At 52.9% G+C, this 56,381-nt stretch carries 57 protein-coding genes and 2 tRNA genes (1 of these 59 running past the window's edge); 22 read left to right on the plus strand and 37 right to left on the minus strand.

Features of this window, described 5'->3' with window-relative positions; all coding sequences use genetic code 11:
• The coding region (locus tag AC128V_RS00005; protein WP_482762629.1) for a sensor histidine kinase at window positions 1-738 on the plus strand (738 nt) is incomplete at its 5' end.
• A 63-nt stretch (window positions 739-801) separates the two neighbouring features.
• Here AC128V_RS00005 and groL read toward each other — a convergent pair.
• Together groL and AC128V_RS00015 are read right to left on the minus strand one after the other, a co-directional pair.
• On the minus strand, window positions 802-2,421 hold the full coding sequence (groL, locus tag AC128V_RS00010; protein ID WP_482762630.1) for a chaperonin GroEL: 1,620 nt from the start codon (window positions 2,419-2,421) through the stop codon (window positions 802-804).
• Window positions 2,422-2,569: 148 nt separating this feature from the next.
• Window positions 2,570-2,770 (minus strand): cold-shock protein, encoded by a 201-nt coding sequence (locus tag AC128V_RS00015; RefSeq protein ID WP_482762631.1) that lies wholly within the window; start codon window positions 2,768-2,770, stop codon window positions 2,570-2,572.
• A gap of 175 nt (window positions 2,771-2,945) precedes the next feature.
• On the opposite strand from AC128V_RS00015, the gene msrB reads away from it, so the two are divergent.
• The 3 genes from msrB to AC128V_RS00030 are packed head-to-tail and all read left to right on the plus strand — an operon-like array spanning window position 2,946 to window position 4,266.
• Window positions 2,946-3,347 (plus strand): peptide-methionine (R)-S-oxide reductase MsrB, encoded by a 402-nt coding sequence (gene msrB / locus AC128V_RS00020; RefSeq protein WP_482762632.1) that lies wholly within the window; start codon window positions 2,946-2,948, stop codon window positions 3,345-3,347.
• A 9-nt stretch (window positions 3,348-3,356) separates the two neighbouring features.
• Complete coding sequence (locus AC128V_RS00025; RefSeq protein ID WP_482762633.1) at window positions 3,357-3,530, plus strand: hypothetical protein; 174 nt, start codon at window positions 3,357-3,359, stop codon at window positions 3,528-3,530.
• 4 nt (window positions 3,531-3,534) lie between these two features.
• Entirely contained in the window at window positions 3,535-4,266 is a 732-nt protein-coding gene (locus tag AC128V_RS00030) for a DUF554 domain-containing protein (protein WP_482762634.1), read from the plus strand.
• On the opposite strand, the gene AC128V_RS00035 is transcribed toward AC128V_RS00030, so the two are convergent.
• Complete coding sequence (locus tag AC128V_RS00035) at window positions 4,250-5,644, minus strand: aspartate ammonia-lyase (RefSeq protein ID WP_482762635.1); 1,395 nt, start codon at window positions 5,642-5,644, stop codon at window positions 4,250-4,252. The two genes, AC128V_RS00030 and AC128V_RS00035, sit on opposite strands and share 17 nt — an antisense overlap.
• A gap of 146 nt (window positions 5,645-5,790) precedes the next feature.
• A tRNA-Thr gene (locus AC128V_RS00040) sits at window positions 5,791-5,863 on the minus strand.
• Window positions 5,864-6,068: 205 nt separating this feature from the next.
• Between AC128V_RS00040 and AC128V_RS00045 the strand changes: the two genes are divergently transcribed.
• On the plus strand, window positions 6,069-6,488 hold the full coding sequence (locus tag AC128V_RS00045; RefSeq protein WP_482762636.1) for a hypothetical protein: 420 nt from the start codon (window positions 6,069-6,071) through the stop codon (window positions 6,486-6,488).
• Between the two features lie 47 nt (window positions 6,489-6,535).
• Here AC128V_RS00045 and AC128V_RS00050 read toward each other — a convergent pair whose 3' ends face one another.
• Entirely contained in the window at window positions 6,536-7,387 is an 852-nt protein-coding gene (locus tag AC128V_RS00050) for a DsbA family protein (protein WP_482762637.1), read from the minus strand.
• Window positions 7,388-7,533: 146 nt separating this feature from the next.
• On the opposite strand from AC128V_RS00050, the gene AC128V_RS00055 reads away from it, so the two are divergent.
• A complete protein-coding gene (locus AC128V_RS00055) occupies window positions 7,534-8,607 on the plus strand; it encodes an ABC transporter ATP-binding protein (protein WP_482762638.1) in 1,074 nt (357 codons plus the stop codon).
• A 6-nt stretch (window positions 8,608-8,613) separates the two neighbouring features.
• The gene (locus tag AC128V_RS00060) at window positions 8,614-9,927 is read left to right on the plus strand and encodes a DUF4032 domain-containing protein (protein ID WP_482762639.1); all 1,314 of its coding nucleotides are present in this window, start codon (window positions 8,614-8,616) and stop codon (window positions 9,925-9,927) included.
• Here the strand turns inward: AC128V_RS00060 and rlmB are convergent.
• Genes rlmB through AC128V_RS00080 form a run of 4 tightly spaced genes read right to left on the minus strand, consistent with a single transcriptional unit; the run spans window position 9,924 to window position 13,975 of the window.
• Window positions 9,924-10,910: a 23S rRNA (guanosine(2251)-2'-O)-methyltransferase RlmB gene (gene rlmB, locus AC128V_RS00065; protein ID WP_482762640.1), complete on the minus strand. Its 987-nt coding sequence runs from the start codon at window positions 10,908-10,910 to the stop codon at window positions 9,924-9,926. The genes AC128V_RS00060 and rlmB overlap by 4 nt on opposite strands.
• Window positions 10,910-12,313 carry a cysteine--tRNA ligase gene (gene cysS, locus AC128V_RS00070; protein WP_482762641.1) on the minus strand — a complete coding sequence of 468 codons (1,404 nt, stop codon included), beginning with the start codon at window positions 12,311-12,313 and terminating at the stop codon, window positions 10,910-10,912. Before cysS ends, rlmB begins: the two co-directional genes overlap by 1 nt.
• Window positions 12,314-12,316: 3 nt before the next feature.
• On the minus strand, window positions 12,317-13,438 hold the full coding sequence (gene ispD / locus AC128V_RS00075; RefSeq protein ID WP_482762642.1) for a 2-C-methyl-D-erythritol 4-phosphate cytidylyltransferase: 1,122 nt from the start codon (window positions 13,436-13,438) through the stop codon (window positions 12,317-12,319).
• A gap of 3 nt (window positions 13,439-13,441) precedes the next feature.
• A complete protein-coding gene (locus tag AC128V_RS00080; RefSeq protein WP_482762643.1) occupies window positions 13,442-13,975 on the minus strand; it encodes a CarD family transcriptional regulator in 534 nt (177 codons plus the stop codon).
• Window positions 13,976-14,046: 71 nt separating this feature from the next.
• Here AC128V_RS00080 and AC128V_RS00085 point away from each other — a divergent pair, with 71 nt between their 5' ends.
• Window positions 14,047-14,541 carry a hypothetical protein gene (locus tag AC128V_RS00085; protein ID WP_482762644.1) on the plus strand — a complete coding sequence of 165 codons (495 nt, stop codon included), beginning with the start codon at window positions 14,047-14,049 and terminating at the stop codon, window positions 14,539-14,541.
• Here AC128V_RS00085 and AC128V_RS00090 read toward each other — a convergent pair.
• Both AC128V_RS00090 and AC128V_RS00095 read right to left on the minus strand, forming a co-directional pair.
• Entirely contained in the window at window positions 14,538-15,218 is a 681-nt protein-coding gene (locus tag AC128V_RS00090) for a response regulator (protein ID WP_482762645.1), read from the minus strand. The genes AC128V_RS00085 and AC128V_RS00090 overlap by 4 nt on opposite strands.
• Complete coding sequence (locus tag AC128V_RS00095) at window positions 15,215-16,279, minus strand: sensor histidine kinase (protein WP_482762646.1); 1,065 nt, start codon at window positions 16,277-16,279, stop codon at window positions 15,215-15,217. Before AC128V_RS00095 ends, AC128V_RS00090 begins: the two co-directional genes overlap by 4 nt.
• Window positions 16,280-16,457: 178 nt before the next feature.
• Here AC128V_RS00095 and phoU point away from each other — a divergent pair, with 178 nt between their 5' ends.
• Window positions 16,458-17,102: a phosphate signaling complex protein PhoU gene (gene phoU, locus AC128V_RS00100; RefSeq protein WP_482762647.1), complete on the plus strand. Its 645-nt coding sequence runs from the start codon at window positions 16,458-16,460 to the stop codon at window positions 17,100-17,102.
• 7 nt (window positions 17,103-17,109) lie between these two features.
• Here phoU and AC128V_RS00105 read toward each other — a convergent pair whose 3' ends face one another.
• The 5 genes from AC128V_RS00105 to AC128V_RS00125 form a co-directional block, all read right to left on the minus strand.
• Entirely contained in the window at window positions 17,110-17,856 is a 747-nt protein-coding gene (locus AC128V_RS00105) for a phosphoglyceromutase (RefSeq protein ID WP_482762648.1), read from the minus strand.
• Window positions 17,857-17,866: 10 nt separating this feature from the next.
• On the minus strand, window positions 17,867-18,928 hold the full coding sequence (locus tag AC128V_RS00110) for an FUSC family protein (protein ID WP_482762649.1): 1,062 nt from the start codon (window positions 18,926-18,928) through the stop codon (window positions 17,867-17,869).
• Window positions 18,925-19,887, minus strand: a complete 963-nt coding sequence (gene ygfZ / locus AC128V_RS00115) for a CAF17-like 4Fe-4S cluster assembly/insertion protein YgfZ (protein WP_482762650.1) — start codon at window positions 19,885-19,887, stop codon at window positions 18,925-18,927. The genes AC128V_RS00110 and ygfZ overlap by 4 nt, the downstream gene beginning before the upstream one ends.
• Window positions 19,880-20,470 (minus strand): heme-binding beta-barrel domain-containing protein, encoded by a 591-nt coding sequence (locus AC128V_RS00120; protein ID WP_482762651.1) that lies wholly within the window; start codon window positions 20,468-20,470, stop codon window positions 19,880-19,882. Before AC128V_RS00120 ends, ygfZ begins: the two co-directional genes overlap by 8 nt.
• Window positions 20,471-20,591: 121 nt before the next feature.
• The gene (locus AC128V_RS00125; RefSeq protein ID WP_482762652.1) at window positions 20,592-20,846 is read right to left on the minus strand and encodes a hypothetical protein; all 255 of its coding nucleotides are present in this window, start codon (window positions 20,844-20,846) and stop codon (window positions 20,592-20,594) included.
• A 65-nt stretch (window positions 20,847-20,911) separates the two neighbouring features.
• Here AC128V_RS00125 and AC128V_RS00130 point away from each other — a divergent pair, with 65 nt between their 5' ends.
• From AC128V_RS00130 to AC128V_RS00165, 8 genes are all read left to right on the plus strand, one after another.
• Window positions 20,912-21,574, plus strand: coding sequence for a winged helix-turn-helix transcriptional regulator (locus AC128V_RS00130; protein ID WP_482762653.1), 663 nt, complete (start codon window positions 20,912-20,914; stop codon window positions 21,572-21,574).
• Window positions 21,575-21,613: 39 nt separating this feature from the next.
• Window positions 21,614-23,725, plus strand: coding sequence for an RNA degradosome polyphosphate kinase (locus tag AC128V_RS00135; protein WP_482762654.1), 2,112 nt, complete (start codon window positions 21,614-21,616; stop codon window positions 23,723-23,725).
• Window positions 23,725-24,660, plus strand: a complete 936-nt coding sequence (locus AC128V_RS00140) for an NUDIX hydrolase (protein ID WP_482762655.1) — start codon at window positions 23,725-23,727, stop codon at window positions 24,658-24,660. Before AC128V_RS00135 ends, AC128V_RS00140 begins: the two co-directional genes overlap by 1 nt.
• 23 nt (window positions 24,661-24,683) lie before the next feature.
• Window positions 24,684-25,568 (plus strand): DMT family transporter, encoded by an 885-nt coding sequence (locus AC128V_RS00145; RefSeq protein ID WP_482762656.1) that lies wholly within the window; start codon window positions 24,684-24,686, stop codon window positions 25,566-25,568.
• A 45-nt stretch (window positions 25,569-25,613) separates the two neighbouring features.
• Complete coding sequence (locus AC128V_RS00150; RefSeq protein WP_482762657.1) at window positions 25,614-26,408, plus strand: ABC transporter ATP-binding protein; 795 nt, start codon at window positions 25,614-25,616, stop codon at window positions 26,406-26,408.
• Window positions 26,409-26,562: 154 nt separating this feature from the next.
• Window positions 26,563-27,840, plus strand: a complete 1,278-nt coding sequence (locus tag AC128V_RS00155; protein ID WP_482762658.1) for a saccharopine dehydrogenase family protein — start codon at window positions 26,563-26,565, stop codon at window positions 27,838-27,840.
• 63 nt (window positions 27,841-27,903) lie between these two features.
• A tRNA-Lys gene (locus tag AC128V_RS00160) sits at window positions 27,904-27,976 on the plus strand.
• A 266-nt stretch (window positions 27,977-28,242) separates the two neighbouring features.
• The gene (locus AC128V_RS00165; RefSeq protein WP_482762659.1) at window positions 28,243-29,346 is read left to right on the plus strand and encodes a glycerate kinase; all 1,104 of its coding nucleotides are present in this window, start codon (window positions 28,243-28,245) and stop codon (window positions 29,344-29,346) included.
• 76 nt (window positions 29,347-29,422) lie between these two features.
• On the opposite strand, the gene AC128V_RS00170 is transcribed toward AC128V_RS00165, so the two are convergent.
• The gene (locus tag AC128V_RS00170) at window positions 29,423-30,478 is read right to left on the minus strand and encodes a Gfo/Idh/MocA family protein (RefSeq protein WP_482762660.1); all 1,056 of its coding nucleotides are present in this window, start codon (window positions 30,476-30,478) and stop codon (window positions 29,423-29,425) included.
• A gap of 41 nt (window positions 30,479-30,519) precedes the next feature.
• Window positions 30,520-30,888, minus strand: a complete 369-nt coding sequence (locus AC128V_RS00175; RefSeq protein ID WP_482762661.1) for an FKBP-type peptidyl-prolyl cis-trans isomerase — start codon at window positions 30,886-30,888, stop codon at window positions 30,520-30,522.
• 80 nt (window positions 30,889-30,968) lie between these two features.
• Here AC128V_RS00175 and AC128V_RS00180 point away from each other — a divergent pair, with 80 nt between their 5' ends.
• On the plus strand, window positions 30,969-31,358 hold the full coding sequence (locus AC128V_RS00180) for a hypothetical protein (protein WP_482762662.1): 390 nt from the start codon (window positions 30,969-30,971) through the stop codon (window positions 31,356-31,358).
• Here the strand turns inward: AC128V_RS00180 and AC128V_RS00185 are convergent.
• Window positions 31,327-31,947, minus strand: coding sequence for a DUF998 domain-containing protein (locus AC128V_RS00185; RefSeq protein WP_482762663.1), 621 nt, complete (start codon window positions 31,945-31,947; stop codon window positions 31,327-31,329). The two genes, AC128V_RS00180 and AC128V_RS00185, sit on opposite strands and share 32 nt — an antisense overlap.
• 91 nt (window positions 31,948-32,038) lie before the next feature.
• Here AC128V_RS00185 and AC128V_RS00190 point away from each other — a divergent pair, with 91 nt between their 5' ends.
• Window positions 32,039-32,686, plus strand: coding sequence for an SDR family NAD(P)-dependent oxidoreductase (locus AC128V_RS00190; protein ID WP_482762664.1), 648 nt, complete (start codon window positions 32,039-32,041; stop codon window positions 32,684-32,686).
• Here AC128V_RS00190 and AC128V_RS00195 read toward each other — a convergent pair.
• The 3 genes from AC128V_RS00195 to AC128V_RS00205 are packed head-to-tail and all read right to left on the minus strand — an operon-like array spanning window position 32,683 to window position 35,553.
• Window positions 32,683-34,110, minus strand: coding sequence for a histidine kinase N-terminal domain-containing protein (locus AC128V_RS00195; protein WP_482762665.1), 1,428 nt, complete (start codon window positions 34,108-34,110; stop codon window positions 32,683-32,685). The two genes, AC128V_RS00190 and AC128V_RS00195, sit on opposite strands and share 4 nt — an antisense overlap.
• The gene (locus AC128V_RS00200; protein WP_482762666.1) at window positions 34,097-34,972 is read right to left on the minus strand and encodes a CpaE/TadZ family protein; all 876 of its coding nucleotides are present in this window, start codon (window positions 34,970-34,972) and stop codon (window positions 34,097-34,099) included. The genes AC128V_RS00195 and AC128V_RS00200 overlap by 14 nt, the downstream gene beginning before the upstream one ends.
• Entirely contained in the window at window positions 34,969-35,553 is a 585-nt protein-coding gene (locus AC128V_RS00205; protein WP_482762667.1) for an SAF domain-containing protein, read from the minus strand. The genes AC128V_RS00200 and AC128V_RS00205 overlap by 4 nt, the downstream gene beginning before the upstream one ends.
• 312 nt (window positions 35,554-35,865) lie before the next feature.
• Between AC128V_RS00205 and AC128V_RS00210 the strand changes: the two genes are divergently transcribed.
• A complete protein-coding gene (locus AC128V_RS00210) occupies window positions 35,866-36,225 on the plus strand; it encodes an Rv3235 family protein (RefSeq protein ID WP_482762668.1) in 360 nt (119 codons plus the stop codon).
• On the opposite strand, the gene secA is transcribed toward AC128V_RS00210, so the two are convergent.
• The 8 genes from secA to AC128V_RS00250 form a co-directional block, all read right to left on the minus strand.
• Window positions 36,222-38,876, minus strand: a complete 2,655-nt coding sequence (gene secA / locus AC128V_RS00215; RefSeq protein WP_482762669.1) for a preprotein translocase subunit SecA — start codon at window positions 38,874-38,876, stop codon at window positions 36,222-36,224. The genes AC128V_RS00210 and secA overlap by 4 nt on opposite strands.
• A gap of 49 nt (window positions 38,877-38,925) precedes the next feature.
• Window positions 38,926-39,546 carry a ribosome hibernation-promoting factor, HPF/YfiA family gene (gene hpf, locus AC128V_RS00220; protein ID WP_482762670.1) on the minus strand — a complete coding sequence of 207 codons (621 nt, stop codon included), beginning with the start codon at window positions 39,544-39,546 and terminating at the stop codon, window positions 38,926-38,928.
• Window positions 39,547-39,611: 65 nt separating this feature from the next.
• Entirely contained in the window at window positions 39,612-40,229 is a 618-nt protein-coding gene (locus AC128V_RS00225) for a ComF family protein (RefSeq protein WP_482762671.1), read from the minus strand.
• Between the two features lie 78 nt (window positions 40,230-40,307).
• Window positions 40,308-41,966, minus strand: coding sequence for an LpqB family beta-propeller domain-containing protein (locus AC128V_RS00230; protein WP_482762672.1), 1,659 nt, complete (start codon window positions 41,964-41,966; stop codon window positions 40,308-40,310).
• Window positions 41,966-43,507, minus strand: a complete 1,542-nt coding sequence (mtrB, locus tag AC128V_RS00235; protein WP_482762673.1) for an MtrAB system histidine kinase MtrB — start codon at window positions 43,505-43,507, stop codon at window positions 41,966-41,968. The genes AC128V_RS00230 and mtrB overlap by 1 nt, the downstream gene beginning before the upstream one ends.
• A complete protein-coding gene (gene mtrA / locus AC128V_RS00240) occupies window positions 43,504-44,184 on the minus strand; it encodes an MtrAB system response regulator MtrA (RefSeq protein ID WP_482762674.1) in 681 nt (226 codons plus the stop codon). The genes mtrB and mtrA overlap by 4 nt, the downstream gene beginning before the upstream one ends.
• 14 nt (window positions 44,185-44,198) lie before the next feature.
• A complete protein-coding gene (locus AC128V_RS00245; RefSeq protein ID WP_482762687.1) occupies window positions 44,199-44,345 on the minus strand; it encodes an adenosylhomocysteinase in 147 nt (48 codons plus the stop codon).
• An 18-nt stretch (window positions 44,346-44,363) separates the two neighbouring features.
• Window positions 44,364-45,764, minus strand: coding sequence for a phosphomannomutase/phosphoglucomutase (locus tag AC128V_RS00250; protein ID WP_482762675.1), 1,401 nt, complete (start codon window positions 45,762-45,764; stop codon window positions 44,364-44,366).
• Window positions 45,765-45,811: 47 nt separating this feature from the next.
• On the opposite strand from AC128V_RS00250, the gene AC128V_RS00255 reads away from it, so the two are divergent.
• On the plus strand, window positions 45,812-46,204 hold the full coding sequence (locus AC128V_RS00255) for a hypothetical protein (RefSeq protein WP_482762676.1): 393 nt from the start codon (window positions 45,812-45,814) through the stop codon (window positions 46,202-46,204).
• Here the strand turns inward: AC128V_RS00255 and AC128V_RS00260 are convergent.
• The 3 genes from AC128V_RS00260 to AC128V_RS00270 are packed head-to-tail and all read right to left on the minus strand — an operon-like array spanning window position 46,201 to window position 50,432.
• Window positions 46,201-47,520 carry a DUF5719 family protein gene (locus tag AC128V_RS00260; protein ID WP_482762677.1) on the minus strand — a complete coding sequence of 440 codons (1,320 nt, stop codon included), beginning with the start codon at window positions 47,518-47,520 and terminating at the stop codon, window positions 46,201-46,203. The genes AC128V_RS00255 and AC128V_RS00260 overlap by 4 nt on opposite strands.
• Window positions 47,517-50,120, minus strand: a complete 2,604-nt coding sequence (locus AC128V_RS00265) for a glycosyltransferase family 2 protein (RefSeq protein WP_482762678.1) — start codon at window positions 50,118-50,120, stop codon at window positions 47,517-47,519. The genes AC128V_RS00260 and AC128V_RS00265 overlap by 4 nt, the downstream gene beginning before the upstream one ends.
• A 6-nt stretch (window positions 50,121-50,126) precedes the next feature.
• Window positions 50,127-50,432, minus strand: a complete 306-nt coding sequence (locus AC128V_RS00270; protein ID WP_482762679.1) for a WhiB family transcriptional regulator — start codon at window positions 50,430-50,432, stop codon at window positions 50,127-50,129.
• Window positions 50,433-50,556: 124 nt separating this feature from the next.
• On the opposite strand from AC128V_RS00270, the gene galE reads away from it, so the two are divergent.
• Window positions 50,557-51,507 (plus strand): UDP-glucose 4-epimerase GalE, encoded by a 951-nt coding sequence (gene galE, locus AC128V_RS00275; protein WP_482762680.1) that lies wholly within the window; start codon window positions 50,557-50,559, stop codon window positions 51,505-51,507.
• Here galE and AC128V_RS00280 read toward each other — a convergent pair.
• From AC128V_RS00280 to AC128V_RS00295, 4 genes are all read right to left on the minus strand, one after another.
• Window positions 51,500-54,448 (minus strand): LysM peptidoglycan-binding domain-containing protein, encoded by a 2,949-nt coding sequence (locus AC128V_RS00280; protein WP_482762681.1) that lies wholly within the window; start codon window positions 54,446-54,448, stop codon window positions 51,500-51,502. The genes galE and AC128V_RS00280 overlap by 8 nt on opposite strands.
• On the minus strand, window positions 54,448-54,960 hold the full coding sequence (locus AC128V_RS00285; RefSeq protein ID WP_482762682.1) for a hypothetical protein: 513 nt from the start codon (window positions 54,958-54,960) through the stop codon (window positions 54,448-54,450). The genes AC128V_RS00280 and AC128V_RS00285 overlap by 1 nt, the downstream gene beginning before the upstream one ends.
• Before the next feature lie 84 nt (window positions 54,961-55,044).
• Window positions 55,045-55,533, minus strand: coding sequence for a 5-(carboxyamino)imidazole ribonucleotide mutase (gene purE, locus AC128V_RS00290; protein WP_482762683.1), 489 nt, complete (start codon window positions 55,531-55,533; stop codon window positions 55,045-55,047).
• 20 nt (window positions 55,534-55,553) lie between these two features.
• Window positions 55,554-56,381, minus strand: partial view of a 5-(carboxyamino)imidazole ribonucleotide synthase gene (locus AC128V_RS00295; protein ID WP_482762688.1) — the 3' portion only. It continues 372 nt past the right edge of the window; 828 of the gene's 1,200 nt are visible here — the last part of the coding sequence; its start codon lies off the right edge, out of view — the gene reads right to left on this strand; the stop codon is at window positions 55,554-55,556.

Here is a 56,381-nt window from a genome sequence, read left to right on the forward strand (position 1 = left end):
AACAACGCCCTAAACAGCATGTTGGATTCGATCGAGTCTGCAGTGAAAGGCAAAGACAAGACCCTGGAGCAGATGAGGCGCTTTGTTTCAGATGCCAGTCATGAGCTAAGAACCCCGCTTGTGACAGTCCGAGGCTATGCCGAGCTTTATCGCATGGGAGCCATCAAGAAACCGAAGGACGTCGCTGAGGCGATGGAACGAATCGAGTCAGAAGCGATCCGGATGTCCGGTTTGGTGGAGTCGCTGCTGACCTTGACCCGCATGGACGAACTAGGGCAGCTCACCAAACAAAAGGTGGCTCTGGAATCCATAGCAACGCCGGTGATCAAAGATGCCTCGGTTGCCAATCCAGATGTGAAGTTTGAACTCGAAGATCAGACCAAAAACCTGGAGGTCGAACTCGATGCCGACCGCATCAAACAGGTTTTGACCAACCTGGTTGCAAATGCCTCTCGCTTTGCCCCTACGGGATCCACCGTCGCAGTATTGGTAGCCAGGGTTGATAAGAACATCAAAGTTTCGGTTATTGACAGCGGTGATGGCATACCTGAGCCGCTTCAGGAAAAGGTGTTTGATCGCTTCTATCGAGCTGACAATTCAAGAAACCGAGAGACCGGTGGCTCAGGCCTGGGACTCGCGATTGCAAGGTCAATAATCAATGCTCACGGCGGAACAATCTGGACAGAAGCTACCCCGGGCGGTGGAGCCACCTTTAGCTTCGAGATTCCAATCTCCTAAAGCGAAAAACTTAAAGAAAAAAGCCGGGGTGATTACCACCCCGGCTTTTTTGTACTTACTTCTTTAGAAGTCCATTCCCGCACCAGCGTCGCCAGCAGGAGCCGAAGCAGGCTCTGGGCGCTCGGCCACAACGGCCTCGGTGGTTAGGAATAGACCTGCGATGGAAGCTGCATTCTGCAGTGCAGAGCGAGTTACCTTCACTGGGTCGTTGATACCGGCCTTGAGCATGTCTACATACTCACCGGTAGCGGCGTTTAGACCGTGACCGTCTGGCAGGTTGGAAACCTTCTCAGCAACTACACCAGGCTCAAGACCTGCGTTTAGCGCAATCTGCTTTAGTGGCGCAGAGATTGCAACCGCCACGATGCGAGCACCGGTAGCTTCGTCACCAGTTAGGTTTAGGTCCTTGAACGCAACCTTGCCAGCCTGAAGCAGTGCAACACCACCACCGGCGACGATGCCTTCTTCAACCGCTGCCTTTGCGTTACGAACTGCGTCCTCAATGCGGTGCTTGCGCTCCTTAAGTTCAACCTCAGTTGCAGCACCCGCCTTGATCACAGCTACACCACCGGCTAGCTTGGCTAGACGCTCCTGTAGCTTCTCGCGGTCGTAGTCAGAGTCAGTGTTGGTGATCTCGCGACGAATCTGCTCAACGCGACCCTTGATCTGGTCAGAGTCACCAGCACCCTCAACGATGGTGGTCTCGTCCTTGGTGATTACCACCTTGCGAGCGCGTCCCAGCATTGCAAGCTCGGTGTTCTCAAGCTTCAGGCCAACCTCTTCGGCGATAACCTGTCCACCGGTCAAGATTGCGATGTCCTGCAACATAGCCTTACGACGGTCACCAAAGCCTGGAGCCTTTACAGCAACAGACTTGAAGATGCCACGGATCTTGTTTACAACCAAGGTTGCAAGGGCTTCGCCCTCGATGTCCTCAGCAATGATTAGCAGTGGCTTTCCGGCCTGCATAACCTTGTCAACAATTGGAAGCAGGTCCTTCATGTTGGAGATCTTGTTGTTGGCGATCAGGATGTAAGCATCCTCCAGGATTGCCTCCTGGCGCTCTGGGTCGCTCACCATGTAGGCAGAAACGTAACCCTTGTCAAAGCGCATACCCTCGGTTAGCTCAAGCTGGATACCGAAAGTGTTTGACTCCTCAACGGTTACAACACCTTCCTTACCAACCTTGTCGATTGCCTCGGCGATGATCTCACCGATGACTGAGTCACCAGCAGAGATCGAAGCGGTAGCAGCAATCTGCTCCTTGGTCTCAACTGGAACTGCCATCTTTAGCAGAGCTTCGGTGACAGCGGCAGAAGCCTTGTCGATACCGCGCTTTAGCGAGATTGGGTCTGCACCAGCAGCCACGTTGCGAAGGCCCTCTTTTACTAGCGCCTGGGCTAGCACGGTTGCGGTGGTGGTTCCATCACCGGCAACGTCGTCGGTCTTCTTAGCAACTTCCTTTACTAGCTCCGCGCCAATTCGCTCTAGCGGGTCGCTTAGCTCAATCTCCTTGGCGATCGAAACACCATCGTTGGTGATGGTTGGGGCGCCCCACTTCTTCTCTAGAACGACGTTGCGTCCACGAGGTCCAAGGGTCACCTTTACGGTGTCAGCCAGAATGTTTAGTCCGCGCTCTAGTCCGCGACGAGCGTCTTCGTTGAAGTGAATGATTTTTGCCATTTGGGTTTCTCCCGATTGCAGTTAAAAGTTTTGGTTTAGCACTCGGCATAGTTGAGTGCTAATACATTTTTAGCACTCTCAGGACCAGAGTGCAAGTGAAAGGCCGATGTGCTTTCGCACATCGGCCTGACTTGAGATCTTTGTTCTATTAGAGGACGTTGACGTTCTCGGCCTGAGGGCCTTTGTCACCGGTCTTTACGTCGAACTCGACTCGCTGGTTTTCCTTCAATTCGCGGTAACCATCGGTCTGAATAGCGGAGAAGTGTACGAATACGTCTGGACCGCCGTCCTGAGTGATGAAACCAAAACCCTTTTCAGAGTTGAACCACTTTACGGTTCCTTGTGCCATGTTGATGCTCCTGATGCAATTCCGGCATTCGAGTACTTCACGAATGCATCGGGCTTCAACCTAGGTCCCACTCCGACATCCCAACTTTACGCACTTAAGGGTGAAAAGCAAAGGAATTGAATAACCTATTTTTTGTGTTACTAAAGGGTTATAAAGCTAATTAGCGAAAGTTGAATTGATGTACGAGGTCTATAAAACTGACGAGCAGTGGAAATCTGAGCTCAATGAGTTCGAATATCACGTGCTGCGCATGGCCGGTACCGAGCGTGCTTACACCGGTGAACTACTAGATGAGAAGCGTGCTGGTAGCTACCACTGCCGCGGTTGCGATGCGTTTTTGTTTGAGGCTGACACCAAGTTTGACTCGCACTGCGGTTGGCCAAGCTTCTATAAGCCACAGGACAACGACGCCATTGAATACATCGAAGATCGTGCCCACGGAATGGTTAGAACCGAAGTTCGCTGTAAGAAGTGTGGCGGTCACCTAGGTCACGTCTTCGAAGATGCCCCACAAACTCCAACCGGAGATCGCTACTGCATCAACTCTGTGAGCATCACCTTCAAGCCTGCTCAGTAGAGTTGAGGCATGGCTAAAGTTTCTGCAGGAACCGGTTCAATTTACGCTTTTGGTTTTATTGGAGCGGTTATCTACTACATCTCCACGGCAACTGACTTCTGGATGGGTTTGCTTGGATTTCTGAAGGCCCTGGTCTGGCCAGCCTTCCTGGTCTACGAACTACTTAGCTCACTAGGCGCATAGTCCTTTGGGCACGCTCATCAATGTTCTTGCCATAGTCGTTGGCTCGGCAATCGGCGTGCTTTTGGGAAATCGACTTCCCGAGAAGATGAGCCGCACCCTCACCGACGCAATGGGACTCATCGTTCTAGTTATTGGTGCACTCAACCTTGCAGATCTAGGTGATGAGGCCTTTGCAAAAGCAACCGGCGTCTTCCCGACCATCCTGGTGGTGCTCGCAGCATTGCTGCTTGGAGGCGTAACCGGGTCGCTTCTCAAGATTGAAGAGCGGCTCGAGCAGTTTGGAGTTTGGCTTCAAGCCAAGACCAAAGGCAAGGGTGACAAAGACCAATTTATTCAGGGCTTTGTCAATGCAGCGCTGCTTTTCACCATTGGCCCAATGGCAGTGCTTGGTGCATTGCAAGATGGGCTGGGTCAAGGTTTTGAAATTCTGGCGCTCAAGTCAACCCTCGACGGTTTTACCTCAGTAGCCTTCTCGGCAACCATGGGCTGGGGAGTTGCATTTTCTGCAATTCCGGTTGGACTCTGGCAAGGGTTGCTGACGATTCTCTCTGCAAGCGTTGGAGATGTGCTCTCTCAGGCGGCCGTCGCGTCTATCACTGCAACCGGAGGCATTTTGCTTTTAGGAACAGGATTGCGAGTGCTCAAGATTCGAATGGTGTCGGTAGCGGATCTACTACCGGCTCTAATCTTTGCTCCGCTAATTACTTTGGTTTTGGCAACTAGCCTCGGCCAGTAATTCGATCAACATCTCCCAAGATGGCATCAAACTCTTCCTCAGTCATCAACCCCAATTGACTGGCTGATTGCTTCACCGAGAGCCTGTGTTCTTGGGCGTGCTTGGCAATTAGCGAAGCTGCTTCGTAGCCAAGAGTTGGAGCCAGGGCAGTAACTAAGCCAATTGAGTTCTCGACTGTGAATTTGAGGAACTCGACATTTGCGGTAATGCCATCGATGCAAAAGTCAGCCAGGATCTGGCAGGCCTTGCGCAGGTAAACCAGATTCATCATCAAAGACCTGGCAATAATCGGTTCGAAAGCATTTAGCTGCAGCTGTCCAGCCTCAGAAGCCATTGTGACTGTTATGTCATTACCAATTACCTGGAAAGCAATCTGGTTCACCGCCTCAGGGATAACCGGATTTACCTTGCCTGGCATGATCGAAGAACCGGCCTGCCTGGCAGGCAGGTTGATCTCACCAAAGCCAGCCCTTGGGCCAGAAGAGAGCAGCCTTAGGTCATTTGAGATCTTTGACAACTTGGTGGCAAGACGCTTGAGGACGCTGGAGGTAGAGACAAAGACACCGGTGTCGCTGGTTGCCTCAATTAGGTTCTCGGCCAACCTAAATGGGTGCTCACAGAGCTCGCTCAAGATATCCACCACCAACTCGGCATAGCCGTCCGGGGTATTGAGGCGAGTTCCAATAGCGGTGCCACCGAGGTTTAGTTCACTCAGTAGCGGAATGACCTCCCTGAGGCGACTTTGATCTTCGCCGAGTGTCAAAGACCATGCGGTGAATTCCTGACCCAAAGTCATTGGCACGGCATCCTGCAGCTGAGTGCGACCCATCTTGAGGATGTCCTTGAACTCCAAGGCTTTTCTGTCAATTGCCTTGCGCAAGTGCTCAACCTGCTTGATAAGTGCCAAGCTCTCAATGATTAGCGAAACCTTGATAGCGGTTGGGTAAACGTCATTGGTGGACTGAGATGCATTCACGTGATTCAGTGGGTGAATCTCGTCGTATTCACCCTTTTGAAAACCGGCAATTTCAAGAGCACGGTTTGCAATCACTTCATTGGCATTCATATTCGTTGAGGTTCCAGCACCACCTTGAATGGCGTCTACCGCAAACTCGGCATCCCAGAGCCCATCGCGCACCTCAATTGATGCCTTAATGATCGGATCGGCCAGCTCTTGGGTAATAACACCAAGCTTTAGGTTGGCTTTAGCGGAGGCTTCCTTGATAAAGCCGAGTCCGCGCACCAAAGAACGGTAGTGCCCAATCGGGACTCCGGTAATTGGAAAGTTTTCAATAGCTCTAAGGGTATGAATACCCCAGTAAGCGTTGGCGGGGATTTCGCGCTCCCCTAAAAGATCGTGCTCTAACCTCGTTGTCATCACGGTGTCTAGTATCTCGCATAACGCGAGCAATCCCTCGGTGCCGAGCTGTTAGGCGATTAGTACTAAATGAAGTTCGCGATGATTGCACCCATCGCAGCTAGAGAAACGATGTCCTGACCAACCTCAAGGATCTGGGCCTCTAGAGCCGACCACGGGACTCGAACCCGTAACCCCCGCATTACAAGTACGGTGCGCTACCAATTGCGCCAGGTCGGCAACCGCCTAAATACTAATGGACTCAAGGGTTCATCGGGGAGCGCTGCTTACGGTATCTCACGTTGTTGTTGGAATGGCCAGCAAAATTAGTGACTGATGCTTCGAACTTATTGAATTTAAGCCTTTGTGGAATTTACCGATTACTGGAGAGGGAGCAATGGTGTCGCCGCTGCTCTCTACTAACCTCTGTGAGTAGGAGGGAACCATGAAGAGAATCTCATTAGTTGCAGTGATCTTGCTTTTGGCTGGGTGCTCTGCGAGCGAAACCACAATCACAACACTAAGTCAGGCAAGCAAAGCATTAGAAACAGCAGGTTTTGATTGCCCAAACCCCTCGCAGGGAACGGTGGATAACATCGCCTGGATAGAGTGCGAGACGGAAGGAATTGACGGGGCAATTAGCCTTGGCTTTTCGCCAACCAAGGAGCTTTTCCAAAGTTCCATGGCAGAGCCATGTGCTAGCTCCGGTGAAGACCCTTCGGTAGTCGAGAAGCTTCTGGTAGGAGAGACCTGGATTTTGGTTCTTTCTGGCGAACAGGCTGTATTCCAGAATCTAGACGAGGCAAAGAGTGCCCTCGGAGGACAAGTCTTCACGCTTTCTGAGTACTGCGCCACAATCAGCTAGTGATTAACGGCACCCACCCGAACCGAGTGGTTGCCGGCCAGAATCCTTTACTCGGCGCTCGCAGTCTGCACGAACTGAGCAAAGAACTCAGGGGAAACTAGCTCGTCTCCGGTCGCCCAGGTGAACTTGGCGCCGTTGACCAACACGGTTGGGGTGCCAGTTACCGTAACGCCCTGCTGAGGGGTGTTTAGCACCTTCTGGGTGCGCTGTTCTATGTAATCGGCGAAGCTCTTGTTTTGGATGCAGCCCTTGACCTCGTCAGTGCCGGCACCTGACTGCTGCGCGACTTTGTAAAGCTCGTTGTCATCAAGACCTTCCTGGCCTTCGGCAGGCTGGTTGATCATGAGGTTTGAGTGCATGTCGAAGTAGCTGTCTGGCTCAAAGTTTGCAACGCAGAAGGCTGCGTTTGCTGCTCTCGAGGAGTACTCGTTTAGCGATGCACGGTCTAGGAAGGATATTGGACGAATCTCAACCGTTGCTGCACCGGTGTCAACCCAGGAGCGAATTTGTGCGGAGTTTGGCAGATCAAACGCCTGGCAGATTGGACACTGGTAGTCAACATAAACAACGATTTCCGGGGCCTTGGTCTCTGAGGCCTCTGGGGTAGGGGTCTTGTCTGCGGTGAAAGCCTGCAGACCAACGCCGATCTTTAGGCCACCAAGCTCAGTTAGGTTTTTTGGGACATCGTCAACAACTGGCGCAGCCACCCGGTTAGCGGCTTCAATGGCGATAACTGCCGCCACACCACCAACGATTCCCAAGGCGACAAGAACAACTGAAAGCTGAATTACTAGCTTTGAGCGCTTGGCCTTTTTCTGGTTCTGCTCGCGAAGTGCCTTTGCCTTCTGGCGGGCTGCGTCACGCTGCTCTGAGCGAGTTTGCTTGTGGTTCGAAGTCATTGGTTCCTACCTTGGTTCGGTATCAGCTTGGTTACGAAGTCGTATAAGTGTATCCGAGGTGCGATACTTAACCAGTTGCCTCAATTGGGGGCAGCATCCATTCACGAAGGATCGTCCGGCACGTACCGCCGGTGGAGGAGAAAATCATGGCATCAGTGTCATTTCGCAATGCAACCCGCACTTACCCAGGTGGGACCAAGCCAGCAGTAGACAATTTGAACCTAGAGGTTAGAGACGGCGAGTTTCTAGTTCTAGTAGGTCCTTCTGGCTGTGGAAAATCAACTTCGCTGCGCATGCTTGCCGGCCTAGAAGAAGTAAACGAAGGTGGCATCTACATTGGTGACCGCGAGGTTACCGACGTACCACCTAAAGACCGCGACATCGCAATGGTTTTCCAGAACTACGCTCTGTACCCACACATGACCGTGGCGGAGAACATGGGATTCGCCCTAAAGATTGCTGGCGTTAACAAAGAAGAGCGCGCAGCGCGCGTTCTAGAGGCAGCCAAGCTACTAGACCTAGAGCCATACCTAAACCGCAAGCCAAAGGCACTTTCTGGTGGTCAGCGTCAGCGTGTGGCCATGGGCCGCGCGATCGTTCGCCAGCCACAGGTATTCCTAATGGATGAGCCACTATCTAACTTGGACGCAAAGCTTCGTGTTCAGACCCGCACCCAGATTGCATCGCTTCAGCGTCGCTTGGGTGTAACCACTGTTTACGTTACCCACGACCAGGTTGAGGCCATGACCATGGGTGACCGCGTAGCTGTTCTAAAGGACGGACTACTGCAGCAGGTCGACACTCCTCGTAACCTTTACGACCGCCCATCCAACGTGTTCGTAGCAGGATTCATCGGCTCCCCAGCCATGAACCTAATCCAGCTACCAATCATCGACGGTGGAGTTCAGTTTGGTGACTCGGTGCTTCCAATTGACCGCGACATCCTCTCCAAGGCATCTGGTAACCGCGTAACCGTTGGTATCCGCCCAGAGAAGCTATCGCCTTCAGCTCACGGACTAGAGGTAGATGTCGACGTAGTTGAAGAGCTAGGTTCGGACGGCTACCTATACGGTCGCGTTCACCTAGATGGCCAAGAGCACAACGTGGTTGTTCGCGTTGACCCAATTGACCACCCACGCGCTGGAGACAAGATTCACCTGCACGCAGACGCTTCAGCTGTTCACGTCTTTGACGCAGAGAGCGGCGAGCGCCTTAACTAAGGCCCAATGCCAAATCAACTAAACATTACGGCTGCCACGGCAGAACCAGCACTGCTGGATCTGCCGTGGCATTTGCCGTTGGAGGATTGGCCCAAAGAGAACATCGTGGCTTTGCCGAAGGGGTTGTCGCGTCACACCGTTCGATTTGCCCACCTTGGCGAGCATGTAATCGCCATTAAAGAGACACTGTTCGAACTTGCAAAGCGTGAATATGACATGCTCCGCAAATTGGAAAAGCTAGACATTCCATGCGTTGAGCCATTTGCCATCATCAATAACCGAACCGATGAAAACGGCGAAGAGCTGCCTGCGGTGTTGATCACCCGTCACTTAAAATTCTCACTCCCCTACCGTGCAATGTGGTCGCAGGGACTCAGGGAGCAAACCGCTAAGCGCCTCGTCGATGCACTCGCACTGCTATTGGTTCGATTACACCTGGTTGGATTTTTCTGGGGAGACGTTTCGCTTTCCAACACTTTGTTTAGAAGAGATGCGGGAAAATTCGCTGCCTACCTGGTGGACGCCGAAACCGGCCAGCTCTATGACTCAAGGCTCTCCAATGGCCAGCGTGAGAATGATCTAGAGATCGCACGCGTAAACATCGCCGGTGAACTAATGGACCTGATTGCCTCCGGCAAAGCAGCCTCCGAGATCGATGCCAACCAAATCAGCCAGCGCATCGTGGATATGTATCACGAACTCTGGAAAGAGCTAACGGCCACCGAAGTTTTCGACGCCACCGAACGCTGGAGAATCTCTCGTCGCGTTCAGCGCTTGAATGAGCTTGGTTTTGACATCGAAGAGCTAGGCATGAGCCAAGAGCAAGGTGGCACCGCGGTGCGGATTCAGCCAAAGGTGGTTGATGCCGGCCACCACGCCAGAAGACTTTTGTTGCTCACTGGTTTGGATGTTGAAGAGAACCAAGCCCGAAGGCTGCTAAATGATATCGATGAGTATCGGCTTGCTCATAAGCGCCCTGGAGCAGATGAGGAAGTGCTTGCTCACGAGTGGCTCAGCGAAGTTTATGAACCGGTAATTGCAGCGATCCCAAGCGAATACACCGGCAAGTTAGAACCGGCCGAGGTCTTCCACGAGGTGCTGGAGCACCGCTGGTATATGTCCGAAAATGCTGGAGGTGACGTATCGCTTTTGGAATCGGTGCGCAGCTACGTTTCCGAGGTGCTCTCGAAGCGTCGCGATGAAGAATCCCTAATTGGTTCCCCTACCACCGAGAACATTACGCTGGCCGAAGCTGTCCCCTCTGGACTCATCGTCGTCGAAGACGATAATGAAGAAGGCGACTGGAGAGATCGAGTCTAAGAGCGCATACTCGAGATCTGATAGAGCGCAACAGATGCCGCAATACCTGCGTTTAGTGACTCTGTTGCCGCGGTAATAGGAATCGAAACCACCTGATCGCAGTTCTCCTGAACCAGGCGAGATAGTCCCTTACCCTCCGAGCCAACCACTACCAAAAGTGGCTTGTCCGCCAAGGTGAATTCCGGAAGCATCACATCGCCATCGCCATCAAGACCAATCACGAATACACCACGCGCCTTGTATTCCTTGATGGTCTGATTCAAATTCGAAGCAAGTGCAACCGGCATACGGGCGGCAGCACCGGCGCTGGTCTTCCAAGCCGCCGCAGTCACTCCAACGCTTCGACGCTGCGGCAGGACAACACCGTGACCGCCAAAGGCGGCGATCGAGCGAATAATCGCACCTAGGTTTCTAGGGTCGGTAACACCATCAAGAGCCACCAGGAGTGGCAGGTGACCGGTTGATAGTGCTCTATCCAGAAGTTCCATTGGGTGTTTGTAGTCATAAGGCGGAACCTGCAGAGCAATTCCCTGGTGGACGCTGTCACCACCGGTCATGCGGTCTATCTCTGCGCGAGTAACTTCAGAAAATGGAATACCGCGACCAGTGGCGATTGCGATTGATTCCTTAACGCGGTCATCCATCTCAATGCGCTGAGCAATAAACAATGCAGTGGCTGGGATCTTGGCCTTTAGCGCCTCAACCACCGAGTTACGGCCAGAGAGCACCTCGCCGGAGATGGCGCGAGCGCCCATTCCAGAGCGACCAGCAACGAACTCACCCTTGCGGCTAGTTCTTGCCTCGGTCTTTGGCTTGACTCCTGCAGCTGCTGCCTTCTTGGCCTTGTATGCCTTGTGGTAGGGACGATCTTCCGCCTTTGGGGTTGGGCCGCGACCCTCAAGTGCCTGACGGCCGTGACCGCCGGTGCCCTTGACGGCACCCTTTTTACCCTTGGCCGCTCCGGGCCTTCCAATTTTTGCCATTAGCTCAGACTCCAGTGTGTTTGGTTTTGTGAATCCGATAGCTCAATGGAACTTGCGGAAAGTTGTTCTCTAATTCGATCTGCGGTTGCGTAGTCTTTGGCATCGCGAGCTCGATCACGCTCGGCAATTAGTGCCTGGACCAGAGAATCAAGAGCTTGGTGCTCGCGAGAAACCTGAGACTGCCACTGGGTTGGTGCCAACCCTAAAATCTCAAGCATCAAATTGACCTGGTCGCGCTTTTCGGCAGCCTCACGAAGTCTTTGCTCATCCAGATCAGAGTTACCGGAGCGAACCAGTTCGTGAACCACCGCAAGGGCAGCCGGCACGTTAAAGTCATCGTTCATCTCGGTGGCAAACTCAGCAGGGATAGCCACATCAGCACCCTGCTCGCTAAAACGAGTTGGTGCTAGCTCACGCGCTGCGCGCTCTAAGAAGCCCAAGATTCTGCCAAGGGCAGCATCTGCTTCTTCCAAGACCGATGGCTGGTAATCCAAAACCGAGCGGTAGTGGGCGGAACTTAGGTAGTAGCGAACCGTTTGCGCGCTAGCAAGGGCGAATAGATCGCTTGAGTAAACCGAGTTACCAAGTGACTTACTCATCTTCTGACCGGCTACCGTGACCAGTCCGTTGTGCACCCAGTAGTTGGCAAAGCCTTGACCGGCAGCCGATGACTGAGCTAATTCGTTTTCATGGTGTGGAAACCGTAGATCCAATCCGCCGCCGTGGATATCAAAGTTTTCACCAAGGTAGTGACTTGCCATCGCTGAGCACTCGATGTGCCACCCAGGGCGTCCAGGGCCAAAAGCGGAATCCCAGGAGGCAGTATCCGGCTCAGCTGACTTTGCGGCTTTCCAAAGTGCGAAGTCCTGAGCGCGCTTTTTGTCCGAGGTGGCTTCTTGAGACTCCATGTCTTCTGGCGACTGATTGGTTAGCTCGCCGTACCCAGGCCAGCTGGCAGTGTCGAAGTAAACATTGCTTGAGCCATCAAGGGCTCGATAGGCGTGACCGCGTTCGATCAAAGTTTCAATTAGCTTCAGCATCTGAGGAATGTGCCCAGTGGCACGCGGCTCATAAGAAGGTGCGCCGATGCCCAATCTTCTAAAATCAGATGCGAATAGAAGTTCATTGGCGTAGGCCAACGACCACCAGTTTTGGTTTTGCTCAACTGCTTTTTCAAGCACCTTGTCATCGATGTCGGTGACATTTCGAACCAGCGTGACCTCTAGTCCAAGGTGGGTGAGCCACCTTGTCATCACGTCATAGGCAAGCGCTGATCGCAGGTGTCCGATGTGTGCTGAAGACTGCACGGTTGGTCCGCAAACGTAGATTCCAACCCGACCGGCAGTTATGGGAGTAAAGTCCCGCAACGCCTGCGTTCTGGTGTCAAAAATCTTCATGTCCAAAGCCTAACCAAGCACCTTCAACAACGCCGTTGCAACCGCTGCAACTCCCCTAGAATCCGACAGGAACCCAAGCCCATCAGTGGTGGTTGCACCAACCGAAACTTTGGCTCCGACAACCTCACTCAAGCGCGCTTCTAGTTCGCTTCGCTTAGGTCCAATCTTTGGCTTATCTGCAATCACCTGGACCGCAACGTTCTCAACCGAGAACCCCCTGGCCGCAATTAGCTTGAGAGTTTCGGAGATAAAAACTTCCCCGCTGGCACCTGCAAACTCCGGGCGGTCGACACCAAAGTTAGATCCGATATCCCCAAGACCGGCAGCAGACAGCATGGCATCCACAATTGCGTGAGCAATCGAGTCGCCATCGGAGTGACCTTCGAGTTTTGGAAGCTGGGGCCAAACTAGGCAGCCAAGGACCAGCTCACCGGCGTCTGAGAACTTGTGCGCATCGGTGCCAATGCCGGTGGCACGTTGAGCAAAGTCTTGTCTTGCGCGATCCAGATCAGAATTGGTAGTGAGCTTGAAAGCATTTACCTCACCCGGGACCGATCTAACTGAAAACCCCATGGCTTGCATCAAAGCGGCATCGTCGGTGAACTCGGAAGAGGCTTCGGCTAGTGCGCTTTTCAGAGCAGCAGTCTTGAAGCCCTGCGGCGTTTGAGAAAGTCGCAAGGTGCTGCGGTCCTCGGTTCCAACTACATCACTACCCGACACCCGCTTCACAGTGTCGGAGACCGGAACCACCGGAACCACTACGTCGGAATTTGAAAGTTCTGCGGCAACCGCTTCAAATAGTGCTGGAGATGCGAAGCAGCGTGCGGCATCGTGAATCAAAACCAATTCCGTTTTAACTAGCGCAAGCCCATTTGCAACCGAGCCCTGCCTAGATGTTCCGCCCTTGGCAATAGAAAATTCGCCCTGGTAAACAGTCTGAATCTGCGATTGAAACTCATCGACGTGGTCTTCGTGAGCAACCACGACCAACTGGCTGGGGTTAAATTTTTGGATTGCTTCCAGTGCGTGGGAAAGTAGTGACTTACCGCCAACTGCAACCAGGGCCTTTGGAATACCAGCACCGAGTCGCTCGCCGTTGCCGGCGGCAACTAGAACCACCGCAACGTTCATGATTTAGCTAGCCAATACCTTGTCTAGCTCAGCCGAAGCCTTGACCTCGTCAACCTTGCGAGCAAGTGCCAGTTCAGAAATCAAAATCTGTCGTGCTTTAGCCAACATGCGCTTTTCACCGGCTGAAAGACCGCGATCCTGGTCGCGACGCCATAGGTCTCGAACCACCTCGGAAACCTTTACAACATCGCCCGAGGCTAGCTTCTCGAGGTTTGCCTTGTAACGACGAGACCAGTTGGTTGGCTCCTCCACGAACTCTGCGCGCAGCACGTCAAATACCTGCTGAACACCCTTTTTATCGATGACATCGCGAACGCCGACTTCGGTGACGCTGTCCTCTGGAACTTGAATGATTAGTTCTTGGCTTGGGCGATCAGGAGACGCCTCGGAACCAGACTCGAGCTTTGAACCCTGAACGACAACGCGAAGGGTTAGATACTTCTTGGTTATTCCGCGAATGTTCTTTTCGGAAACTTCGATAATTTCAGCAGCTCCGTGGTGAGGGTAGACAACGGTTTCGCCAACTTCAAACTTCATTCGCTTCTTTCGGCTCCAAAACCCAGAGTTTACCACAGATGGGCACTAATTCCTAGGCTAGACTTGGCCCAATGCGTCCTTTGGAGAGCTTCGTGAACGTAAAGAAAATTACTTCTTTGACCCTTGTGGCCCTGGCCAGCCTGTCGTTGGCAGGCTGCTCTCTATCGGGCAATGTGGAATCGCTTAAGCCTTACGCTCCAAGCGACGGTGTTCAGGTTGACGCACAGTCTCTAAAGGCCCGCAATGTTTTGCTTATTCAGGGCGAAAGCGGCAGAGCAGTTTTGATTGGTTCCTTCGTGAACTCATCTCAAGAAGACCTAGTGGGCTCTGTCCAGACCAAGGACTCTGCCGGCCAGGACATCCGAGTTGAGTTTGCGGTAAAGGCTGGAACCAAGTTTGACATTGGTTACAACGGCACCGAGCCAATCACTTTCCAGCTAGATGGCAACCCAGGGCAAGTTCACGACGTTGCAGTATCCGGTGGTGGAGACCCGTTTGTACTGAATGTTCCAGTGATGGATGGATCACTTTTGGAATACCGCGAATACGCGGAATCCCTGAACTAAATCTCGAACTTGTAACCCAAGCCACGAACCGTCATTAGGTGACGTGGTCGAGCAGGATCTTCTTCAATCTTTGAACGAATTCGCTTTACGTGGACATCCAAGGTCTTGGTGTCACCAAAGTAGTTTGAACCCCACACCCGGTCGATGATTTGACCACGGGTTAGCACGCGGTTGACGTTCTCCATCAAAAGCTCTAGAAGTTCAAATTCCTTCAGCGGCATTTGAATCTTTTCGCCATTTACGGTGACCACGTGGCGTTCGATGTCCATAACCACCGGCCCTGCCTTCAAAAGACCATGCTCGGCAGCCTGAGGTTCTGCTCCGCGGCGCAATACCGCCTTCATGCGAGCAAGTAGCTCTCTGGTGGAGTAAGGCTTGGTGACATAGTCGTCGGCACCGATTTCTAGGCCAACAACCTTGTCGATCTCAGTGTCTTTTGCAGTCACCATGATCACTGGCACTCTGCTCTCGGCCCTAATTGCTCGGCAAACCTCGTTGCCCGAAAGACCGGGAAGCATTAGGTCCAAAAGCACAATATCGGCACCGTGAGTGCGGAAGCTGTCCAAAGCGGCAAGACCATCTTCGGCTTCGATGACGTCGTATCCCTCGCGTTGCAAAAGGAACACCAGTGGCTCTCTTAGGTTTATTTCATCTTCAACTACAAGTACGCGGGTCATGGCATCTCCTGGGTGTCAATTGGCAGTCGAAGGGTGAAAGTTGATCCAACGCCGGGTTGGGAAAATAGTCTTACCTCGCCACCGTGGTTAGCGGCGACGTGCTTGACGATCGAGAGTCCCAGACCGGTGCCACCGGTCTCGCGAGAACGGGATGGGTCTACGCGATAGAAGCGCTCAAAGATTCGCTTCTGGTCACTCTCGGAAATTCCTAAGCCCGAATCTGTAACTGCGATTTCTGCAACCCCGTCAACGACCTTGAGTCCGATACCCACCTGGCTTGCTGGATTTGAGTAAACAATCGCGTTCTCAATCAGGTTTCTAACCGCTGTGACAAGCATTTCGTAGTCACCCATGACAACCGTGCCTGCCTCGGCAGACGAGACAACTCGAATATTGCGCTGTTCTGCGATCAAGAGGTTTCTGTCCACGGCATCTGTAATGACAGCAGCTAGGTCAACCTCGGTTGAATTTTCGCCAACTCTGGCACCTTGAACCTTGGAGAGCTGAATCAACTCCTGAACCAAATTCGCCAGTCGCTGGCTTTCTTTTTGCATCGATTCGGCAAACTTCTTGACCATCTCGGAGTCGTCAGTGGCACCCTGAATTGCCTCGGCCAATAACCCAATAGCTCCAATTGGAGTCTTGAGCTCATGAGAAACATTTGCCACGAAGTCTCGTCTGGTGTCCTCTAACTGCTTGGACTCGGTGCGGTCATCGACCAGCAGCATTACGTATTCGCCACCGAATTGGGCTGCTCTTGCCTCAACCCATACCTTCTCTCGACGAAGGCCGGTTTCCAATAGCAATTCCTGTTGGACAGCGCCCGAGGTCTTCTTAGCCTGCTCAACCAGTTTGACCAAGTTGGAGTGAATGAGTCGGCGGTTTTGAACCAGACCTAATTGGATCGCACCTGGAGATGCTCGAAGAACTGAGTTGTTTAGATCCAGCACCACCCCAGCGGTTGCCATAACATCCACTACCTGAGCGGCGATACTTTGGAAAGCATCAAAGTCTCTGGTGTCTTCTTCTTTTTGAGCGCGACGAGATGCTAGGAACCCCATGGGCCACCCGCTTTCTCCATCGCCAGATGTTTACTAGGTTAACAGTTTCTTCCAACAGTAAGAGTATGGGAACTTTAAGCTCTGGCTCGGCAAGTTTGCTTTTGATTGGTTAGGAATTAACCTTGAGTTAGCTCGGAGTTGAAAAACTCTGACCCTACACAGATTTCGAGGTATCAAGATGCACGGTATTTTTCAAAATGAATTGGCAGATGTCCAGTCTCGACTAATCGGTCTTGCGGAAAACGCGCAGTCGATCATGGATAAAGCATCGCGAGCGTTCCTAAACTCTGATGTCACTTTGGCAGATGAGGCTCTCGCCCTAGCCGGAACCAATGAGACCAAGGCTCTTGACCTTGATGAGCTAGTAATCAAGGTTTTGTCGACCCAGAGCCCAGTTGCTCGCGACTTGAGAATTCTGGTTTCAGCACTTCGCATGTCTGCATCGCTTGAGCGAATGGGATCGCTTTCCTCTCACGTCGCAGCGATTGCCCGCTACCGCTATCCAGGTAGCGCAATTCCAACCTCACTGAGACAGACCTTCGAGGATATGGCTCGCATTGACCTAGAACTTATAGGCAAAGCAATCAAGCTTTTGCAGAACACCGATTTGGATTTGGTTCGCGAGATTCAGGCTCGTGACGAGGCCGTTGACCGCCTACACCGCAAGGTGTTCGATGTTGTTCTAAGCCCAGAGTGGAAAGAGAATGCCATGTACACCGTTGACGTGACATTGGCTTCTCGCTACTTCGAGCGATTCGCAGACCACGTCGTAGACATTTCCTCAAAGGTCAGCTTCTTGCAGACCGGCGAGTGGCAAGACTAAGTAGTTTTTACTTCTTACCCTGGTTAGCTACCGCTGCAGCACCTGCGGCAGCTGCCTCAGGGTCAAGGTATTCCCCACCACGAGTAAGCGGCTTGAGGTTCTGATCCAACTTGTAAAGAAGTGGTATGCCGGTTGGGATATTGAGCTCTGCAATTTCCTCGTCGCTAACGCCATCAAGGTGCTTCACCAGTGCGCGCAAAGAGTTACCGTGTGCGGTCACCAAAACGGTCTTGCCGGCCTTCAGGGAACCAGAAATGTCTGACTCCCAGTAAGGCATCATTCGAACTAGAACATCCTTTAGGCACTCGGTGCGAGGCACGTTGTCACCTAGGTCTGCATATCTTGCATCCCCAACCTGAGAGTATTTATTGTCATCCTCAATTGCTGGAGGAGGAACATCGAAGCTTCTGCGCCAAGTCTGGAACAGGTCAGCGCCATACTTTTCTAGAGTCTCTGCCTTGTCCAAGCCTTGAAGTGAACCGTAGTGACGCTCGTTTAGCCGCCAGTTGCGCAAGGTTGGAATCCAATTGCGGTCAATTTGGTCCAATGCGATGTGTGCGGTATTTATGGCACGCTTTAGCATCGAGGTGTAAAGCACATCTGGAGTTAGTCCCGACTCACCCAATAGCTCTCCTGCGCGCTTAGCCTCTTCGCGACCTTGGTCGCTTAGGTCAACATCCACCCATCCGGTGAATAGGTTTTTCTGGTTCCAAACGCTGTTGCCGTGGCGAAGCAAAATTAGGTTGTAAGTCATGACCCCAAGTTTAGTCAACTTGGGGAAGCAGCCTTCGAGCCTGGTCGGCCTCGACCCCTGCGGCAATTGCCAAATCCACAACCATTGGCCTGATTTGCATAAACACCACCTGGTCGCTCAAACCTGCATCGCCAATGGTCTTTGGATCTAGCTGTCGAATCAGCTTCGACAAATACTTCTGCGCCTTAGCGCGCAGCGAGAAGTCGTCAAGACTCTGCTCCAAAAGGTCAACCGCAATCAAAGTTTTTGCAATTACGGCCGCAAGTTCCGGTCTTGGTTTTTGATCCTCAAGTAAAAAGTCAATTCGCCTGGTTATCACTCGAAGGTTTCTGGTTGCAAGATCAAGCCCTAGGAAAAGAACTCTCTGGTCGGCAATCTCTTTTTGAGCCCAGCGGTAAAAAGGTGAGACCTTTGCAATTGCAGCTGCCGACTCGAGAGAGCTGCGCCAGTTATCCACCAGCGGCTGAGTTTGACGAATGTTTTCAAGCGCAATATCTGCGGTTGCCTTGTCGGATGTGAGTAGAACCTCTCTCAACTTAGCCAAAGTCTCTTTTACGGTTGCAAATAGCAACCTGGAGTCCGCTCTTGCCAATCGAATTGGATTTCTTGGCACCAGAGCGGTGAAAGCAAGAGCCACCAACCCACCAATTACGCCATCTAGCACCCTGGCAAAATCTCCACCGGTTGGGGCTTCTAATAGTTGAACCAATACCGCTTGTATTGCAACAGTGATGGCAAAAGCAGGGTTTGGAGAAATTAGTCTCGCCAACAGCAAGGCCAGCAAGATCACTGCGGTGAGCTGCAGTGCCCCAGAACCGAATAACGCCAAGCTAGATTCGCTGAGAACAACCCCCATAACCATCGCAAGTGCTGTTGTTGCTACTCGCCCAGGTCTAGTGTCACGAGCAAATCCCAGTGAGGAGATTGCAACAGTCACCGACAAAAGCGGAACCGGGTGTCCAAGTCCAAACCGAGCGATTAGGTAGGCGACTGTGGCGGCGAGCACCAACTGCATGATTTGCCACAGCGAGTCTCTGACTCGCGATAGTGCGTTGGAGATAAACCCGGTCACTTCTTACCGCTGAGCTTGAATGCACTTGGGCGAGGCAGGTTGGCTGCCTTGCCGGCATCAGCCGGCACCAGCACCCGCTGCGAGGCAGTCATATTGCAAACCTCAAGATCAAGATACGGAGTATTTCGGCTTACCAGGCCAAGAGCCAAAGAGCCAGATTCATAGTGCAGACCGCCCGCTAGAACTTTGCCGACCAGCTTGCCCTGGTAGAAAATCTCTTCGCCTGGGTTGGCTAGCGTGTCTCCGACCTCCAGGTTCAAGACCACCAAGCGACGCGGAGGGTGACCTAGGTTGTGAACCTTTGCGACGGTCTCCTGACCTCGGTAGCAACCTTTACTCATGTGCACAGCAGGTGCCAACCAGTCAAATTCGTGCGGAAGCGATCGCTCATCGACATCGGTGATCTCTGGCCTACCGGCAGCGATTCGCAACGCTTCAAAGGCGAATAGCCCAGCCTCAGCTAACTCCGGCACGACCTCAGGGGCCAGTAAATACTCCCGATACGGGAAGCTTTCAACCTGCAGGGCGTAGCGAACCGAGCCCTTAGGTTCACTATCGAAGCCATCGACCCAAACCAAATCGCTCAGTGCAAGATCCGCAAAGCATCCCCAAACCACTAGGTCGCTTTCAGTGATTACCACCTTGGAGCGAAAGCGCATTTGATTTAGCCAAAGAACAAGCGCCTGAGCTTTTTGCGCATTCACGATCAAATACAGTCCGGCCTCAGAGGCTATGACCTTGATCTGGTGCTCGATGTGGCCATTTGGGCTAAGCACCAAAGTTTCGGTTGATTCACCCAGGGTTAGGTTCTTGATGTTTTGCGAGGTAATCGAGTGCAGCCAGCTCAAAGCATCTTCACCAGTTAGCGATAGCACCTGCTGGTCAATGCGCTTTATGACTGCTTTGCCCTGAAGCAATAAGCGCTGTTCGTTTAGCGGATTACCAAAGTGCTTAGTCATGGCGCTCAAGTCGCGCGGAAGCGTGAGACTTTAGCGGCTGGCCGTGAGCGGCCATGTCCCAGGCCCACATCAGTGCACCTTCAACCAACCCGAACATGCGATGCCCTGCGGCATAGTCCTTGGCATTTGGTGAACGCAAAACCGCATCGGTTGCAATGTCAACGCGCGCGCCCTTGATGTGACCGAAGTAAAGCTCTGCCACTTGAGCTGGCTGGATGATTAGCGCTTCAATGTCGAATCCACCGCTTGAGTTTCGCCAGAGTTCAAGATCTTCGCGGACCGTTAGCAGCGGGGTGCCATCACCTGGCAGAAGTCCAGGTCCGGAATCTGATGCTGAGAATGGTCTTGATAGTGCCCAAAAGCCACGTTCATGAGAGATTGGGTTGCCCGCAAGGTCGGTGACGTCCGAGCGAAACTCCAAACGTGAACCAACCGGCATAAAGCTCATGGTTTGGCTGAATTCAATTTCTTTTACTGGTGCGTCACCAATTGGGTAACTAATTACGCCAGTGCCGCGCCAGCTACCCAGTAGGAATGTGAACGGGGTTAGCTCAATAGGAAGGTCATCGGGGATGACGAACAAATTAGCGCTGCCCCTTGAATAGCTTGAATAGAACAAGAGCTGAGACTCCGGCAATCGCCAAGGAAGCCAGCACCAACAGTCCGGTAAAGAAAATTTCTATGGCCAAAAGCATGCGATAAGTCTAACTCAGCAAAGACATAACAGTCATGGTTCCCAAGATCACAATCGTGCCGGCGGAGACGTATACCTGCTGCCTCACGGTGTCCTTAGCCCTCGAGGAAATGAGGTGCTCGATGCTCACCACCGCAATGGCTGCGGCCGCAATTGACGAAAAGACTAAAAAGCGAAAATCAAGTTCTGGGAATGTCATCGCATACAGCGAAGCTGCCAATACACCGATCCAGATCAGGATTATCTGCAGCCACTGCTTAGTCACAAAAGAACTCTATCTGTGTGGGGTGCGAATCCTCGGTATCATTTTGCAAAGCGAAGGGTGGGCCGATGGCTGTTGTTTTGGCAATCAGCCCCGCGCGCGAAAACCCACTTCCACAGCTCGAAATCCTCGGTCACCAGGTAGTGCAAATCGGCTTTGATGCATCCCAATTAGTTTCTGCACCAAGGCACGACATCACCCTGTTGGATTGCCGGACAGATTTAGCCAATGCCAAAGCTATGGCGCGCATCCTGCTTGCTGCTAGCTGGTCCAAACCTTTGGTGCTGGTGGTTACTGAAGCGTCGCTGGCTGCCGTGAATGCGGACTGGGGCCTCACGGACTTTATCTTTGATTCGGCATCCCTGGGTGAGGTAGACGTTCGAATTCGACTGGCATCTACCCTGAGCCAAAAGACAATCGAGCAGGCCGAGAATAACTCGGGTCTAAGCATCGACGAAACCAGCTACACCGCAAAGATCTCAGGTCGCACGCTGGATCTAACCTTCAAAGAGTTTGAACTTTTGCGATACCTAAACGAAAACCCAAACCGAGTGTTCACTAGAGAGCAGCTACTTAGCGAGGTATGGGGCTACGACTACTTTGGTGGCACAAGAACTGTCGATGTTCACGTCAGAAGACTCAGGGCCAAACTGGGAGAGCACGAATCTCTAATTGGAACGGTTCGAAACGTCGGTTACCGACTCGATCCGCAGGGTCACGGAAGCGAATAGTTAACCTTCCGCTAACCCAGAACTGCCAAGATAGAGAACATGTCAGAAGAGACCACATCGATTTTTCTCCCAGAGTCCCAGCCGGATTTGCCTGCGGACAGATTTCTAGACCGCGAATTGAGCTGGTTGGATTTCAACCGCAGGGTCTTGGAGCTAGCAGAAGATGAGTCGGTACCACTTTTAGAACGCGTGAACTTTCTAAGCATTTTTGCCTCCAACTTGGATGAATTCTTTATGGTTCGAGTCGCATCGCTTAAGCGCCGAATCGCAACTGGAATTGCGGTGAACTCAGCCTCGGGGCTCGATCCTCGCGACGTGCTAGCTCAAATATCAGCTAAGACCAAGGACCTTCAGGCCCGTCACGCTGCGCTATTTAGAGACAAAATTGGTCCGGAACTGGCCGTGAACGGCGTCCAGATTGAGAACTGGTCCGCCCTTGACCAACAAGAGCGTTCCGGCCTGGAGCAGTATTTCCAGGAGCAGGTGTTCCCTGTTCTCACACCGCTGGCGGTAGATCCGGCTCACCCATTTCCCTACATCTCTGGATTGTCACTAAATCTTGCTGTGGTGCTGCGCAACCCAACTAACCGCATGGAGCACTTTGCTCGCGTGAAGGTCCCGCCACTTCTACCTCGCTTTGTGCCGGTGCCAGGTTCAACCAATCGTTTTGTTCCGCTAGAAGACGTGATGGGCGCATTCCTGTCGGAGCTATTCCCGGGCATGGAGGTGCTTCAGCACCACAACTTCCGCGTCACCCGAAACGAAGACCTAGAGGTTGATGAGGATGAGGGTGAAAACCTGCTGATTCAACTCGAGAAAGAGTTGCTTCGTCGACGCTTTGGCCCTCCGGTCAGGCTCGAGGTGGCAGAGGACATCGACCAGCAGGTGCTGAACCTTTTGCAGCGCGAGTTGGATGTCGAGGCGAGCGATGTTTACCATCTTGCCGAGCCATTAGACCTCAAGAGTCTCAGCGCCATCGCGTTCATGAAGAGACCAGAGCTTCATTTTGAACCACACCAAATCACCACCAACCGTTACTTGGAATCTGATCCAGATGAAGCCGCGGACATCTTTGCGGCCATTCGCGAGCGCGAGATTTTGGTTCACCACCCATACGAAACTTTCGCAACCAGCACGCAGGCTTTTTTGGAGCAGGCTGCTGCTGATCCGCAGGTTTTGGCCATCAAGCAGACTCTCTATCGCACCAGCGGTGACTCGCCAATTGTTGATGCGCTGATTGATGCCGCAGAGGCCGGCAAGCAGGTTTTGGCTCTGGTTGAAATCAAAGCCAGATTCGATGAGCAGAACAACATCGCTTGGGCTCGCAAGCTCGAGGCGGCGGGTGTTCACGTGGTTTACGGAATCGTTGGCCTCAAGACCCACTGCAAGCTCTCCCTGGTCATTCGTCAGGAAGGCTCCACTCTCCGCCGCTACTGCCACATCGGAACTGGAAACTACAACCCTAAGACTGCCCGTTTTTATGAGGACCTTGGCCTACTAACCAGCCGCCCTGCGGTTGGTGAAGACCTCACCAAACTTTTTAACCAGCTCTCTGGACACACCCAAGCTCCGCAATACAACAGCCTTCTGGTTTCGCCAAATGGCGTCCGGCAGGGACTAACCGAGCGCATTCGTAGAGAGATTGCTCACCAGCAAGCTGGCAAGGCAGGTCGCATTCGCCTCAAGATGAACTCCCTGGTTGATGAGCAAATCATCGATGAGCTATACCGCGCATCTAAAGCTGGCGTAACAGTTGAGGTTTTGGTTCGAGGAATGTGCGCTCTTCGTCCAGGAGTGCCGGGGCTCTCCGATCACATCAAGGTTCACTCGGTACTTGGACGCTACCTCGAGCACAGCCGAATAATTGCCTTCGATAATGCAGGTGACCCAGACATCTATATCGGCAGCGCAGACATGATGCACCGCAATCTAGATCGTCGAGTCGAAGCCTTGGTCAAGATCACTCAGTCCGATCAGATTCGCCAGCTTCAGGAGATCTTCGACCTTGGCATGAGCGAATCGGTTGCGGTTTGGGAGCTCAAAGCAAACGGTGCTTGGTCACGCGAGACTCACAATGTCCTTGGCGAGAAACTGAGTGACATGCAGGATGTTTTGATGCAGCGCACGCTGGAGCGAAAGCGCAGCCGTTAGTGACAATTTATGCCGCAGGTGTTGTTTGCTGGCGTGAGCAAGACGGAAAGCTAGAAGTAGCCCTGGTGCACCGTGAGGTCTATAAGGACTGGGGATTCCCAAAGGGCAAGATCGATCCAGGTGAGCAGCTCCCCCAGACCGCGGTTCGAGAAGTTTTGGAAGAGTCCGGTTTCAAGGTTCGGCTCGGGCGAAAACTTGGAGTGATCAACTATCAAGTTGGCGAAGGGCTTGATAAAGAGGTTCACTATTGGGCCTCTAAAGTCACAGCAACAGCAATCGCTAAGCAAAAGTTTTTGCCTAACAAAGAAATTGCCAAGGTTGAGTGGGTCCCAGCCAAAGAGGCTTTGACACTTTTGAGCTACGAACACGATCAAAACCTTATGCAGCAGGTCATCCAGCTCCACAAGGCAAAAGAGCTCGAGACTAAAGCTCTGATTATCCTTAGGCACGCCAAAGCCACCGTTCGTTCCGAATGGAAGGGCGAGGAGGCCAAGCGTCCACTGTTGCCAGAGGGTAAGCAGCAGGCAACAGCCCTAATTCCGCTTATTGCGGCCTATGGCCCAAAGCGCCTGGTAACCAGCCCCTGGGTTCGATGTCACGACACAATCAATCCTTATGCGGAAAAGCGCAAGCAAAAACTTATCGAGCGTCACCAGCTCACTGAGCTTGGAAACAAAAAACGCCCGGTTCGCACCCAGGCTGTCGTACATGACCTTCTGGGCACCAGCAAATCCGGACTTATCTGCTCCCATCGCCCAGCCCTGCCAAGCATCTTGGCTCCATTTGCAGCCATGGCACCAAAAGAACTTCGCAAAGATATTGAAGCGGGGTCGACCCTGTCCCCCGCTGAGTTTTTAGTTTTGAGAATCACGCTCTCGGCTAAGCCAAAGGTGGTTGGCGTTGAGCGCTGCTCGCTTAGCGATATATCCAGCTAACAACTTAGTTAGACTTTGGCAACATGACCCGAATTCGCCTTGCAGTTATTGCCCTACTCGGGGTGTGCTTCACCTGGGGCGTGTCTTTTGTGCTGATGAAGGATGCGATCGAGCAGCAGCCTTACATGGACTTTTTGGCTGTGCGTTTTACCTTGGCAGCGGTGGCGATGTTTGTGTTTCGCCCGAAAATCTCCAGCCGTTTTGAAAAGGGTGACATCAAATTCGGTCTAGCGCTCGGTGTAATTTTAGCATTTGGTTACATAACCCAGACTATTGGTTTGGAACTAACCACAGCTGCCACCAGCGGCTTTCTCACCGGCCTCTATGTAATCTTCACGCCGGTACTGGCCTGGCTGATTTACCGCAGGAAAGTTTCTAAGAAGCTGGCGCTCGGTGCGCTTTTATCGGCGATTGGCCTGGCGGTTTTCTCCGGAGCGGCAACATCACTTGATTTCCAAATCGGCCAGCTCTGGTTGGTGGCCTGCGCAATTTTGTATGGTCTCCACATTCTATTTTTGGGCAAGTATGGCCACGGCCGCAATGCCTATCGTTTTGCGATGGTGCAGATCGCGGCGGTTGCCCTTACCTGCTGGGGCTTCGCCCTAACCGATGGTTACCAACCGCCGCCAACCTCCGATGTCTGGGTGGCAATCATCTTCACGGCGGTGCTTTCGACCGCAGCTGCATTCTGGATCCAGACCTGGGCGCAGACTTTGATGGATGCATCTCGTGCTGCGCTGATTATGACCAGCGAGGTTGTCTTCACCGCTCTAATTGCGATCGCTGCGGGTCAAGAGCCAGTGACAATAGCGGTGACATTGGGTGGGGCCTTGATGCTTGGTGCCATGCTCATAGTTGAGTGGCCTTCCAAAAAGGAAAAGTTCGAACTAGAGCCACATATCCATTAGCTTTTGCTTTCAACTTCTAACTGGTCCTAAAAGTAAGCTTTAGCCATGTTTGATCCCAAGAATAAGCTGGCCGCTCAGGCGCTTAGTGCCGGCTACGCTGCGGATCAGGTGATAGAGAATCTTGATCTCAGTTTGCCAAGTGGAACCATCACCGCAGTCATTGGTGCAAATGGTGCTGGCAAGAGTTCGCTTCTTAAAGCGCTGGCTCGCAAGATAAAGACGTCCCAGGGAGCGGTGCTGCTCGATGGGGTATCCATCAATGCTCTCAGCCGCCAGGAACTTGACCTAAAGATAGGTCTATTGGGTGCCATGCCGGCGGCTCGTTCGAACGAAACAGTTTTTGAGCTGGTAGCCAGAAGCGCAATGAACTCGCAGCAGATTTCGAGAGTCTCTCCGCGGCTGAACCAAGAGATCCAGGTTATTTTGGAGCGCACCGGTTTGACTCAGCTTTCCAAAAAGAAACTCGGTGAGCTTTCTAGCGGTTCTCGCCAGGTGGCATTGATTGCAGCTGCACTGGTAAAAAATCCTGAGGTGCTGCTACTCGATGAGCCAACTAACTCGCTGGATTACTCACACCAGCTACAGGTGATCAACTTGCTGTCCTCCCTCAAGCGTGAGCGCGGTATGACAATCGTTGCTGTGGTTCACGACCTGAACCTTGCTGCTCGTTTTGCCGACAAGGTGGTCATTCTCAAAGACGGCAAGATTGTCGACCAGGGAACCGCAAAAGAAGTGATTACCCCCAATAACCTCGCTGCTGCCTTCCACATTCTCGCGAGAGTAATTGAAGACCCGGTTGGAAAGACTCCTCTGGTAGTTCCAATTCGCCAGCTCGACTAAGCCATAAAACGATTTGGTAGTGGCATACTGATTGGGTAGTTCACTTCGGTGAAGGCGCGGTTACAACGTGACGCCATTTCGGCTTTGCGCCTACTGGTGAATGAGGGCAAGGACTGGGCCTAATACAAATCGGTCAACGTCTGGTTGTGAATCAATGCGCATCTTGCTCGTTGGAGCAGGCGGTGTTGGCGATGCCATCGTCAAAATTGCTGCTAATCGTAATTTCTTTGAAAAAATCGTGGTCACCGACTACGACCTAAGCCGTGCTGAGAAATCTGTGGCTTGGGTTGCAGCCAACCGCGATGCGTCCGTCGCGGCAAAGTTTGTCGCCGACAAGGTGGATGCGTCTAACCCTGCAAATGTCGCAGAGCTAGCTCGCAAGCACCAAATCACTCACGTCATGAATGCCGTTGAGCCAAAGTTCGTGCAGAGCATCTTCGAAGGTGCACTGGATGCTGGGGCGAACTACATGGACATGGCGATGAGCCTCAGTCACACTCACCCAACTGATCCATTCAATACCCCGGCCGAGAAGCTGGGCGACTGGCAGTATGACCGCACCAAGCAGTATTCAGATAAGGGCCTTTTGGCACTTATCGGAACCGGTGCCGAGCCTGGAATCTCAAACATCTTCGCTCGCTATGCGCAGGACCACCTGTTCCAAGAGGTCGATGAGATCAAGATCATGGACGGTGGCAATCTCGTTGTGAAAAACGATGCGGGAGAAGAAATCTTCGCCCCATCTTTCTCAATCTGGACCGTTATCGAGGAGTGCCTAAACCCACCGCTTTTATGGGAGAAGGACAAAGGCTGGTTCACCACCCCACCATTTAGCGAACCAGAAGTATTCGAGTTCCCTGGTGGCATTGGTGCAGTTGAGTGTGTGAACGTTGAGCACGAAGAAGTGAACATGCTTCCTCGCACCCTAAAAGCCAAGCGCGTTGCATTCAAGTACGGTCTAGGCACCGAGTTCATCAACGTGCTGCAGACCCTGCATGTACTTGGCCTGGACTCGGTAAACCCTGTCTCAGTGCGAACCAAAGACGGCCGTGCAAGCGTTGCCCCAAGAGATGTCGTTGCTGCCGTATTACCAGATCCTGGATCACTTGCAGATCGCATGATCGGAAAGACCTGTGCTGGAACTTTGGTTACCGGAACTGGACCAGATGGTAAGCCGCGCGCCACCTACCTCTACCACGTCTGTGACACCGAGTGGACGAACGCAAACTACGGCTCTCAAGCCGTGGTTTGGCAGACCGCTTTGGTTCCAGTTATCTCACTGGAGCTTTTGGCCACTGGGGTTTGGTCGGGGACCGGAGTCAAGGGCCCAGAGGAGTTTGACGCTAAGCCATTCTTGGACCTACTGGCGGGCGAGTACGGCCAGCCTTGGGGTCTAGATGACCGCGACCCAGCTAACCCTGGCAAGCTCTAAAAAGCAGTTCTGACAGCCGCCGACCAACTCTTGGTCGGCGGCTGTTACACTTCTTTCTCGTTAGGGCCTCTAGCTCAGTCGGTAGAGCAACGGACTTTTAATCCGTGGGTCGTCGGTTCGAGCCCGACGGGGCCTACAAGAACCCCTTCCTCGCCGAAGGGGTTCTTTTCTTTTTCAGGCAGTCGCCCAAAGATAGTCAGGCTCATAGACTAGAAAAACAACCAATTTTTTTGAAATGGGATTAAACGCCATTCTTGATGCGATTGAAGCTCTTGGAAAAGCGGCAGACAAAAAAACAAAGTGAATTATTCGCCGAAATCTAGGGAAAGAAATGCGGTTTCAGACATTCGAATTGGAACGTTGTTCCACGAATTATGCGTTTCCAAATGGTTCTAGGCCGTAATGGCGCGAATCGCCGTCGTCTTGGACTCTTTCAAAGGCACCTGTTCTGCAGTTGACGCCGTTGCCGCGTTTTCACAAGGATGGCAGTCGGCACGTCCGATGGACAACCTCCTGACAGTCCCGTTCGCCGACGGCGGCGAAGGAACGCTCGACTGTTACCGCGCTGTCATGCCGCATTCAACACTTGAGGTCGTGCTCAGCAACGGAGCAGAACCGCCCATTGAATGGTTGAATCTTGGCGATGGTAGAGCCGTTGTCGAGTTGGCCCGAATCTGCGGACTCGGCTACACCGGCACGGAATCACCCGAAACCGCATCAACACGACGCGTCGGGATCGCCATCAAAGCAGCGGTTCGTGCTGGATGCAGGCACATCATCGTTGCTCTGGGTGGAAGCGGATCCACAGACGGGGGTGCCGGAATTTTGGTCGAACTCGGAGTGCGATTGCTCGATGAAAACGGGATCGACGTCGCTGACGGCAACCTTGGCCTGGGGGACGTGGCAACGGTAGATCAATCGGTCGCGAAACTTCCACCGTCGACGACGATAACAATCCTTACCGATGTGACCAATCCTCTGCATGGTCCGCACGGGGCCGCGCGAATTTTCGGGCCGCAAAAAGGCGCAACAGCACAACAGGTTTCACTAATGGACGAGCGTCTCGTCTCATTTGGGCGCTGTTTTCCAGAGCTCGACCCCGAGACTCCGGGTGCGGGTGCTGCCGGAGGTGCTGCGTTCGGTCTGCTCGCGTTGGGCGGAACGATTCGCCCGGGAGCGCAGACAGTCGCGGACATGCTTGGAGTCGGCGCTCTCATTGCCTCAGCCGATCTCGTGATTCTGGGTGAGGGGCGTTTTGATTCCCAATCGCTGGCTGGCAAAGCGGTCGGAGTGCTCCTGGGAATGGCTAATGCTGCCAACATCCCGGCATGGTTGGTGGCAGGAGCGGTCGAGGACGCACAGACGCACTTTCCTCAGATTCGTGTGCTGGAGACACTCGCCCCAACTCTCGATAGCGCGATGGGTGAAGCGGAACGATGGCTGGCTCTAGCCGGACAGGAATTAGCGCTCATCTTCGACCAAAACAACCATTCCTCAACCGACTAATAGTCGTCGGTTCGAGCCCGACGGGGCCTACAAACAAAATGCACCTCCGTAAGGGGGTGCATTTTTAGTTTTACCCTCAGGGGTAAGTAACACCAACCTGGCGGCGAATCTCTTCGCCGATACGAATTCCTTCAACGACCTCAGCGTGAGTGTGAAGCGGTGATTCCAGCAACCCCTCGTGGATGAATTTAGCCATGTAGTTTGCCTGGTGGCTCAAGCCCTCATGTCCAACCACACCTGATTCATCGCTCCAGCGCGGTCCGTGCGAATTGAAAAGCGCGGGTCGCAGCTCTAGTGACGTCGGGACGAAGAATGGTCCATCCAAGACCAGGACACCTTCATCGCCAGATATCGATGCCGTGGTTGGGACGTGTGAGTGCCCAGAGGTTGTGAGCACCGCACGGGCTCCGGAATCGTATTCCAGGATGGCTGCTGCCATGGCTTCAACGTTTTCGTTGTGCATCTTGCCGCCCGCAATAATGCGTGAGGGTGAGCCGAGGACCATCTGCGAGAACGAAATTGGGTAGATACCCATGTCCATGACAATCGACGAGTCTTTTAGCCACAACCTTGCGATCTCACGATTGTCTTGGCCGAAGTCCGCCTGCAACAGCGTAATTTCACCTAGGGTGCCTTTCGCAAGCATCTGGCGAATGATTGAGGCTTGCGGGAGGTATCTACTCCACATTGCCTCCATGGCGAGAACGCCAGCGGCCTTTGCCTCCGAATACAGCGCCTCAGTGTCCTTGGCAGTCAGCGTCGAAGGCTTTTCAATCAGAACGTGCTTGCCCGCGCGAATTGCGAGACGTGCATCGGCCAGGTGGGTGTGTGGCAAGGTCGCGATGTAGACGATGTTCACTTCAGGATCATTGGCTAAATCTAGGTAGTTGTCATAGTGGCGCTCAATGCCAAAGCGCTCCGCGAATGCTTTTGCTTTACCTGGCGTCTTAGAGCCAACAGCAACCACTCGCTGATTTGTGTGTTTGGCAAGTGTCCCAGCCATCACCTCGGCGATGTCTCCTGCACCGATAAAGCCCCAGCGATAGCTCGGTACGCTTTTCGCATCGATGATTTCGGGCTTTGGAATATCCGCCGCGGTGAAATCACGCGGTGCTTCAGAGAACATGGCCATGGGTCAATAATGCCCTAAGGAATGGCCGAACCTAACTTGAGTTAGTTCACGCCCAGAAGATCAATAACAAACACCAAGGTGCGACCCGATAGTGAGTGGCCACCGCCTGCAAGTCCGTAGGCCATTTCCGGTGGGCAGATCAGCATTCTGCGACCGCCGACCTTCATGCCAGGAATACCTTCCTGCCAACCCTTGATAAGTCTTTGCAGTGGGAAATTGATTGATTCGCCGCGACCCCATGAAGAGTCAAACTCTTCACCAGACTCGTAGTCAACACCGAGGTAGTGAACCTCAACGGTTGCACCCGCTGGGGCTTCCGCACCATCGCCTACGACGATGTCTTTCATAGTCAGCTCATTTGGGGCTGGCTCCAACATTGGTTCGACTTCTGGTCGTTCTAAATTTGTCATAACGAAAAGTATGCCCTCCGAAAGCGCTCTAAAAGCGAATTATTTGGAAGAATCACCAACTTTTTTAGGTTCGGAAAGACGTGACTGAAACTCGTGCAACTCTTATCGGCATCTATAAAGCCGACGGTGGCGTTATTGGCGAGCTCTCTTACTTCTTTGGGCATCTAATTGGAGTCCGAAGCTGCAGCCTGTGTGATATTTCTCACTCGCCGGTAAAGAAGACGTCCGCGTTCAAGCAGCTAGAGCAAGAGCTACTCAAAGAACACGGTATTGCCATCAAGATGATTCACTTAAATGAGCGAAACGATCGGGAGCTTAAGGCTTCAGCGGGGCGCGAACCATGCGTGCTTTTGGAATATCCAGATCAGTCGATTTCGATGTTCTTGGATGCCGTAGACCTCAAAGCACTCTCTGGAAGCGTCTCTTCGCTACGAAAGCTTATTTTCTCGAGGCTGGATTTGTATCTTTAGCCTTTTGCTGGTGCAGATACTGTGCCCAGATTGCAAATGACAGCCAGAGCACCTGCATTACTGCGATCACTCGCTCGGAAAGGCCAACAATCGGCTGACCAGGCTCTAGCCAAGTGAGCAGGAACCAAAGCGTTGTCAGGCCCATCGCGATAGACGCGCTTATCGCACCAACTGGCCTGAGTGCCCAGTGGTATCGCTTATCAAAGCGCATCGCCAAGATTGGCCAAGCCGAGAAAAGAATGAACGCGATGGTGGCATAGAAGCGGTGCTCCTCCGAGTAAGAAATCTGCGAAGGGGTAGCGTAAAAGGTGTATCCCAAACCTGCGATACCGGCTAGGCCAAGTGCAATGCGTCCCGGCAGCGCAAAGGCTTTAGCGCTCCACGCTCCAATCAGGGTTAGCAGTGATCCAAATAGGAAAAAACTGGACTGAATCCATTTCACCGGCGAATCATCGGCAGCTAGGTCGCTGATGGTTTTAGCGATTGGGTCATACCCTGGCCAGAGTGCGCCGGAAATACCCCAGCCCAAGATGTTTTGAATTGGCCCCAGGGTTGCGGCAATGACTGCCCAAATTCCGATTAGCTGCATGACTAAAAGATACCGCTTGTACATAGCAAATTAGCTTTCAAGAACTTGGCCACCTGGAAATAACCAACGCTTCCCAAGTGTTGGACCATTTATGAATTTTTCGGGAAAAAATGTTTTGATCGTTGGTGCATCTGGCGGTCTTGGAAAAGAGTTTGCCTCAGTTCTAATTGCTGGCGGGGCAAATGTTTACGGTACCGCGACCAGTAACGAATCGGCGGCGAATATTCCCGACCAGGCAGTTCAGAAACTTCTCCTGAATCTTGAAAGTGCTGAGTCAATTGCCACTCTGGCTAGCTACTTGAACTCCGCGGTGAAGCTCGATGGAGTCATCGTGTCTGCCGGCTTGGTTGCATTCGGTTTGTCAATTGAGACTCCCTCTGAAATCGATGCACGCTTGTTGCAGGTGAATTACCGAGGTCCGAGAGATCTACTGGTTGCTCTGCAGCCTAACCTGGCAGCAGCAGAGTCTGCCTTTGTGGTCAACGTCACCGGAGTCGTTGCTCAAATGCCACTTCCATCGATGTCCAGCTACTCGGCATCGAAGATGGCAATGCATGGCTTTCTAACGGCAGTGGCTAGGGAATGGCGACGAAGCGGCATCAAGGTGGTTAGCGACCTTTTGGGCCACACCGAAACCGGTCTTGCCACCCGCGCAATCTCCGGGCTAGCACCACAGTTTCCGCAAGGTTTATCACCTCAGGATGCTGTCTCTCAAATACTTGCGAGCCTAGATAGCTAAATCGGCAACTCGATAGTTACCTTGGTGCCGCCACGAATTGGCGATGTCCAAAGGATTTTTCCGCGAAGCTCTGACTCAACCAGCGTGCGAATGATCTGAGTGCCGAGACCCGACCCAACCTTGCCTTCGGCTAAGCCGGAACCATCGTCTGTAACGGTAATTAGCATGGTCTTTTTGTCTCGGGTCGCCTCCACCTGAACTGTTCCGCTTCGGTCTGAGAGACCGTGCTCCACGGCGTTAGCCACAACCTCGGTTAGCACGAGAGCGAGCGGTGTTGAACGCTCTGCGGTTAGCTCTCCAAAACTGCCTAAAAACTCTGTCTTTACGGTGGTGTGATAACCGGCGATTTCAGGAACCAGCAAAAGGATGCGCTTGAAAATCTGGTCGAAGGAGATTTCTTGATCGATTCCCTCAGAGAGCACGTCGTGAACCACTGCGATAGCGGCAACGCGACGCATAGCCTGGGCAAGTGACTCTTTCACTTCTGCAGAATCACTCTGGCGCGACTGGATTCTAAGCAGTGACGCCACGGTCTGAAGGTTGTTCTTCACTCGGTGGTGAATTTCGCGAATGGTCATATCTTTTGTCAGAAGTTCTCGTTCTCGAACGCGCAACTCGGTCACATCGCGACATAGCACCATGCCGCCTAGACGTTTGGCATCCTCGAAAAGCGGAATGGAGCGAACGGCGATGGTTACGTCTTCAAACTCAAGGTCGGTTCGCCAGGCTCCCTTAGCGGTGAGGATCAGGGGAAGACCTTCATCGAGAAGATCTTGCCTCAGGTTGAGATTCGTGATGCTTTCGGCAAACATTCGACCCTCGAGATCCCCGTCGACTCCAGCTCGATTGAACATAGAGAGAGCATTCGGGCTGGCAAACAAAACTCTTCCACTTTGATCCAGTCGGACCAAACCATCATTAGCGCGAGGAGCCCCGCGCCGTGAGTCGCTTCCGGCTTCCGGAATAGGGAAAGAACCCTGGCTTACCATCTGAAGCAGGTTGTTACCCAAAGCCACGAAATTTAGCTGCAGCTTATTTGGCACACGAGACTCACCCAAGTTGGTGTGGCGAGTGATAATCGCTATTGGCTTTGAGTCAGGATTCTTATCGGGGGCAAAAACAGGGTAAGCATCAATCTTCGTTTTGACGCCTTCGAAGTTTGAGGGTTCTTCAGAAATCACCGGCTCGCCAGTGTTCCACGCAGCCTGGATGACCTTATCCCAGTCGAATCTCGCAGGCGTGCCCGTGATGTCTCGATAGAAGAGCGTGGCCGCCGCCGCGGGCCGGGCGTGTGCGGTTGCTTGCAGTTTGCCAGCCTTTGGAGCCCACAAAACCAAATCACCGAAGGCTAAATCTGCTATCAACTGCCAATCGGCAAGAAGAGAGCGCAGCCACTGCTGGGCGTTTGATTCAAGTTTGACCACTTTGAGAGTTTATCTGCGGGTGGTGCTGGTCTGCTATCTCGCCGGCCAGCGAACGAATTGCCAGGGTCAATTTTGAATTAGGGGATTCGAGCATGAGGGGCCTCGCTTTAGCAATGGATGTCTCGCAGCTTCCCGCATCCATCGGAAACTCAGCCCTCAGAGGCTTTTTTGTGAGTAGTTCTATGGTTTCTCTCAACTTCTTGACCCCCGAATTCCCCAGTGCTTTAGTGCTAACTCGGTTCGCAATAGGCCAATACTCAAAATCTGCCTGTTGGCAATCAAAAAGGAAACGATTCACTCCGACTGCATCAGCAACAAAAGGTGCAAGCACCAAGTCCGATCGCCCAATAGCCCAAGTCACTGTTTCTCCACGGGATTTGTCGGCCCAAGGCTGGAGGTTGAGGGGATTGAACTCGTCATTCAAATCGAAAACTACAAAATCGTAGTGTTGAACGATTAGGTCACCAAGGTTGTCCAGAAGTTCAGGAGTCACTTCACCCCATCTTCTCGGACTCGATAACCCCGGAAGCACATCAAGATGAGATCCTGCAAATTTGAGTTCAGCGCAAAGTCTTTGAAGTTCCTCTATTGATAACCTGTCGGACTTGGCCAATCTCAGGGCGGCCGTTATGCCTGGCCCCGCCTCCGTCAGTCCAAGCCAGGCTGAAATCGAAGGGCGCTTCATGTCAAGGTCTACCAGCAGGACTCGTTTGTCGAATTGAGCCAATTCAAATGCGAGATTTATAGCCAGTAGAGTTTTGCCACTGCCAGCGCTGCCCCAAACTGCTATTGAGCGGGCAGCAGCGAGATCATTTGAGTACTCACGCAAAGTTGTTTTTGCTTTCGGAGCTGACGCGATCACAGCGTAACCAGCACAAAAATGTCTTGTTCTGCCGACATCGTTTGCAGAATAATCGCAGACTGCTCCTCGGAAACAGAGACTTCGATTTGCGACTCGGAACTTGATACAAGTGATTCCCCTTGTCCCAAGGAAACAACTTGTGATCTATCAACCAAACGCTCGCTCAGAAAACCTTCAGAACTCTCGATGGTTCGCCAGATTTGAACCCAAGAACCAGGCTCAATGCTTGGACTGACTTCCAATGAGGGCGTAAGGACAATTGTCGTCATACCCGGAGATTGAGTCAGACTGAGCTGCCTCCGCGGCAGTAACTCACCCCTCGAAATAAAGTCTGTGGCGACGTAACCTTCATTGAAATCACTAAAGGTCAAATAGGCAGAGCCGGTCTCACCTAGGTTTATCGGGCGAGCCGATAGTTGGGTTATGGAGATCTTTTGACCTGGCTGTAAGTCTGAGCTGGCGACTAGATACTCAGGTATCGGTTTATTCAAAGCAAGAGCTGCCGCAACGATGAGGCCCGCTGCTGCCACGATAGATAACAGTGACCAGCTGGATATACGTTTGTGCATGACTTTCTTCATGTTTTCTCCCTCGTAAGAGATTGACGCACCGGCTCGTATCTCGCTCTCACTTATCCACAGACATCCATCCGGGGAGCAGATGAAGAATTTGTTCGTTTCTATCACCACATATATTCGGTTACCCGTAGATAATTAAACAATTCGGAGGGATCTAGGTCTACAAGACCAAAATCTCAACAAGTCATTGGAGTTGGCTTTTGCGCAACATGCAGAACCCTAAAGTTATCCACAGGTTGCGAAGAGCACCTATCGAAGCGACACGCAATGCCCCCAAACTTCTTGAAGGACACCCGGATTCAAGGAGGAACCAAAGTGGCAGATGACACCATGTCGTCGGATTTTGATCCAGCAAAACTCTTTGCCGAAATTTCCAAGGCTTACATTGAAATTCTTGCCGGCGTGAGAAGACCAGAGCAGCTTGCGCGGTGGTTGTCCGACAAGGCCTACTACGACATTTCTCAACGTGCAAAACGGGAGGCTATGCAGCGTCAAATCACAGGCGCTAAAGCACGGCCAGACATTTCATTGAGAAAGAGTAAAACTTTCCTAACTGACGAAGCCGGCATCCACGGCGTAGTCATACTCCGAGTATCAGGTCACACCAAAGCCGTGGCTATTCGCGCTGAGAGAATCCATGAGCGCTTTCGAATCACCGAAGTACTGATCATTTAGTTCTTGAAGAACGAACTTCCCGCGCCACCCTGGTTCGGTTTCTGCACTGGCTTCACGGCTGGGTTTTGCTCCTTGTGAGAGTCGGCTTCGCCGTTCTCATCTGGAGCGCTGAAGGTTAGCTGCTGTGGCTGCTGAACCTCGACCTGAGGCTCTGCCTGCTTCAGTTCAATGTTGAACAAGAACTGGACAGCCTCTTCTCGAATGCCCGCCATCATGTCGATGAACATTCCGTAGCCCTCACGCTGGTACTCAACTAGAGGGTCACGCTGTGCCATGGCACGTAGACCGATTCCCTCTTTGAGGTAATCCATCTCGTATAGGTGGTCACGCCACTTGCGGTCAATAACTGACAGCATTACGCGACGCTCTAGCTCACGCATGACCTCTTCGCCAACCTCTTCGGTGCGCTTCGCGTATGCCAGGCGAGCGTCAGAAAGAATTTCTTCGATCAACCAGGCACGAGTTAGCTTCGCTCGAGAACCGGCAGCCTCTAGAACTTCGGAAATCTCAATGTTGATGGGATAGATCTGCTTGAGCTGAACCCACAACTGCTCTAGATCCCAATCCTGGCTGCCACCTTCAGGAAGGTTGACGGCAACGACATCCTTGACGGTTTCCTCTAGGAAGGAGTGGAAGGTGTTGGAGATGTCTTCACCCTTGAGAATCTGGCGACGGTCGGCATAGATTGCCTCGCGCTGGCGGTTCATAACATCGTCATACTTGAGGATGTTCTTACGAATCTCAGCGTTACGGCCCTCGACCTGACCCTGAGCCGAAGCAATTGCACGCGAAACCATCTTTGACTCGATAGCTGAGTCATCTGGCACGGATGAGCGGTTCATCAGCGCAGCTGCAGCTCCGGAGTTGAACAATCTCATTAGATCATCGGTTAGCGAGAGGTAGAACCTGGATTCACCTGGGTCACCCTGGCGACCAGATCGACCACGAAGCTGGTTGTCAATGCGGCGGGACTCGTGGCGCTCGGTTCCAAGAACATACAAACCACCAACCGCGAGCACTCGCTCAGCTTCCTTGGCTACTTCCTGCTTTACCTTGTTGAAAATCTCATCCCAAGCTTCTTCATACTGCTCGGCTTGGTCGATGGGATCAAGACCAAGCTTGTGCATTTCCTGCACGGCGAGGAATTCGGCGTTACCACCGAGCATGATGTCGGTACCACGACCTGCCATATTGGTTGCAACGGTTACCGCATCGAATCGACCCGCCTGGGCGACAATCACTGCCTCGCGAGCGTTGTTCTTGGCGTTTAGAACCTCGTGCTTAATGCCGGCCTTGGACAATAGCTTTGAAAGGTATTCGCTCTTCTCGACGCTTGTGGTACCAACCAAAATCGGCTGGCCCTTCGCGTGACGCTCGGCTATATCCTGAACCACCATGTGGAACTTGACCTCTTCGTTTTTGAAGATCAGGTCGGACTGGTCCAGACGAACCATTGGCTTATTGGTTGGGATTGGAACAACACCCAACTTGTAGGTGGACATGAACTCGGCTGCTTCGGTTTCGGCGGTACCGGTCATTCCGGACAGCTTCTCGTAGAGCCTGAAGTAGTTCTGCAAAGTGACGGTAGCTAGCGTTTGGTTCTCAGCCTTGATGGCAACGCCTTCTTTAGCCTCAATTGATTGGTGCATGCCCTCGTTGTAGCGACGTCCCTGGAGTAAGCGACCGGTGTGCTCATCAACAATCTGGACTTCACCGTTCACGATTACGTAGTCGCGATCCTTGCGGAACAGCTCCTTGGCGCGAATCGAGTTGTTCAAGAAGGAAATCAGCGGGGTGTTAGCAGTCTCATACAGGTTGGTAATGCCGAGGTAGTCCTCAACCTTGTCGATTCCTGCCTCAAGCACACCCACGGTGCGCTTTTTCTCATCTACTTCGTAGTCGACATCAGCCTCTAGGGTCTGTGCAAGCTTTGCAAAGACGCCAAACCAACGATTCACATCTGCTGCTGCCGGTCCCGAGATGATTAGCGGAGTTCTCGCCTCATCAATCAAGATCGAGTCAACCTCGTCCACGATTGCGTAGTAGTGGCCGCGCTGAACTAAGTCCTGGCTGTTGAGCGCCATGTTGTCGCGTAGGTAGTCAAAACCGAACTCGTTGTTGGTTCCGTAGGTGATATCGCAGGCATACATCTCGCGACGCTGAGCTGGGTCCTGGCCACCAAGAATGCAGCCGGTTGTCATGCCCAAGGCACGGAAAATACGCCCCATCAGCTCAGACTGGTAACCTGCCAAGAAGTCGTTCACGGTCACGACGTGGACACCGCGACCAGGGATGGCATTTAGGTACGCGGCTAAGGTCGCAACCAGAGTCTTACCCTCACCGGTTTTCATCTCGGAGATGTTTCCAAGGTGCAGCGAGGCGCCACCCATGAGCTGAACATCAAAGTGACGCATTCCAAGGGTTCGAACCGATGCTTCGCGAACCGCAGCAAAAGCTTCAGGCAGCAAGTCGTCGAGGGTTTCACCCTCTGCGAAGCGCTGTCTTAGGGCAGCGGTCTCATTGTGCAATTCTTCGTCTGTTAGCGCCTGGAAATCTGCTTCCAATGCATTAACTTCATCGGCAGTTGACTGCAGCTTTCTCAGCAGTCTGCCTTCGCCCGCGCGAAGCAATTTGTCAATAAACGACGCCAATAGATACTCCTTGGTTTTCGGCTGTAATTCTACCTTGTAGCCCGGATCACTAGATGAGGGAAATGACTCCGTAGCTCCAGCCCTTGCGACGATAAACCACCGCTGGACGCGAGGTTTCGGCGTCTAGGAAAAGATAAAAGTCATGCCCGACCAATTCCATGTGGCTAACGGCTTCCTCTTTGCTCATTAGTTGGCTCTGAAACTCCTTGGATTTTATGACAACCGGGTTATACGGAGCCTCTTCGCTCTCGGGAACATCCCTCGACTTTCCAAGCAAAATGTCGTGATCCACCGGAGTTAGGTCCAGGCTCGCAAAATCAGATGCCGCAAGTTCACTTGCACCTAGGTTTTTGTGTCCACCACCGCGGTGGACTTTGTGCTTATCCGAGTACCTTCTGAGACGCTCATTCAGCTTGCCGAAAGCAATATCAAAAGCTGCGAACTTGTCACTTGCCCGAGCCTCGGCTCTAACAATGTGTCCCGGCTCATAAACGGTAATTTCGACCTGGTCTTCAGCGCCGGCAGTTTTGCTGTGCTCGTGACGAGTGACTTTGATGTTTAGCTCTTCGGGCTTGTGCGCATAGCGGTCAATTTTTCCCGCTTTATCTTCGACGTAATCTCGGAATCGATCCGAGATGGTGAGGTTCTTGGCAGATATTTTTAGTTCCATTTTTACCTCCGTCGTAGAGCAACTTTGCCCTAAAAACAACATACGCCTAAATTTTTGTCCAGGTGTCAAAAAATGGAAAATCTCTCGGCCAATACACAGCTAGCGCCAACCTCCACACCGGCTGCGCGGCAGGCCCTTGACATCTCCCTAATTGTTGAACCGGTAGTGAGGACGTCATCAAAAAGCAGCACCGGGCCTGAGGGCTTTAGGTCTAATCTCATGCTCTCTGAAACGTTTCTTGCTCGCTCCAACCTTCCCAATCGGCGCTGATCCTCAAGCTTTCGGGTAGAGCTTAGCGAGATGACTTTGGGGGGTTGCGCCAATCCCCTTACCGCACGGCTGACCAGTGAGTTGGCTGGATCAAAACCGCGCTTTCGATAATTCAAGTGGTTACGCGCAGGGGTAACGATTGCTGAAAACCGAGATACCCCGACTTCATGCAAGACCTGGGCAACTAACTTTGCCAGCGGGGGCTCTAAAGAAACCAACTCCTGGTCCTTGTACCCGGTGATGACCTTCTCAATCGCACCTTCGTGCTTGAATCCGGCTAGGACGGGAAAATCAAAACCCGGAAGCTCTGCGACACAAGCGCTTGGCAGACATGTTGGACAAATTGGCTTTGGTTTTGCGCCACAAACAATGCAGGTGGCGGGAAAGACAATGTCTAAGAGCGAAATGTGCACGCTCAAAGGTCTCGATAAATGCCAAGTGTTAGCCCGTGGAATTCAATTCAGTGGATAAGTGGGCAATCAGGTTATTTGTTAGTCGTTAGTGGCAACCAAAAGGGAATCATTCGCCACCCGGCGCCAAGCACTGCCGGTGAGCACCCAAATCTCACCGTTCTCGGCAACCAAATAGGTAGACAATCCGGAGGTACCAGTGAATATCTCCACACCGGTAACCGGGGGGATGCTCAACTGAGAACGAGGTCCAGTGATTGGGTAGTCACTGATAGCGGTGAGTCCGGAGTTTGTCCGCTCCAATACCCGCAGCGTATCTGCGCTTTGCCAGGTGAAAGACAGCACGATTCCAATCGATGGATTCACTACTCCGCCCGGCTCTAACCTGATTGGCCATCCCGCTAGATCTCGCAGCACCGAATAAGTCTGCACTTTTTTGAATTCGGATGTTGTGTCCAAAGTCGCAACTCTTGCCCCAGCCGGGCTTGGTCTGAAGTCTCTTCGGGTTACTTGCGAATTATCGAATAGATACTTGCGCTCGCCATTTGTGGCAATAATCTCAATCGGTTCCGAGCCTACGGTTGGGACAACCCAGAGATAGCCCTTTGCATCAAAGAAGAGATTGGATACATTGCTTTGCTGCGAAACCTGCTGTGACTTTCCGGAAAATCCAGTGTTATCAACCAGCGTGACTCCCGTAGCGGTGGCGTAAGCCAGCCAATCGCCATCGTCTTTGATGTCAAAATCCGTTACAGCCTCCGCACTGAAAAAGCCTGAGGTTCCCCTGATCACATTCTCGCTAGCGCCGGTCACTCGGTAGATACCAGTGTTTCTCATGTAAAACGCTGCCCCGCCAACAGATGCCGTTTGCAAATTCGCTGGAACGATTTCTTGCGGGGAGCTATTGATAGAAACCTGGACATCGTTGACACCTGATAGCTGCATCAAAGTGGCTCGAAGCTGGGTAAGCAGGAGTCTTCGATCCAAAGCATCGGCTTCGAGTGCGGTTGAGTCAAAATCGACCTGGGCAACCCCATCCTCAACATTGACAGCGTCGATGGTGAGCTTGGTTCCCAGTGGAATGGCAGAAGTCACGCCCTGCGCTAAATGGGCGGATGGTCCAGCCAGTAGCGCATTTACTAGCTTTGTGCCGGTGGATGCGCGAGAGGGGAACCAGCGCAGGTCAGAAACCAGAGCGTTTTCTGTGTTGTTGAAGAAGAAGACCTGGAAGGCATTGAAAACCACCGAGAAAACCGGTGAGGTTACAACAGTCAGGTTTGGGGCACCAGAAATACGCCACTCGCCGGCCTGTCTCTCGAGCGTGAATCGCAGCGAAATTTGCTCCGGCTCTTGGTTCTCTAGGTATCGACCATGCTCATCAACTGATGCGCCAACCCGAACATCGACCAAAAGCGCACTCTCGCCACTTGCCGTGAAGCCCGGTGCTCCATCACGAATCAACACCTCACCAGCAGGGTTCCAGCGCTGGGCAAATTCGTCGGTGAGGAATTCACGTGCCACCGAGTAATCGTTTTGCGGCCCCGTGCCGGCTGCCAAGAATCCAGAAACAATTTCCTGCGAGGTCGCACCGACAGCAGGTCCGGTTGGAATGTAGTAGCTAAAGTCTGCCGCCTCGGGAGCTATGAGTTCGGGGCCGGACTTTATCTCCACCGTGGTTGGGAGTTGAGCGCAACCAGTCAAAAGAGCCGAGAGCAAAGTGAGTGAGATTAGCTTTTTCATCAGCCCTCCATGGTTCTAGGAGGCAGTGGAAGCGGGGAGTTCGCGATCACCGTTTTTGCATTGATCGGAAGCGTGAGTCTAAAACTTGAACCTCGGTTTGGCTTGGACCAAACCTGCAGCCATCCGCGATGCAAGATGGCATCCTCTTTCGAGATTGCAAGACCCAGTCCAGTTCCACCCACCGAGCGTTGACGAGCTGGGTCCGCTCTCCAGAAACGGTCGAAGATTCGCTCCAGCTGCTGCTTGGTCATACCAACTCCACTATCGGTAACGCAGACTGCAACCGCCTGGGCATTTGATCCAACCTCAACCACGATTGGATTACCCTCGCCGTGTTCGACGGCATTTGAAAGCAGATTGCGCAGCAATCGCTCGATGCGCTTGGCGTCGAATTCAGCCTCTACGTTGCCGCCAGGAAGTCTGACCTGGATTTCGGTTTGCTTGCTCGTGGCAAGCGGCTCAATACTCGCAATAGCTGCACCCACGACAGCATTTAGGTCATTGAGTTCAAGATCTGGCGTCACCGCACCCGCGTCGTAGCGAGAAATCTCGAGCAGGTCAGCCAATAGCACCTCGAAGCGCTGAATTTGGTTTTGCATTAGCTCTGCAGATCTCGATAGTGCAGGATCTAATTTCTCGCGATTACCGAAGATCACTTCACCGGCCAATTTGATTGTGGTCATTGGAGTTCTGAGCTCATGCGAGACATCGGATACAAAGCGGCGCTGCATTCGTGAGAGCGAGTCCAGCTGCTGAATCTGTTGCTGCAAGCTATTGGCCATTTTGTTGAAGGAGCGCGCCAACACCGCCATTACATCGGTGCCCTTCTCGGCCAGTCGCACATCTAGTTGACCTTCGGATAGCGACTCAGCAACCGAGGCAGCCTTCTCAACCGGCTTCACAATCGTTCTAGTAACAAAGTAGCTAACCAGCGAAATAACAACCAAAAGTACGATTCCGCCGGTTGCCAATGCATTCTGAACCGTTGTGAGCGCCTGCTGCTCAGGAGCTAGGTCAAAGACCAGATAAAGTTCAAAGTTTCCGGCCAGTGGCAAAGTAATTGGAGCACCAACCGTGATGCCTGGGACCACCTGCCCATTTCGAACCAGCGCCACCGAGGTGTAGGTCAAGACTCCATCTGACGCTCTTACCTCTTCGCGAAGTTCGCCTGGAATTGTTGCGAGATCCAAGTCCTGTGAAATTGGTGATTGAAACAGCTGAAGCTGGGGCTGCCCGGGGCTACGCAATAGCGCCACCTGCCTGGCACCGGAAACTCCAGCGACTTCGAGTGATGGAACCACGGAGTTGATGAGGGTTTGCAGAGCAGTTTCATCAGCCAGCGAGGCCGCCGCGACCGTTCCTTGAACCGACGAAACTGCGCGTTCGGTTTCGCTTAGAACTTGGCTTAGTCGATTTTGAAAAAAGTTATTCGCCAGCGAGTAGGAGAGAAAACCCCCCAGCGCGGCCAGCGCAATTGCACTCAGGGTTACTGTGGCAAATACGGTCCTAGCGGTTAGTGACCGTCTGAGCAGTGAGATCACGGAGTTTCGGAACCAGCCCGGTATCCATGTCCGCGGACGGTGGAAACAATCTTTGGATTCTCTGGATCTTCTTCAACCTTCGAGCGCAAACGCTGAACGTGAACATTCACTAGCCGGGTATCGGCCTTGTACTGGTAGCCCCAGACCTGCTCCAAAAGCATCTCTCGAGAGAACACCTGCTGTGGCTTGACGGCCAGGGTGTGTAGCAGCTTGAACTCCAGCGGTGTCAGCGAAATTCTCACGCCAGCGCGCTTGACCTCGTAGGAACGCGGATCCATCGTGAGTTCACCGACCGAAACAATTCCGTCGTCGTCTGCAACTGGGCGCAGTCTTGCCTTGATGCGAGCCAATAGCTCAGCACCATTGTGTGGCTTTACGACGTAGTCGTCCGCTCCCGCCTCAAGTCCGTGAACTACATCCTCGGTGTCACCCTTGGCAGTAAGCATGACAATCGGAGTTCCACTGAGGGAGCGAATTTGCTTGCAAACTTCGATGCCTGACTGTCCAGGAAGCATGATGTCCAAAAGAACCAGGTCCGGTTCTTCGCTCTTGAAGACTTCAACGGCATTTAGGCCGTCGGCCGCAAAAACCGTGTGGTAACCAGCGGCGTTGAGAACTAGCCCAACCATTTCGCGCAGTGCATCATCATCATCAACGACAAGAATTTTGTTAGACACTGCACAACCTCCAGTTAGTAACGGTAGTGATCCACCTTGTATGGACCCGCCACATTTACTCCAATGTAGCGTGCCTGACGAACGGTTAGTGGAGTTAGCTTTACACCAAGTGCTTCCAAGTGCAACACGGCAGCCCGCTGTGCAAGCTCCCTGGGAGTGATTTGAACACCAAAGTCGAGTTAGCCGTGCCTTATTGCCGCGATGGCTTGGTCACGAATCTTCTGCATAGAAGCCTCTTGGTTTGATTCGACGTTTAGTCGAAGCAGCGGTTCGGTGTTTGACGACCGGACATTAAACCAAAACCAATTTCCCTGATCTTCGAAACTAAAGGTGTGGCCGTCAAATTGCTCAACGGTGCAATCTGGGAAAGCGGCCTTCAGTCGATCAAGCGCCGCTGGCACATCAGCGACAGTTGAATTGATCTCCCCGGAAGAGAAGTAAGGGCTGAAGCTTTGCGAGAGCTCACTCATGGTTCCCGGGTAGGTGCCGAGCTCGCTGATTAGGTGGAGGGCTGCCAGCATCCCGTTATCCGCTCCCCAGAAATCACGGAAGTAATAGTGCGCTGAGTGCTCGCCGCCAAAAACCGATCCGGTTTGAGCCATTTGCTCCTTGATCAGCGAGTGTCCGACCTTGGTGCGAACCGGGGTCGCTCCAGCCTGGGCAATGCGCTCTTCGACCACTTTTGAAGTCAGCAGGTTGTGCAAAATGGTGATATCTGTTTCACCAAGCTGCTTGACTCGCTCAATCTCGCGAATCGAAACAATTGCAGCCAGTGCTGATGGACTAACCAAACCACCGGTTTCATCAACTGCAAAGCAACGATCGGCATCCCCGTCAAAAGCTAGACCCATATCAGCACCGTGCTCTACAACTGCCTTCTGCAAATCCCGAAGGTTCTCCACCTGCAACGGGTTCGCCTCGTGGTTTGGGAAGGTGCCGTCAAGTTCAAAAAAGAGCGGAATGATCTCGAGGTTCAGGGCAGGTAGCCCAGCCGCATCCCCAAGCACCAGCGGCACCGTGAACCCGCCCATGCCATTCGCCGCATCAACCACAATCTTGAGTCGGCGGGTCTTTGACAAATCAACCAGCTTGCGAAGGTATTCGACATATTCAACAGTGAGGTTGATCTCCTCACTCACACCCAGCGCGGAAACCGGAGGAATGCTGGAATCAAAGTAATTCTGAGCCCTGTCGCGAATAGCGCCGAGGCCTGAATCCAAGCCAATGCCCTTAGCGCCCGCGCGGGAAAACTTCATGCCGTTATAGCTGGCTGGATTGTGGCTTGCGGTGAACATCACCGAGGGCAGGTCTAGTTTTCCGGATGCGAAATAGGTCATATCGGTTGAGCAAAGTCCAAGCATCATTGGATTACCGCCGCGCTTTTGGGCACCGGCTGCAAACGCCGCTGCGAACTCAGGAGAACTGTCACGCATATCGTGACCGATGACTAGTTGCTTACCGGCCAAATCCAGCTCGTCAACAAAGGCTGCGCCGAAGGCAGCAATAACATCCTCGGTAAGTTGAGTACCAACCAGCCCGCGAACGTCGTAGGTCTTTACGAAATCTTTGAAGTTAATCACTGCTCGAACTCTCTCTGGCTTTAGCCTGCCAAGAATACAATGAGCCAATGGGAATCAGGGCTGGAAGTCACCGAGACCGACACGGTCGTGGACTGCGCAGACCCTTGCCTTCGAAATTGTTTCACTTTGGAGTCGCGCGCCTGGGGTTCTTTGAATCGGTGGTGCAAGAGACCTGCGAGTACCTGCAGGAGAACTACCCGGAGGAGCTCAAGGACCTTTCCTGGCGCATCCAGGATGTCCCAGCAATCGTGGATAACGAACCCGTGAAGCGCTGGAGTGCTCATAAGCCGTCGCAAACCATCACGCTATACCGAATCCCGATTGAGCGATTTGGAAGACAGCGTTTGCCGGACCCAAGAATGCACATTGAGCACGCTGTCATTTCGGCAGCAGCATCGCTTATTGACAAGGATCCCTGGGAGCTAATGCACCCGCACTAGCGAACCAGCACCTGGATGTTGGATCCCAGGTTCTGGTTTTCTCGCGGCGTGATAACTGCATAGCCCTTGGGGTCGGTCAAGATTAAGTTGACGAAATACTCCCCCTGCGACTCAAGCAACAAACTCTTACCGGTAACTGGAACCTGCAGCTGTGAGCGAGCCGGCACCCTGATTGCCTGTGCTCCAGTATCCAGAGTTAGCAACACGGTAATCTCTTTAGCCCCTGGGTTTGCGATTGCAATTTTGGCCGCGAAACTAGGCACAACCATTGCCAGCTCCCCTGTGAAAGCTTCAGCCGGCGTGAGCCAGGCAAAATCAAAATTCTTTGCCACGTATGGGTTGTAGAGCTCCGCCATCAACTCGGCATCCGATTCGATCAAGACCAGGTAATCGCCAACTTGAAGTTCGGGTGAAACTTCTGCAAAACCGGCAGCCGGGACCTCAATTTCCACAACATCACTATTGGTTCCAGAGCCCAGGAATGTGACCAGCGCGTTTGCCGCATCTGGGCCTGGGTTGAAGATTCTCAAAGCTGGCTTTGCCAATCCAGCGGCCAGAATTTGAAATCCAGGAATTGCGAGTGATTTACTCGCCTTCGCGGTAGGTCCTTTGAGCTCGACTCCGGTTGCACTGAGCCCAGCGCTGGATCTGTTCTGCAAAGCCACCGAAACCTTCTGTCCAGAACTCTGGAAGTAAATCGCGAAGCTCGGTTCCGCCTCTACGAAGCTTGCCAGTGAAAGCTGCTGTGATTCAAAAGGAGCGAGTGTGATCAGGTGTGAATTGCTCGATGTTGCAAGGTGGAACACCAGTTCAATTTGAACTTCGACCGGATTTGGGTTTGCGACATGCAAAATGCTTTCGAACCCGCTGCCAGCCATGCCGTTTAGTAACCAGCCCTCAGCCTGAGGCTGGCCGCAATTTGAGGCAGCCAGTCCCGCCATGCGTGGTCTTTGAATCAGTTGGCTCTGAGCGGCCGTAAGGGTTGCAGTGGTCTGCTCACGGCTTGCCATCGCAATGGCAACACCTTGAGTAACTCTGCTCTCAGGTTCGCTCACAAGGCTTCCCGCGCCCAAGCGGTAGCGAACATCGGCTTTCCCAACCAAGGCCATTGATCCTAGGTCGGTTCCGTCCTTGCCACCTAGCTCTGCAAGTGGGCCCTGGCAGTAAAGCTGAAGTGGTTTGGCGGTTGTGCTTACCGAAATGCCTTCAGGCTCTGGAACTGAAGCAGTCTGAAACGAAACTCCCTGCAAGAACAACGCGCCGGTCAGCCCCGCGAGCGTAAGGGCAATACCTAGAATTCGACCCGGAAGTTTCACTTAGCAACTCCCGTCTTTCGACGGCGGCCAAGGATAGAAGCTCTGGTTGGCAGCGCAAGTAAAGCAAAGGCTGCAATTACCCCAAACTGCCAAGGTCTGAGTGGGTCGTTCTTAGTGGCCGGCCTAGCACTTTGGTTCTCGCTCTCAACTCGCCACAGCACGCCATAGTCGGTTGCTCCCGCAGGCTGCAGGATGTCTAAGCTCGATATCCCAACCTCGACCTCCGGATTTGGTGTTGCAAGCAATACAAAATCAACTCGGGTTTCGCTCAGCAGTGGAACGAGTTTGTCTTGGTTACCGGCCACAAGGTTTGCTGCGATTTCAGCAAGCGCTATTTGAACATCGGAGTTGGCTGGGTAGCTCTCCAACAGAGAACTAGACATCTCGAGTTTCTGGCCGCTGCCCCAAACATAAGAGGCGGTCAGTGGCTCACCAACCTCAAGAACCAAAGTCCTCAGGTTCGGATCCTGATCGCTCGCGGCTACCACTAGGGCAGGCATCACCCTGGAGGATTTGAACTCCGGGTTGACCTGGTTCACCAGTCCAAAAAAGAACCCAGAATACAAAACTCCCGCGGTGACGCTGATGCCAACCAAGGTCGAAATGGTTCGCTTGCGGACTCTCTCAAGAGCAAGACCAGCAAGCATCAGCAATGCCAACGCGGCTGCCAGCGTGAGAGGCGCACCGGAGCCAATTGGTTGAACGGCGCTCAGGCTCAAAGCCGCGATTGCGAATCCAAAGAATCCGAAGTTGACCTTGGCATCAGAAACAAACCATGCAGGCAAACTTGCCAAAACCAAAACTCCCAGAACAACCAGGTTCACTAAACCAAAAGGTTCGGTTGGGCCAAAGGCAATTGCACTGGATTGCGTCAATACCGTCCAGTTTTGAGCTTCGAGAGCGAATCGCCCCAGCGGATACAAAACTGCAACCGCAGGAAGGTACGACCACAGCAAGATAAGTCCTCGCTTTGGCTGCAAAAGTGCGGCAATCAAAACGGTTACACCCAACAGAGCAAAAGCCATTGGCGAGGCGGCGGCCAACAGCGCAAGCGTTAGGCCGAGCAAGCCAGTCCAGCGCCAGGCTCGCGCGCTATTGAATGCACCCAAGGCGCGAATCAAAAAGAACAACGCCCACGGGATTAGCGAAGCAGCTAGCAGCTCCACAACCGCAAGGTTTGACTTGAGGGTGAGCGGCTGCGGGCTAAGCGAATATCCCAGGGCCACCAAGGTAATCACCCAGGGCTTTGAGATAAACAGTTTCCCTAGCTGCCAAGCTCCAAAAAACGACATGCTCAGTCCAGCAAACACCAGGGCCGCAAATCCAAGCGATGGTTCAGCGGGAGAGATCAGTGCTGCCAAAAGCAGCCACCAGTTAAATGGATCGGTTGGCAGTGCAATGGAGTCCAACACCGGAATTGAATTGCTGGCGATAAAAGGCAGCAGTTTTTCAAGGTTCGCCCCAAGCGGCAAAATCCCATTTGCGGTAATTGCACCGGTTGGGAAAAGTTGCATTGAAGCAATCAATGGCAGTAAGACAAACCAAGCGGAGTTACTTCGGAATATGCCGGGACGCAAACTCTCTGGGTTAGCCTCCGGCTCGACCTCGTACTTCCCCCTGCGACGCTTTGACCGCTGCGACCTGCTGGCGATAAGTGCTTTGAGCGGCTTTAGCGAGCCAAGAGATCTGAAGCGCTTGCGAGCTGCAAGCCTGGTTTGAACAGAGAACCAGGCCCAGATCCAACCCGAGAATTGGGCTACCGATCGACCAGGACGTTTTTGCAACAAGTTGCCAGGGATTGAAAGTAGAACCATCAAGGGCAGGGTCAGGTAAATGGCAAAAACCAAGAACGTCGGCAAGTACAGAGTTGCAAAGTGCAGGTGAGCACGGGAAATGCCTTGGCTAAAACTTCCTGACAGCCAGCTACGAGGACGCTTGCCCTGCATCGAAAGCCCGGCGTGGTGGACTCGGGCGTTAGCCTCGACGATAACTCGGTAGCCGGCCACTCTGGCTTTGGCACAAAACTCCAAATCCTGAGCCAATACCGGAGTGGTGTCATCCAAGCCACCAAGCTGCTGCCAAACCCCGAGAGACACCAACATGCCGGCGGTGGAGACTGCCATGGTGTCGCCGGCACGGTCGTGCTGACCCTGGTCATACTCGCGCTGAACCAAAAGAAACGGCCTGCCGGTCGGGGTGATGGTTAGCCCCAGCTGTTGGATTTGAATGCTGTTATCAAGTTCCAACAGCTTCGGGCCGATGATCGCAACCGACGGAGAAATTTCTGCTGCCTGAGAGAGATATTTCAGAGCATCTGGCTCTGGAACCGCGTCTTCGTGCAGCACCCAAATCCAACCTGGGGTATCTGAGAGCGAGTTGATGCCTGCGTGGATTGCAGCACCTAGCCGCAGGGGTCCTGGCTCAATGACGGAGAATCCGTAACTTAGGGAGAGGTCGATTGAAGTTTGATCACCGGCAGTTTCAACGACAACTACCTGCTGGATTGGGTGGGTTTGTTCGCTTATTGCGGCAAGAGATCTAGCGAGTAAATCGGCTTGAGCGTGGGAAACGACTATGGCCGCTACCGAGAGCGAAGCCACGATGACTTAGGCGCGCTTGCGCAGACGGCGACGCTCGCGCTCGCTGAGGCCACCCCAGATACCGAAGCGCTCGTCGTTCTTTAGTGCGTACTCCAAGCATTCGCTCTTTACGGTGCACTGTGCGCAAATACGCTTGGCGTCGCGAGTAGAGCCACCCTTTTCAGGGAAGAAGGCTTCTGGGTCGGTCTGTGAGCAAAGGGCGTCTTCTTGCCACGCTAATGGGTCTGACTCGCCATTTGCATAAGCTCCAGCAACTCCAAGCTTGAGCACGTCGACGAACCAGTTAGCAGGCACCTGACCTCTTTGTTCCATGCCTAACCCCTAATCCTTGTGAATCTCGATGATGTAATTACATCGGTGTAATTATGCCCTTGTCAAGTTGTATTTAATGCCTCATTAGTAAATTGTTAATAAAGCGTCAAGATAACCTTTAGGCATGAAGTTATTGGTGACAGGTGGCGCAGGCTACATCGGTTCTCACGTTGTTCGGGCTGCCGAGGCTGCAGGACACACTTGCGTCGTGGTGGATAACCTCTCGACAGGCCTTTTGGCGCGGATTAGCTGCCCAATTGTCGAGCTTGAACTAGCTTCTGCGGATGCCCCGGAACTACTGGTGAAGCTAATGAAGCAGCACCAGTTCGACTCTGTGATCCACCTCGCCGCTAGAAAACAGGTTGGCGAATCAGTTCAAAAACCCGAGGAATATTTCCTGGAAAACTTGGGTGGTTTAGCAAATTTGCTGCTTGCAATGCGCGAAGCCCAGCTCAATTCGCTGGTCTTCTCATCTTCTGCGGCCACTTACGGCATGCCGGATGTTGACAAGGTTTCCGAGGATTACCCAGGGGTGCCAATCAATCCGTATGGCCAAACCAAGCTCATTGGAGAGCTAATGGTTAAAAATGCTTCGGTTTGGGGCCTTAGGGGCGTCAATCTTCGCTACTTCAACGTCGCTGGTGCAGGGGCTGCGGATCTTGCTGACACCGCAGCGCTGAACTTGATTCCGATTGCAATCAATGCGGTCAAGGCTGGCAAAGCGCCGGTGGTGTTTGGCACTGATTACCCAACTCCGGACGGCAGCTGCATTCGCGACTATGTCCACGTCGAAGACCTAGCCCTTGCTCACCTAGCGGCAGTGGATTACCTATTTGGCGAAGGCCAGGAGTTCAGCACCTTCAATGTCGGCACCGGGATCGGCGCTTCGGTCATTGAGGTTTTGGATGCTCTGAAGATTGCCAGTGGCATTGATTTTGAAGTTGGTATCGGCGAGCGCCGCGCTGGAGATCCTCCGCGCTTAGTGGCCGATGTGACTCGCATTGAAGAATCACTTGGCTTTAGAACTAAGCACGATTTGGCAGCTATCGTCCAGTCCGCTTGGGATGCTAGCTAGGAATCTTTAACACCTGACCAACCTTTAGCAGGTTGGCGTTCGTGATGCCATTCAACGAAGCAAGCGCAGTGGCACTGACTCCAAGCTTGGAAGCAATCCCCCACAATGTGTCACCCGATTTCACCGTGTAGGTCTTAACCACCGGTGATGTGGTGACTGCGGGAGAAGTTGTTGCGGAGGTCGGGATTTTCAAGACCTGACCGATCTTGATTACCGTCGATGTGCCCAAAGAATTAGCAGCCTGGATTCTCGCCACCGTCACACCGAACTTGGTTGCAATCGACCCAAGCGTGTCTCCCGATACCACTTTGTAGCTGACAGAAGTCGAGGCAGTAGGGGAACTGGTTGGTTTAGGGGTCAACGTTGGAGTAGGTGTTGGCTTAGGGGATGCCGTTGCCGAACTTGTTGGCTTAGGCGTCGTTGTTGGCTTAGGAGAAGCTGTTGCCGAACTCGTGGGTTTTGGCGTCGTTGTTGGCTTAGGAGAAGCAGTTGCCGAACTTGTTGGTTTTGGCGTTGGCGAAGTAGTTGGGGTCGTGACAACCGGCACCGATCCCAAGAAGGTGAAGTCTTCAAAGACTCCGGTTGGGGTGTTTTCTAGGGATGCGAGCACTGCGGTCGCAGGAGCAGTGCCACTAGCCGGCAGCTTGGCTGCGAAGTAGTCAGACGCCTCTATGTAACCTGGGCCTTCACCCCTGAGGCTTGCGAACTGAGCCCAGTTCTTGATTTTGCTTCTGGTTCCGTTTTCAACGAAGAACAGTCCACCCTTGGCGTCTCTGAGGAACTGCCCGACCGGTTTACTTGCAACCTTTAGACCTGCGCAGGTGGAGACTGCTAGTGGGAATGGCTTACCCGGGAATTCCTCAGCACCTGCCGCAGAAATTGGGTAAAGCGTGCCGCGATCAATTAGGTAGGTGGAGCCATCGCACTGCACCTTGATGGTCGTGAATCCAGTCCTGGTCTGAAGCTTGGACAGCTCTGATTTGTCGACGGTAAATATCTTGGAGTCGGAGACATTTTTGGCGTGGTCCTCGGAAGCCAGCTTTACCTTGCGGGTGAGGTCATCCACCAGGTAGATGGTGCTGGTGCCACTGGCCTTGACCAAAGAGCCTGGGGCTAATCCATTACCGACGCTCTCAACAGTATTGATTGCTGAAAGCGGCAACGTGATTGCCTTTGGCTGAGCAAGCAGGTCCAGGAATCTATCGGTCATTGACTTATCGGCGACCGCGCGCCGCTGAGCGCTCTGCACAAAGTAGGAGAGTTTGTTACCAACACTGGTGACAACTGCGGGGGCTGCTAGTGACCCGTTTACGGTAGGGAACTTATTGATTAGCGTATCCGGCAATGTGCTTACCTGAGTGGTCCAGTTCGCTGGATCTACAACCGGCAACTTTCCATTCTCAGTAAGCACAAAGTTCTGGCCGGCAGGGCTTGCAACAAATCCGCGCACAATTCCAGAGCTGGTGGCCACCAGCTTCTGATCAATCTCCACCTTGGAGACCGTGAAGAACTTACTCAGCCCAATCGAGCTCGCAAGCGAAGCCGCTATGCGATAACTCTTTCCACCAAACGCCACAGCAACGTCATCTGTTGCGGTCAGCCCAAACACAGTGAGGTCGCTGGCCAGGGGTTCACCAGGCAGCAACGACATAACCTGCTCGATAACCAATGGACTTGAGCTGATGCTCTGGCCACCAACCGAGTTCAAAGCCAAGTCGTCAACCACAGCGCGACGGGTGCCGTTTTCGATCCAGAACTTTGCACCCTCGGGGGTCAGCACCAAACGCGTAAGCGCTCCGCCTTGAATAAACAGGCTCAGTTGAGCTTCGGTAAGGCTGGTGGCGAGATCACAGTTGAGGCCGTACTGCTTGGCAAGGTTGCAGTCAGTAAGTGAGTAGCGCTTGCCATCAACCAAAAGCCAAAACTCAGTCGTGCTAGCGCGCTTCACCAGCTGATATAAATCGCCCTTATTCTCAAAACTCTCAAGGTATGCCTGCGAGATTTCACCCTGTGGGCCAAGCGGTCGAACGGACGCCAAAAGCCTGGTGTCTGATACTCGATACCTGAGATTGTCGACAATCAAATAGGTTTCGCTGGTGCTGGATTTCAATAGGTAACTGCCACCGATGGGAGAGCCGAACCAGTCGTGGAAAAAACGCCAGAAGTTTCTGTTTCCGTAGGCCGAGCAGGAGTCACCGGAACCGTAGAGGTTGTTTAGCGCCGCCTCATTTGGGGTGTATGGCGTGTAGTAATAAAGGTTTGCGGTGGCTTGGCTCTTGAGTTCAAAACTCTTGGTGCCACAGGATGCCTTTGGATTAAATCGCATCGCAACGGTGCGGCCAGGCTTCCAGTAGGTGAATGACCCAGCAGGGTTTCCATACCAGCGGAACTGTCTGGCTGCCTTGTAGAGCTGGTTGAACAAGCCGGTGAACACCTTGCCGCAAATGCCAGGGTCGCTGTCTGGACAGCCAAAGCCCATGGCTGCGCGATACATGTATTCGGTTGGCTTGGTGGAGGTAACTAGTGCCTGCTCTTTTTGCAAGGTGACGATGAAAACCTTTGGGTTGATGCCACAGGCATTTGAGATCGCGTGAATAACCTCAGCCGCGCTAGCTCCAGCTTTAGCTGCGATTGCCTTACAGGGACCAACCTCGGTTGGGCCAGTGGCGGGAGTTTCTGGGATATCGACCTTGATGTTTTTTAGACAGTCGATAGCTGGATTTGTCGCCCGACATTCGGCAACCCTGGAATCCAAAAACGCTTGAATTTGTGGCACGGTCATAGTTCCGAAGTCGTAGAAAACGCTGTCGCTAACGATCAGACCAGGGTCAAAGGTGCTAGCCGATGGGGCAGCCTCCGCTGGAGTTTGGACTGTCGGATGAACTACCAAGCTCGCTGCAATAAGCGCAACGGCCGAGAGAACGCCAAAAATTTTGCGCATTAGCCAATCACCACCGAGGTTGGGGCGGATATCCCAAAGTGCCCCTCGGATTCATAGCTAACGGTCACCACCCCATTGCCGGAAGGCAGATCTTTCAATGGGAATTCGATTGGGAAGCACTGGGTGTAGTCACTGCTTGGCTCGGCCTTGACTTCCATGGATTTGGTAACGCCATTGCCGAGGTATTTAAATATGCACTTGCCGCCGGACTCACTCAAGCTAGGAATCCTTGCCACAACAGTAAAGACTCCAATCGCAGGCTCTGGAACAGCCATGATGATCTCGACCGAAATCTCCTTGCGAACGATTGGTTCTTTGGTTTCCTCTGGAGTCGGAGTCTCTGCAGTAGTCGCAGTCTCTTCAGGCGCGACAGTCACTTCAGGCGAAACAGTCTGTGATTCGGTAACCGGCTCTGGCAGAGACGTTGCACCCCAGTTTGGGTAAAAGATGCTGCAGCCGGTCAGGGTGAGCAAAAGTGCTGCGACCGCCAAAGTTCTCGCGAAAATGCGCATGCCTCACCTCCAAACGCTTTCAACCCTAGGTTGCTTGGCTTAGAAAACCCTGAGCAACAAGCGGTTTGGGCTAAATTGCTGGGCTCAGAGGCGGTTCTTGAGGTTGTTGTTTTTGATTTCCACTGTGTTTGCTAAATCGACCCGGTGGGCATCGAGTTGGACGCGCAATGCTGGATCGTGAGCAGCAAGAATTCTTACCGCCAAAAGTGCGGCATTTTTGGCACCGTCGATTGAGACCGTTGCCACCGGAACACCCGCTGGCATCTGAACTATCGACAGTAGCGAGTCCATGCCGTCTAACTGGCTGAGCGCAACCGGGACTCCAATAACGGGCAGTGAGGTCACAGAGGCAAGCATGCCGGGCAGGTGGGCTGCGCCACCGGCTCCAGCGATAACAACCTTCACGCCTCGATCGGCGGCGGCTTTGCCCCACTCAATCATGCGCTCTGGGGTGCGGTGAGCACTGAGCACCTCGACCTCGTGCTCGACACCAAACTCCTTGAGAGTGAGCGCGGCATCCTGCAAAATTCGCCAGTCGGAATCAGATCCCATGACTATTGCGACAGTCTTCATTGCAACCTCCCAGGGTCAATTTAGCGGTTGTAAAGCAAATCTCTGCAGGCACGGCCATCTGCCAGCAGTTGATCTAGATCATTTCCCTGCAGCGTTAGGTGGCCCATCTTGCGGCCTGGTCTCGGAGCCTTTTCATACATGTGGAATTTCACCTGCGGGAATCGCTCCATAGCCTTTGGGTAGTGCTGGACAAAGTCATTTTCTGAATCGACACCCAACAGGTTGATCATCACCGCAAAATTTGAGGTGCCGCTGGTCGCGCCAAGTGGCATATCCAAGACCGCTCTTAGGTGCTGTTCGAACTGCGATGTGATCGATGCATCGATAGAGAAGTGGCCGGAGTTGTGCGGTCGCATCGCAAGCTCGTTGACTAAAATCTCGCCATTTCTGGCCCTAAATAGCTCTACGGCCATGACTCCAACGACACCAAGGCCATCGGAAATTTGCTTTGCGATGCTCAGCGCCTGCGGGTGCAGGGCGGATTCTGGCGCAGGGGCAATTACCTCAGCGCAGACTCCAGCTTGCTGATGAGTTTCCACCAGCGGCCAAGCGTTGAACTCGCCACTGGGGCTTCGCGCCGATAGTTGAGCTAGTTCAGTAACGAAATCAACCTTCTCCTCAAGCAACAGCTCACCGCCAAATTGCGAGATGTTTTGAAGCCAATCGCGAACATCTTCGACAGCCGATACGACTCGAACACCCTTGCCGTCATAACCACCAATTGGAGTTTTCACCACAATCTTGGGGCCGTGATTTTGCAAAAAGTTCGCAATGTCGGATTCGGTTTTTGCTGCCTGCCAAATCGGTTGGGGTAGTCCAAGTTCGGCGAGCTTGCGGCGCATTGTGAG

Source organism: Aquiluna sp. (assembly GCF_965064355.1).

Coding starts and splice junctions, on each gene's coding strand:
- groL (WP_482762630.1), bottom strand. CDS start 2,421: ATGGCAAAAATCATTCACTTCAACGAAGACGCTCGTCGCGGACTAGAG.
- AC128V_RS00015 (WP_482762631.1), bottom strand. CDS start 2,770: ATGGCACAAGGAACCGTAAAGTGGTTCAACTCTGAAAAGGGTTTTGGT.
- AC128V_RS00025 (WP_482762633.1), top strand. CDS start 3,357: ATGGCTAAAGTTTCTGCAGGAACCGGTTCAATTTACGCTTTTGGTTTT.
- AC128V_RS00035 (WP_482762635.1), bottom strand. CDS start 5,644: ATGACAACGAGGTTAGAGCACGATCTTTTAGGGGAGCGCGAAATCCCC.
- AC128V_RS00045 (WP_482762636.1), top strand. CDS start 6,069: ATGAAGAGAATCTCATTAGTTGCAGTGATCTTGCTTTTGGCTGGGTGC.
- AC128V_RS00050 (WP_482762637.1), bottom strand. CDS start 7,387: ATGACTTCGAACCACAAGCAAACTCGCTCAGAGCAGCGTGACGCAGCC.
- AC128V_RS00055 (WP_482762638.1), top strand. CDS start 7,534: ATGGCATCAGTGTCATTTCGCAATGCAACCCGCACTTACCCAGGTGGG.
- AC128V_RS00060 (WP_482762639.1), top strand. CDS start 8,614: ATGCCAAATCAACTAAACATTACGGCTGCCACGGCAGAACCAGCACTG.
- rlmB (WP_482762640.1), bottom strand. CDS start 10,910: ATGGCAAAAATTGGAAGGCCCGGAGCGGCCAAGGGTAAAAAGGGTGCC.
- ispD (WP_482762642.1), bottom strand. CDS start 13,438: ATGAACGTTGCGGTGGTTCTAGTTGCCGCCGGCAACGGCGAGCGACTC.
- AC128V_RS00080 (WP_482762643.1), bottom strand. CDS start 13,975: ATGAAGTTTGAAGTTGGCGAAACCGTTGTCTACCCTCACCACGGAGCT.
- AC128V_RS00085 (WP_482762644.1), top strand. CDS start 14,047: ATGCGTCCTTTGGAGAGCTTCGTGAACGTAAAGAAAATTACTTCTTTG.
- AC128V_RS00090 (WP_482762645.1), bottom strand. CDS start 15,218: ATGACCCGCGTACTTGTAGTTGAAGATGAAATAAACCTAAGAGAGCCA.
- AC128V_RS00095 (WP_482762646.1), bottom strand. CDS start 16,279: ATGGGGTTCCTAGCATCTCGTCGCGCTCAAAAAGAAGAAGACACCAGA.
- phoU (WP_482762647.1), top strand. CDS start 16,458: ATGCACGGTATTTTTCAAAATGAATTGGCAGATGTCCAGTCTCGACTA.
- AC128V_RS00105 (WP_482762648.1), bottom strand. CDS start 17,856: ATGACTTACAACCTAATTTTGCTTCGCCACGGCAACAGCGTTTGGAAC.
- ygfZ (WP_482762650.1), bottom strand. CDS start 19,887: ATGACTAAGCACTTTGGTAATCCGCTAAACGAACAGCGCTTATTGCTT.
- AC128V_RS00130 (WP_482762653.1), top strand. CDS start 20,912: ATGGCTGTTGTTTTGGCAATCAGCCCCGCGCGCGAAAACCCACTTCCA.
- AC128V_RS00135 (WP_482762654.1), top strand. CDS start 21,614: ATGTCAGAAGAGACCACATCGATTTTTCTCCCAGAGTCCCAGCCGGAT.
- AC128V_RS00145 (WP_482762656.1), top strand. CDS start 24,684: ATGACCCGAATTCGCCTTGCAGTTATTGCCCTACTCGGGGTGTGCTTC.
- AC128V_RS00150 (WP_482762657.1), top strand. CDS start 25,614: ATGTTTGATCCCAAGAATAAGCTGGCCGCTCAGGCGCTTAGTGCCGGC.
- AC128V_RS00155 (WP_482762658.1), top strand. CDS start 26,563: ATGCGCATCTTGCTCGTTGGAGCAGGCGGTGTTGGCGATGCCATCGTC.
- AC128V_RS00165 (WP_482762659.1), top strand. CDS start 28,243: ATGGCGCGAATCGCCGTCGTCTTGGACTCTTTCAAAGGCACCTGTTCT.
- AC128V_RS00170 (WP_482762660.1), bottom strand. CDS start 30,478: ATGGCCATGTTCTCTGAAGCACCGCGTGATTTCACCGCGGCGGATATT.
- AC128V_RS00175 (WP_482762661.1), bottom strand. CDS start 30,888: ATGACAAATTTAGAACGACCAGAAGTCGAACCAATGTTGGAGCCAGCC.
- AC128V_RS00185 (WP_482762663.1), bottom strand. CDS start 31,947: ATGCAGCTAATCGGAATTTGGGCAGTCATTGCCGCAACCCTGGGGCCA.
- AC128V_RS00190 (WP_482762664.1), top strand. CDS start 32,039: ATGAATTTTTCGGGAAAAAATGTTTTGATCGTTGGTGCATCTGGCGGT.
- AC128V_RS00205 (WP_482762667.1), bottom strand. CDS start 35,553: ATGAAGAAAGTCATGCACAAACGTATATCCAGCTGGTCACTGTTATCT.
- hpf (WP_482762670.1), bottom strand. CDS start 39,546: ATGGAACTAAAAATATCTGCCAAGAACCTCACCATCTCGGATCGATTC.
- AC128V_RS00230 (WP_482762672.1), bottom strand. CDS start 41,966: ATGAAAAAGCTAATCTCACTCACTTTGCTCTCGGCTCTTTTGACTGGT.
- AC128V_RS00255 (WP_482762676.1), top strand. CDS start 45,812: ATGGGAATCAGGGCTGGAAGTCACCGAGACCGACACGGTCGTGGACTG.
- AC128V_RS00270 (WP_482762679.1), bottom strand. CDS start 50,432: ATGGAACAAAGAGGTCAGGTGCCTGCTAACTGGTTCGTCGACGTGCTC.
- galE (WP_482762680.1), top strand. CDS start 50,557: ATGAAGTTATTGGTGACAGGTGGCGCAGGCTACATCGGTTCTCACGTT.
- AC128V_RS00280 (WP_482762681.1), bottom strand. CDS start 54,448: ATGCGCAAAATTTTTGGCGTTCTCTCGGCCGTTGCGCTTATTGCAGCG.
- AC128V_RS00285 (WP_482762682.1), bottom strand. CDS start 54,960: ATGCGCATTTTCGCGAGAACTTTGGCGGTCGCAGCACTTTTGCTCACC.
- purE (WP_482762683.1), bottom strand. CDS start 55,533: ATGAAGACTGTCGCAATAGTCATGGGATCTGATTCCGACTGGCGAATT.